The sequence below is a fragment of the Salinicola sp. CPA57 genome, assembly GCF_003206035.1.
Taxonomy (GTDB): domain Bacteria; phylum Pseudomonadota; class Gammaproteobacteria; order Pseudomonadales; family Halomonadaceae; genus Salinicola; species Salinicola socius.
On record NZ_PZJR01000011.1, the window covers coordinates 1 to 57,671 of the forward strand.

Below are 57,671 nucleotides of genomic sequence, written 5' to 3' on the forward strand. Positions count from 1 at the left end.
TGCCCGGCATTTGGGCCCAGTTTTGAGGCTCGGGATAAGGGTTCGAAACGCCATCGGAACAGGTCCAAGGCTAGGCACCATATCGACCGAAGTTCGCCCTGGCGAGCCGTGTGATCCTTGGTTGCCGAGGTGTTCTCCGGCGTTGATCATCACGTGTACCAATGTTGTCGTTACTGACGCCAAGCGCCGACAGCTACGTGTTCAGAGTTGAAAAGTTAGGAGAAATTGGGGAAGGGAAGCTGAGAAGTTGGCTGATTCCGCAATCTGAAGCTATGGTGTTAGGGCAAATACATGGAAGCAATTGCTCAGGAGAATGCGAGATGCGCACCGACCTATTGAAGAAGATGGCAATGGCCATGCTGTTGGGCCTGATGGCATTTGGCGTCGTGGCTTGTGACAACGACGAAGGTCCAGCCGAAGAAGCTGGAGAATCGGTCGATAACGCCGTGGACAATGCAGGCGATGCGATGGATGATGCTGGCGACGAAATGCAGGAGCAGTCAGAAGACGCGCAGAATTAATATCGTCATGGTGTCGGCGTAGGATGTAATGAAAAAACCCTGCGTTGGCAGCCATGATTTACCTGAACATGCGACTCAGGTGAGTTATAAGCGAATCAAGCCCGGACATCATGAATACGATGTCCGGGCTTTTTTGATTGGAGGCCGGGTGGCATTTGTGGCTACTTCGAGGCCGTGGCCCGGATGATTTCCATCCAACGATAAAAATGGGCGGCCGTGTCGAGACACTGCCGCCCGCTGTCTATTGCCATACCGTTGCATCACGATTTACTGAGCCATTGCCGCTGCCGGCATTCCCCGGCAGCGGCATATCACTGGTCAAACCTGGCGATCAGGTGTCATCACGCTTGGGCAGTGCATAGGCGATCACATAGTCACCGGAGGGCGTTTCCATGAAGTGATGCCCGGTGGCGACGATGACGACGTACTGACGGCCGTCTGCTTCGTACACCATCGGATTGGCCTGGCCGCCCGCCGGAAGCGGAGCCTGCCACACCGTCTCGCCGCTCTCGATATCGATGGCACGAATCAGATCGTCTGTCGCTGCCGCGATAAAGATCAGACCCCCGGCAGTCACGACGGACCCCCCATTGTTGGGTGTGCCGATGTCGATGGGTAGCCCTGAACGGATGCCCCACGGGCCGTTGGCGCGAGCCGTACCCAGCGGGCGGTCCCACAGGGTATCGCCACTGGCCAGGTCGATAGCACGGATGTGGCCGTACGGCGGCTGCTTGCACAGCATGCCGGTATAGGGCACACGCCAGCCGGCGTTGACGTTGATCGCATAAGGCGTATTGGCCTGAGGATCACCGGCACCCTCGGCGCCACCGCTGTCTTCCTTCTGCTCCTCGCGCGGCACCCATCCCAGCTTGTTGGCCACATCACGCGGCACCAGCTCGTTGTAATTGGGCATGTCGTTGTAGTTGGCGATCATCACTCCGCGGTGCGGATCGATTGCCACGCTACCCCAATCTGAGCCGCCGTTATAACCGGTGTACTGGATCCAAGGCTGTTCGGCAGTCGGCGGTGTGTACATGCCCTTCCAGCTCGCCTGGCGATACTGGATCCGGCAGAACAGCTGATCGAACGGGGTCATGCCCCACATGTCCTTCTCGTCGATATCCGGCTGACGCAGCGTTGCGTAGAGCGAGAACGGTTGAGTCTCGCTACGTTGATCCGGCTCGGCACCACCTTGGGGAACCGGGCGCTCCTCGGCACCGCCGCCCAGCAGTTCGCCGGTTTCACGGTTGAAAACATAGATCTCGCCTTGCTTGGTCGGCATCACCAGCGCCGGCACCTTGCCATCGCCGGTGGGGAAGTCGATCAGCGTTGGCTGTGAACCGGGGTCATAGTCCCAGACGTCTTTGTGAGCCGTCTGGAAATGCCATTTGGGCAGGCCGGTTTCGACATCGAGTGCGATCATCGAACTGGCCCACTCGTTCTCTTCCGGTGTCCGCGAACTGCTCCAGTAGTCGGCAGCGCTGTTGGCCATCGGTAGATAAACCAGTCCCAGCTTGCTGTCGCCGGCGGCGGTCGTCCACATGTTGGGAGAGCCACGGACGTAAGTCTCGTTGCCCGTCAGCGGTTCGCTCTGGTCGGGACGGCCGGCATCCCAGGCCCACAACAGCTCGCCGGTCACGACATCATAGCCTTTGATCACACCGGACGGCGGATAGCGACGCTGACCGTCCAGGACCTGATGGCCGGTGACGAGAACGTTGCGCACGACGACGGGGGCGGAGTTGATGGAGACATAGCCATCCGGGGTCTCGCCCATATTGCGCTTGATATCCACCTGGCCGTTGTCACCAAAGTCTGTACACGGCTCACCGGTCGCTGCATCGACTTCGATCAGGCGACCATCCAGCGTGCCGGAAATGATGCGTGCCTGGCAGGATTGATCGTCGTTGCTTGCGACCGCAGGCTCGCTCGGCTGCGTTTCGCTGACCGGGGCCTGGTCGTCGCTGTCGCTCTGTTCATCATCGGCGGCCATGGGAGCAGTTGGATCCGCAGAGGGATCATCGCCGGTCGACGACCGAGCGTCCGGGACTTCGTAATACGTCACGCCGCGGCATGCCGCGGTGTAAGGGATGGCGTCCTCGGAAACCTGGGGATCGTAACGCCAGTTCTCTTCGCCCGTTGCGGCATTCAGGGAGATCAGGATGTTGCGCGACGTGCACAGGAAAACGTCGTCGCCAATTTTCAGCGGTGTGGTCTCGGCCCCCCAACGATGATCGAGGACATCGCCAGTGCGATACTGCCAGGCTACCTCGAGATCGCCGACGTTATCCGGCGTGATCTGATCTGCCGGCGAGAATCGCGTGGCAGCCGAGTCACGACCATAGGCGGCCCAGTCTTCATCGGCGGGGGCATCGGCTGGCTGTGCATCCCCTACATCGGTCGACAGGGACTCATCGGCGATCGCCGGCACATCCTCGAGGTGCTGGTATCCGCGATTGGGAAGAAAGGCGAGCGCTCCGGCAACGACCAGCCCTAGAAACAGGACGCCCGCAAGCGACAACCCGGTCTTCCGTGAAGGGCCGTTCTTGAGCGCGGGAGTGATCAATGCGACCAGGATGGCCAGAATCAATACCACGTCCAGTCGAGGAATCCAGCGCCAGTAATTCAGCCCCGACTCCCACGCGGCCCATAAAAACGTACCCACGAACACGACAGCGTAGATACCGGCCCCGGAAACTCGCCCGCGAAACAGCTGGATGCCGGCAACCAGCATCAGCACGCCAGCGACCAGGTAATACCAGGAACCGCCTAATGTCGCCAGATACGCGCCGCCTGAGCCTAAGGCCAGGCCGACAAGCGCGACGATGATCCCGACGAGTTTGGCGAAAACACTGCCAGCACCGCCGGAAGAAGTGGTAGTAGCCACTGCACTCTCCCTTGAATGAAATATTTGACACTGTTGATCACAGACTCCGATGCGATCAATTACCTACTGCGACAAGCTGTCGCATGAAGTAAGGGTAGTCATGGTAATTCAAGCTGGCGATGAATTCAGTTCGAAACGCCATTCAGTGTGGCTCTGCGGCTTTCCTGCCAAAAGCTCCTTGTTCGACAAAGGTTTAAGCTAGGTAACAGATTTGTTACGGTGAATGCGAAGCCATCCAACAATAGCCATTAATGGCTTCTCTGAAGATTCCGACATTCGGACTTTCGACATTCGGACAAGGGAACGACAACTTGACTCTAGGAACCTTTCGGTCCTTCGGCTTCGCCGTGGGCATGATGGCGTGCGTCCAGCCGGCGCTCGCGCAAACTTCTCAAGATAACGAAGCGATTCAGCGTCGGCTCGATGCGTTGCAGCAACAGGTTCAGCAGCTGCAGCAGCAATTGAGCGAACAGCGGGCCAGTCAGCAGGAGGAAAATACCCGGACGCGTGAAATAGCCGAAGACAACCGCTCGCTGCTGGACGAGGTTGGCACCCCGCAGTTCAGCGGCGCCGTCGAACTGGGCTATACCTTCAACGACTGGAGCGAGACCAGTAAAGACACGACCGGGGATGTGAATTTCGGAAAATTCATTCTAGGCATGGAGGGTGGCGAGGGACCGCTCTCCTACTCGTTTCAGTATCGCTTCTACGACGGCTATCAGTTCCTGCACCATGCCTGGGCAGGTTACCAGTTCGGCAGTGAGGACAACGTCAAGCTCGGCCTGGTCCAGACGCCGTTCGGCAACATGGATTACGGCTATCTCGGCTGGTATGGCACGTTGCCGTATCTGGCAGGCTTCAACGATAACCAGGACGCCGGCATCAAGTGGGACCACAGTCAGGGTGCCTGGGATACCAGCCTGGCTTTCTTCAAGAGCGATCAACTGGGCGACGGTAACGAGCATTACGGGGCCAACGCCATTGGTAGCGGCACCCAGGGCAATACCGAGGAGAACCAGCTTGCCGGGCGTGTGGCCTACACCTTCAACCAGGGAAGCGATTACACCACGCAGGTCAATCTTTCCGCCAAGGGAGGCCAGCTCTACAACAACAATACTCATCAGAGCGGCGATAGCTGGGCCGTGGCAATGGGGCTGGACGGCAGCTATGGCAACTGGCTGACACAGCTGCAGGCCACAACTTACGAATTCAACGCGAAGAATCCCAGTTTCGCCGACAATGAAGGTGTTTCCGACACTGCTGTCCAGATCGGTGCCTTCGGGTTCAACTACCTGATCCCGGCGGAAGGCCAGATGTACTCGGTGAGTCTGGCCTACAGCATGGATGTCGATTGGGGACCGGTGGAAAACGTCTACTTCTTCAACGATTTCAGCTATATCGATCCCTCCGACGAATTTTCCGCGGTCAACGGCGGCTACGGCGACATGAAGGATCCGATGCTGAATGATATCGGCTTCAAGCTGACAGCCGGCCGTTATTACGCTTGGTTCGATGTCGTGACCAACAAGAACGGGCTGAACTATTTTGGTTCGCCGGTCGATGACGGCTGGCATACCAGCTTCCAGAGTCACTTCGGCATCACTTACTGATTCCGGCGCTACGCTCGATTGACCAGGCCCCCGGCATTGCTGCCGGGGGCTTTTTTGGATTCCTGTTTTCGAACCCATCAGCCGGCCTTGTCTGGCATCACCGGTATCGACGCCGGTCATTGACTTGGCGTAATCGTGGACGCAAAGCCTTGGCGCGACGTCTTGTATATTTTATACAAAACGCCTAGTGTCTACGAAAAGCATAGTGTCAGAATGTAACTTTCCATGGCAGGATGAAGCGACGTCGCCGTCGATGCGACTCGACAACGGAAGGGCGCCTAGCCCGACCCCTTTGCAGTACGAATAAACAATAATCGCTGAAGGGAGTAATCGTCGTATGGGTAAATTTCTCAAACTGATCGCCTCCGCGGCCGTCGTCAATCTGGCCGTGGGTTCGCTGGCCCTGGCGCAGGACGGGCCTATCACTCTCGGTGTCCAGGTGCCGACGACCGGGTCCGAAGCGACCTACGGCAAGGATATGTACAACGCCATGATGCTGGCTGCCGACGAGATCAATGCCGACGGCGGGTTGTTGAATGGACGTCAGATCGAGCTGGTCACCGGAGACACGGCCTGCGACCCACAGCAATCGGTCAACGCCGCTAGCCGGCTGGCCTCGCAGGAAGTCGTCGGTGTCGTGGGAGGCTATTGCTCCGGTGCCACCCAGCCAACGCTCAAGACCTACGGCGACGCCAATATTCCGTTCGTCATCGTGGCGGCCAACTCCACCCAGTTGATTCCGGCCAACCCGGGCAACGCGGTGATGATCAACTCCACCGGTGACGATCAGGCCAAGACCGCGCTCGACTTCTTCGAGGGCAAGGGCATCGAGAAGCTGGCCATCGTCAATCAGGGCGATGCCTACTCTCAGGATCTGGCCAACCTGACTCGCGACGCCTGGACCGGCGCTGGCCATACCGTTTCGGCCTTCGAATACGTCAACAAGGGGGAGCAGGATTTCTCCGCCCTGGTCAACAAGATCCGCGGCTCTGGTGCCGAAGCAGTCTTCTGGACGGCCTACTACGCCGATGGCGGGCTGCTGATTCGCCAGCTGCGCCAGCGCGGCTTCCAGGGCACCATCGCCGTGGGTGATGGCTCCAACTCGCCGGAACTGTTCAATATCGCCGGTCAGGCGGCGGAAGGCGTGTTCGCATTCTCCAATCCGACGGCCGACTTTCTGCCGGCTGCCAAACAGTTCACCAGCGACTACCAAGCCAAGTTCGACAACGCGCCGGGGCCGTACGCGCCGCTCGCCTACGATGGCTTGCAGCTGATGGCCTGGGCCATCGACAAGGCCGGTTCCACCGATGGCGATGCCATCATCAAGGCGCTGAACAGCGCCGATGGGCAGGAGTGGCTGGCTGGTCCGATCTCCTTCACGCCACAACATACGCTGGCGCGCAGCAATTTCGTGGTACTCGAGGGCCAGGGTGGCAAGTGGACCCGTTACGAGAAGTGACGGCTAGTTCCCCGGTTCGCGTCTGATCTCGAACTCAGACTCGAACCGGTGATGGCGGTACGCGCTGCGGCAAGCGAAGTTGCGGCGCGTTCGTCTTCCCTTTTCCGCTTTTCGCTGTCCAGAGACATACGCCCATGACCTGGTACGACTCTTTCTTGCAGCAGCTCGTCGATGGGCTGGTGCTGGGCTCTTTCTATGCCCTGGTGGCGCTCGGTTACACCATGGTGTTCGGGGTCATCAAACTGCTCAACTTCGCCCATGGCGATTTCTACATGACCGGGGCCTTCGCAGGCTTCGGCGGCCTTTCACTGGTTTCCGGGTTTCTCGGTGCCGGCTGGCTCGGTATCTTCGTCGCCATGCTGCTGGCGATGCTGGCCGTTGGCTGCCTGGGGGTCGTGATCGAGCGCGTGGCCTATCACCCGATGCTGGGCGCCCCCCGGCTATCGATTCTGATCACCGCGCTCGCCGTGTCGCTGGTGTTGCAGAACGCAGCGCTGGCGCTCACCGGTGGTCAGTACACCGCTTTCAGCACCGACCTTGGGTTCGGTGGCTTCAACCTCGGCAATCTCTTTCTTTCCTATAACCAGATCGTCCTCGTCACGATCGCCGCCTTGTTGATGATCGCGCTCGAGCTGTTCGTCTCCAGGACGCTTTATGGACGAGCCATGCGCGCCGTCTCCATCGACAAGGACATGTGCCGGATGATGGGGATCAACGTCTCCGCCGTGATCGCAGTGACCTTCTTCATTGGATCCGGGTTGGCGGCAGCCGCTGGCACCATGGCGGGAGCCTACTACGGCAGCATCTGGTACTTCATGGGCTTTCTGATCGGGCTCAAGGCATTCACCGCCGCGGTGATCGGTGGCATCGGCAGCATCACCGGGGCGATGCTGGGCGGCCTGATACTGGGCTTGCTGGAGTCCTTCGGGACGCATATTCCGTTCATCGGCAGCGAGTGGAAAGACGTCTTCACTTTCTCGATCCTGATCCTGGTGCTGGTGTTCAAACCCACCGGCCTGCTCGGCAAATCCGAAGTGGAGAGGATGTGAACATGGACAAACATTCGCCACCCACGAACCCGGACGCCCGCGAACCCGATCTTCATGAACCCGATCTTCATGAACCCAGGCCGCGCAATCTGTTCCAGCGCCTCTATGTGGCTTTCGAGTCGCCAGGGCGGCGGCGCGCACTTCACCTCACGATTCTCGCGATTCTGATCGTCACGCCATGGATCTCGAGCCAGTACACCACGGTAATCCTGACCAACGCGCTGCTCTACGTGGTGCTGTGCCTGGGTCTCAACATCGTGGTGGGCTACGCCGGTCTGCTCGATCTCGGCTACGCCGCCTTCTTCGCTGTCGGCGCCTACACCGTCGGCATCCTGACGCAGCAGTTCGGCGTCAATTTCTGGGCAGCGATTCCCTTCGCCCTGATGGCCGCAGCGCTGGCCGGCGTGATCATCGGCGGGCCGACGTTACGTCTGCGCAGCGACTATCTGGCCATCGTGACCCTGGGCTTCGGCGAGATCGTGCGCTTCACTGCGCGCAACCTGGAGATCACCGGTGGCGCCAGCGGCCTCTCGCACATTCCGGAACCGTCGCTGTTCGGCTGGCACATCGATAGCTCGATAGACTTCTACTACGTCTTCGTGGTGTTGGCGGTGCTGGCCTACCTTGCCAGCCAGCGGCTGTTCGATTCGCGTCTCGGCAGGGCCTGGCTCTACGTCCGGCACGATGAAGATGCCGCCGAGGCGATGGGGATCAACCGGGTCGCGACCAAGCTGGCGGCGTACGTGATCGGCGCCATCTTCGGGGCGATCGGCGGGATCTTCTTCTCGGTGAACCTGGGCGCCATCTCGCCGGAAAGCTTCAGCTTCCAGCAGTCGGTGCTGATTCTGCTGGCAGTGGTGCTTGGCGGCATGGGCAAGATACCCGGCGTCATTCTGGGCGCATTCATCGTGGTGCTGGGCCCCGAGTTGCTGCGCGACTTCGGCACCTTGCGACTGCTGATCTTCGCCGTGCTGCTGCTGCTGATCATGCTGTTCCGGCCAAGCGGTATCTGGCCCGAGAAACGTTCCTAGGGGGATGCGATGCTGCTGCAACTGAAACAGGTGTCGCTGAGCTTCGCCGGCAACACCGTACTGCACGATGTCAATTTCGGCGTCGACGCGGGGCGGATTCACAGCCTGATCGGCCCCAATGGTGCCGGCAAGACGTCGATGTTCAATGTGATTACCGGATTCTACCGTCCCCAGCAGGGGGTTATCACTCTGGATGGCGACGCCATCCTCAAGCGCAAGCCACACGCGGTGACCCGAATGGGCATCGCGCGGACCTTCCAGAACGTCCGCCTTTTCCGGGAAATGTCGGTGCTCGAGAACGTCATGGCCGGGCAGCACTGCCGGACGCGATCGGGTGCCATCGCCGCCATTCTCCGGCTACCGAGTCAGCGCGCCGAGGAGCGCCAGATTCTCGAGACCAGCCTTGAATGTCTCGATTTCGTCGGGTTGCTGGGGCATCAGGATCGGCTGGCGACCAACCTCGCCTACGGCCACCAGCGCCGCGTCGAAATCGCCCGCGCCCTGGCCACCGAGCCTAAGCTGCTGTTGCTCGACGAGCCGGCGGCAGGCCTCAACAGTGGCGAGAAACAGGCGCTGATCGAACTGATCCGGCGCATCCGGGACGAGCGCGGCGTTGCCGTACTGCTGATCGAGCACGACATGAGCCTGGTGATGAATGTCTCCGAGCGGATCAGCGTGCTCGATCACGGCAGTTTGATCACCGAGGGCGACCCCCAGGCGGTGCAGAACGATCCCAGAGTGATCGAGGCCTATCTCGGTCAGGACGACGAGGAGCTGGCACTGTGACCGAAACCATCACTCAACCCGAGGCCGCTGCGAGCACCACGCGTCCGGGCAAGGTGCGTCTGAGCATTCGCGATGTCGAAGCCTTCTATGGTCAGATCCAGGCGCTGCGAGGCGTGTCACTGGATGTCCATGAGGGAGAGATCGTGACCCTGCTGGGCAGCAATGGCGCCGGGAAATCGACCACGCTCAAGACCATTTCCGGGCTGGTGCGGGCGCAGCGGGGAGATGTCCTGCTCGAAGGGGAATCGATCGCCACGCTGGCGGCCCACGAGATCGCTCGCCGCGGTGTGGTTCATGTTCCGGAGGGGCGGCGCATTCTGCGCGGGCTGACGGTCAAGGAGAACCTTGAGCTTGGTGCCTTCACGGTCAAGGACAACGCGCTCCGACGACAGCGGCTCGATGAAGTCTACGGCCTGTTCCCGATTCTGCATGAACGCCGTCACCAGGATGGCTCGCTGCTTTCCGGCGGACAGCAGCAGATGCTGGCCATGGGGCGCGCGTTGATGCACGGTCCCAGCGTGATGCTGCTGGACGAACCGTCGATGGGCCTGGCGCCGAAGCTGGTGACCGACATCATGCGCATCATCAAGCGTCTCAACGAAGCCGGCAGCACCATTCTGCTGGTCGAGCAGAATGCACGTCTGGCGCTGCGTCTGGCGCACTATGCCTACGTGATCGAGAACGGCGAGATTCGCATGCAGGGCGAGGCGGCCAAGCTGCGGCAGGACGAGTCGATCGTGAAGGCCTATTTGGGCGTCGGCGAGTAGCCGACGGGAGAGCTCCCATGCAGACGAATCGCGTGATCCATAGCGTCAGCTGTCATGCCGAAGGCGAGGTGGGGGACGTCATCGTGGGTGGCGTCGCGCCACCGCCCGGAGAGACGCTGTGGGAGCAGTCTCGCTGGATCGCTCGCGACCAGACCCTGCGCCACTTCATGCTCAACGAGCCCCGAGGCGGCGTATTCCGGCATGTCAATCTGCTGGTGCCGGCCAAGGACCCGCGCGCGCAGATGGGCTGGATCATCATGGAGCCGGAAGACACGCCGCCGATGTCCGGTTCCAACAGTCTGTGCGTCGCGACTGTCCTGCTCGAGACCGGCATTCTGCCGATGCAGGAACCGGAGACGCATCTGGTGCTGGAGGCCCCCGGCGGTGTCATCGAGGCCGTGGCGCGCTGCGAGAACGGCCGGGTGGTGGACGTCACGGTGCGCAACCTGCCGGCGTTCGTCGATCGGCGCGATCTGCAGCTCGAAGTGGAAGGGCTCGGCACGCTCCGTGTCGATACGGCATTCGGCGGCGACAGTTTCGTGATCGTCGATGCCGAGGATCTGGGCTTCAGACTGGTACCGGACGAAGCGCGGGATCTGGTCGAAGCCGGCATTCGCATCACCGATGCGGTCAATGCGCAGTTCGGCTTTTGCCATCCCACCAATCCTGATTGGCGGCACGTCTCCTTTTGCCAGATCGCCGCGCCGCTCAGCCGCGAAGGCGATGCCTGGCTGGGGCGCAACACGGTAGCGATACAGCCGGGCAAGCTCGATCGTTCTCCCACCGGCACCGGCTGTTCGGCACGCATGGCGCTACTGCACGCTCAGGGCAGGTTGAAACAGGGCGAAACCTTCATCGGCGAGTCGATCATCGATTCACGCTTCTACTGCAGGCTCGATGGCACCACCCGCGTCGGCGGGAAGGAGGCGGTGATGCCGTCGATTCGCGGGCGTGCTTTCATCACCGGAACTCATCAGCATACGCTTGATCCTCATGATCCCTGGCCGGGCGGTTACCGGCTCGCCGACACCTGGCCCCGAATCGGTCGCTGACCAGCTCGACGGCCCGGGCAGCAACCGTCTGCCCTCGATCGGGAGAATGACGGCTCAGGAGGTGACGGTATCGGGCTCGCGGTCGGGCTTGATACGTGGCCGCTCGGCCATGATGTGGCCGAGGCGCTCCAGCGCCAGTTCGAGTCGCTCGACCAGTCCTTCCAGCAGCACGCGACGATCGGCGGCAACGTTGCCATGGGTGGCGATGGCCGCGTCCAGTCGCTTGCCCGCCTCGCGAACTCCCTGCGGCTGGCGGCCGTTGGCGCTCTCCTCGAAGCCGCTGGCCAGCGCTCGCAGCAGCTGGCGGTGGGCTCGCCGAATCAGCGGGTGTGGCGCATCGTCGAGACGATCGCGCAGGCGCAGCGTCGCGGTGCCCAGATCCAGCCCGGTCAGTCCCAGAATGAACAGATGGCGCTGATCCTCGGGAAGCATGTCGTCGTGCTGCGCCAGTTGCAGGATACGATCGGCCATGTGTCCGCTGAAGCGGGTCTCGGCATCGCGTATCGATCGCCGCCGCAGGTGATGAATATCCCGCGAGATCGCATTGATCAGACGACGGCGACGCAGCCGCGTGCCCAGACCGGGCAGCAGCCGGAAACCCATCACCACGCAGGTCAGCCCGATGATCACCGCAACCGCCCGGTTGGCGAAGCTGTCGAAGGAGAAGTCCATGTTGTTGCCGGGCATGGTCAGCAGGATATTGAAGATGGTGAAAGCCAGGCAATAACCCATCGTCGCCGGGTTGGTCGCGCCCAGCAGCCCCAGGAACAGCGGCGTGCCGAACAGCATGGCGAGCATCGGAAAGCCGTTGGCCTGCGACAGCAGTACGTGACCGAACAGAAACGCGCTGGGAATGGCCGCGAGCATGCCCTTGTAGAACATCATGGTGATCGCGACCGGATTGTCGCGGCTGGCAAAGAACGACGAGAACAGCGTGCCGAGCAGCATCGCGACCATCGCGCTGCTCCAGGCGGTGAGAATCCAGAACATGGCGAGCGAACCGAAAACGAGACCGGAACGCAATGCGTTGATGCCGGCGGCAAGGTGATCGCGATGCCAGGCCAGAGAGGCCGATCGCAGCTTGTGCGTACCGGGCGAGGCGATCGCCTCGCGGGCGTCCAGCATCACCATGGCATGGCCGATCGATTCCCGCAGTCCCAGGCGTGCGCGTCGGTCCAGCGGCGCCATGCCTTGCTCATCGCTTTCATGCACCAGATGGCGAAGGTCCTGCAGCTCCTGACGCGCCTTGGGCACGCCCTTGACGTGTTCCGCTTCACGGAAGCCTTGCGCGACCTGGCGCGCAATCTCGATGCTGCGGGGGTCCAGCCTGTCGGCGTGATCGTGAAGCATCTGATGCAGCGCCTGCAGATTGGCCAGAAAACGCAGCGTGCGTCGGGTCAGGACGTGAGTCGCGCGGATGCGCCCCGGCCCCTCCGGCCCTTCGAAGCGCGCCGCCTGGCTGTCCGTTTCCAGCACCGTCAGCGGGCCGAGGCTGCCTCGCAACGCCTTTTGCATCGCAGGGATGTCGTCGCTTGCCTCCAGGCGCAGGGCGGCGTTCTCGAACGCTTCGTTGATCGCGGTGTCGGCCTGCGCCGAGAGATGCTTGCCCACTCGAGAAGGCCATAACAGCGAGCTGATCAGGGTGGCACAGATGGCGCCCAGCCCCAGTTCCGACAGGCGTGCCACGGCGATGTCGAAGATCCCGCCGGGCGTGCTGCCATTCGAGATCACCACGATCAGCATGGCGGTGACGGCAGCCATCAGGCAGCCGTAGGTATAGTTGTTGCGCCACAGCGAGCCGACGTAGGTGCACAGCATGATCCATAGCGTCAGCGTGATCAGTGCAGGCACTCTCGCCTGCGCAAACAGCGCCATGATGAGGATGCCCGCGAGCGCGCCGATGAGGGTGCCGCTGATCTGGCAGATGCCTTTTTCGATCACCATGCCGCTCATCGGCCGGATCTGCAGGAACGCCGCCGAAATCAACGCCCAGTAAGGCCGGTCGAGGTTGAACCAGAGGGCCAGATAGAGCGCGATCATCATCGCCAGCGTGGTCTTGATCGCAAACTTGACCGCCGTCACATCGGGCGTCAGATAGGTCTTGACGAGTGGTGGCATGGTACTCACGGCGAATCGGCGGCGGTGTCGTCCGGCCTTGGGTCAGGCTGCTGCGCCTGCTCGGTGGGACGTCGGTCGGCGGCCACGCCCCGGGACGTCGTCGTACTCACCGGCGCGTCGACACGCTCGTCGGACCGGCTGCCGTCCGCCGCGTCGACGCGAACGGTCGCGGTCATGCCGGCACTGAGCAGCGTCTCGTCCGGAATGTCGTCCAGAGTGATGCGAACCGGGATTCGCTGCGCCAGACGTACCCAGTTGAAGGTGGGCTGGACCTGCGGCAACAGCTGATTGTTGAGACTGGTATTGGTGTCCGCAATGCCTCTGCCGATGCCGGCGACGTGACCACGCAGGTGCGTGTCACCGTTCATCAGGATGACCTCGGCCGAATCGCCGACCCGGATCGACGGTATCTTGGTCTCTTCGAAATAACCCATGACGTAGTAGGAGTTCGACTGCACCAGTGCCATGACCGAGGTGCCGCGAGTCACGTAGTTGCCGGCGGCGAGCTGCAGATTGAGTACATGACCGCTGATCGGTGCCACGACTCGGGTACGTTCCAGGTCGAGCCTGGCGCTCGCCAGATCGGCCTGGGCCTGCTTCAGATTGGCGGCGGCGACCCGACTGTTGATCTGCGCGATCTGACGATCCTCGGCGCTGATCGAGCGGCTGCTCAACTGATTGCGACGCTGGGCTTCCGTCTGACGCAGTTTCAAGGTGGCCTCGCGGTTTTCCACCGTGGCCTGGGCCTGGTCCAGCGCTGCCTGGTAACGAGCCTCGTCGATCTCGAACAGGGTATCGCCTTTGGCAACGAAGTCGGTGTCGTTGACGTTCAGCGTGCGTACCCAGCCGGAGACGTCCGGGGCGATGGTGACGACCTCCGCGCGCACGCGCGCATCCCGGGTCCAGGGCGTGAAGAGGTAGTAATTCCAGAGCCAGATACCGGCGGCCACGGCGATCGCGACGACGACGAGGGTCAGGAGGATACGTAGCGAATTGCGCATCAAGTACTCTCGGGCAGGACGGAAAACAGAAAGGTGATGCCGGCAGTGATCAGCACGAACAGCGATACATCGAACCAGGCTTCATACCACAGGGCGCGCTGGCCAATTACCCAGTGCAGCAGCGAGCGCAGAACGATGGTAGCGATGAAGCCGCAGAAGGCATAGATCAGCAGTGGACTGAGAAAGATTCCGCCAACGGCGATTTCCTGAAGACCCATATCGTTCCTGTTGGCAGTGACGTTATACGACAAGCAATAAATGCTAGCACGCTATTGAGATTGGCATCAGAAGTGTGACGTCTCTAGCTATCACGCATTCACTGCAGTCTAACTGGAAATGGCGGAATAGGGGCGCCCGACCCTATGTGAAAATGGTGGTCACCTGGCCCCCGGTGGCACGGGCGGCGTCGGCCAGCCAGATCGTCGGGTACCCCAGCGATGTACCCAGCTCGAGAATCGGTGGCGATTCAAGACTACGCACCAGCAGGTTGATCAGGCGTCCGGATGCCGGACCGGTCGCCATGTGACGATGACGGCCGCCTTGGCCCCGCTTTTCCTCTTCGATGCGCTGATGATAGCGCTCGATGACCTATCGCATCGCATCGTCCATGTCCACAGGGTTTGACGCCATCATGGATGTCTCCAGAGGCAGTGGGTGGTGGGACACTCTTCAGTGAGCGGTAGCGGAATCCGGCGAATCAACAGCTGACATACCTACGGTATCGCGCTGCCAGTCTGCCGGTATCGATTGGCGCAACTGATCGATCAGCGTGGCGATCTTGCGCGGCTGATGGCCGTAGGGATAAAGCAACGTGACCGGCAAGGGAGAAGCCTGCCATTCGCCCAGACACTGCACCAGAGTATCGGGATGATGCTGCAAACGACGCTCGGCCATCCAGTGAGGCATCAGCCCCACGCCTTGGCCGCGCGCAATGGCATCGGCATGCAGTGCCAACTGATCGACGCGCAACCGGCTGTCGGCCGACGGCAGGTGATAACGGCCGTGATGCGGATGGTCCAGCGTCATTCCGCTTTCGGTATCACCGAGCAGATCGATCCAGGCATGATTCTTCAGCTCATGCGGGTGGCTGGGCGTTCCTCGATGAAGGAGATAATCGGGATTGGCATAGACGCCGCGTGTAATCCAGCCGAGCGTTTCCTGACGCAAGCCGCATTCGGCCACCGTACCGACCCAAAGATGGATAGCGCTGCCGTCCGGCAGCGTAGGAGCCGACCGGAGCGTCCGAATCTCCAGGCTGGCCTTGGGATGTCGCTTCAGAAAGAGTTCCGCCTGCCTTGCCATGAAACTACGTGCCAAAGCCGAGTGAACCTTGATGACGAGTCCGCCGCTGATCTCCGCCTTCAGATCGTCCAGCGCCAATTGGCTCTGTTCTGCAATACGCAACATCTCCCGCGCATAACCCAGGAAGAGACTGCCTGCCTCGGTTGGCAGGAGGCGATTGGCCTGTCGCCTGAGTAATGGCTGACTCAGTTGAGTCTCGAGATGAGCGATTCGCCGACTCAAGGTCGATTTGGCGACGCCGAGACGTCGGGCGCTGGCAGTCAGGCTGCCGGAATCCATCACATCGATGAAAGTCTTGAGTTCCTCGAGATCGTACATGGATTTTCCTGGGGAGCCTGGTGTTGGCACTGAACGAGTTTCCAGTCAGATGGCAATGGTTATCAGAAACCTTAACGGTTTTTAGCGTCGCGGGGCGATCTTTCCGAAGGTTGCGAAAAACGCAACGGCCTGTCGCGAGATTTTATGTGGACAATATGGAAGAATCTAAATGATAAATATTCGTATTAAGATTTTCGGCCGTGCGAGCCGCTTGCTCATTCGGACTCGTCTTATCAAGGGAACCAGCAATGACGTTTTCAACGCCATTACGTTTTTCAGCGCTCACACTGGCGGCTGCGGGGGCCGTCGGGTTTGCGAACCATAGCCATGCCCAGAGCGAGCTGGACCCTATGGTCGTCACGGCCGCGGGCTACGCGCAGCAGGTGACCAGTGCACCCGCTTCGATCAGCGTGATCTCACGCGAACAGCTCGAGCGCCGTCAGTACCGCGATGTGACCGATGCGCTGGTTGACGTGCCCGGCGTCATCGTGACGGGCGGCGGGTCGGGGGACAACGGCGCCGACATCAGCATCCGCGGTATGCCTGCCGAATATACCTTGATCCTGGTCGATGGCATGCCGGTCAGTACACGTGAATCGCGCCCCAACGGTAGCGCCGGATTCGAGCAGGATTGGCTGCCGCCGCTCTATGCCATCGAGCGGATCGAGGTGATTCGTGGGCCGATGTCGACGCTCTATGGATCGGATGCCATCGGTGGGGTGATCAACGTCATCACGCGTAAAGTCCAGGACGAATGGCATGCCAATCTGCGGCTGGGAGCGACGATCCAGGAAGATCGGGACTCCGGCGATGCTCAGCAGACCGAATTCTATACCACCGGACCGCTGGTCGATGATTTGCTGGGCCTGCAGGTCTTCGGCCGCTACAGCACGCGGCAGGAGGACGACATCGTCGACGGCTACGAGGACAAGGAACTGGTCAACGGCACGGCGCGCGTGACGCTCACGCCGACCCAGAACCATGACTTCATGATGGAAGCCGGTCGCACCAGGCAGCAGCGCGAGATGAACGTCGGGAAGACCGTCGAAGCGGGCGGTGTCCCTAGTGAATCCGATAATGAGACAGAGCGCTACTCGCTGCGTCATGAAGGGCGCTGGGGCATCGGCACCTCGACCACGTATGTGCAGCAGGAAGAGACCGAAAACGAGGGGCGAGACATCACGGTCAAGAATACCGAGGCCAAGTCGCAGCTGGCGATGCCTTTTCGCGCGCATACGCTGAGCGTGGGCGCCAGCTACTCCAAGGAGGAGCTGGAAGATACCACGACTAACAAAATCTCCGAGCTCTCCGAACTGGACATGTACCAGTGGGCGCTGTTCATCGAGGACGAGTACTACCTCACCGATACCTTCTCGGTTACCGCCGGCGTGCGCATGGACGACAACGAAGAGTTCGGCAATCACTTCAGTCCGCGTCTCTACGGCGTCTGGAATCCAGCGCCGCTGTGGACAGTGAAGGGTGGCGTCTCGACGGGCTACAAGGCGCCCGGCGTACGCGATCTCTCGCCGGACTGGGGGGCCGTCAGTCGTGGCGGCAATACCTACGGTAACCCGGATCTCGAGCCCGAGACCTCGATCACCAAGGAGATCGGCCTGCTCTACGGTCGGCCCAGCGGACTCAATGGCGGGATCACGCTGTTCCGCAACGACTTCGAGGACAAGATCAGCCGGGTTCCCTGTACGGCCGTGGGCGCCCCCTGTGCGTCGGAGCCCGACAACAGCTATGGCCGCAGTCCCACGACCCGGGTCAATATCGACGAGGCTTATACGCAAGGCGTCGAGCTGACCCTGGGAAGTCCGCTGAGCGAGACGCTGTCGGCCAAGGCGAGCTACACCTATACCGATTCCGAACAGGAGTCCGGCGAGGCGGAAGGGGAGCAGCTCACGCAGCTGCCCAGGCACCTGCTGAGCACCACCTTGGACTGGGATCCTGCCGGTCGATTCAGCGGCTGGGGTCGACTGACGTTCCGCGGCGACCAGGAAGAGTATGTGGCGTCGGGGCGTTCCGGCTCCACCGATGCCATTCCCTCCTATACATTGGTCGACACCGGTGGGTCCTGGCGAATCGCCCCGCAAGCCAAATTGCTGTTCGGCGTCTACAACGTCTTCGACAAGCGGATCGATTACGACACCTACAGCCTGGTCGAAGACGGTCGTCGCTACTGGCTCGCTATCGATCTCGAAATATGACGCCGCCTGAAAACTACCCACAGAGGATCATCCTCTAGGGCAGCGTAAGACATGTCCGGCATCGCAACAGGCCGATGCCGGCTTTCTATTCCATGAACTCGCTAGACAGGAAATCATTGATGCAGATTCGTTCTCACTCTCGTGGCGGCGTGCTGTTTTGCGCTGCAATCGTCCTGGCCGCATTGGCGCAGGCTGCCCTGATCCCGCAAGCCCAGGCGCGTACTCTGGATACGGCGTACGGCGATATCGAAATCGATGGCCAGCCCGAGCGCGTGGTAACGCTTTATGAAGGGGCGCTGGATACCGCCCTGACGGCGGGCGTGACGCCACTCGGTGCAGTGGCAACGCGAGGGGGCGAAGGCGTGGCAGACTACTTGAGCGACGCTGCAGCCGGTGTCGCGATCGTCGGAACGGCGCGCGAGACCAACATCGAAGCGGTCGTGGCACAGAAGCCGGATCTGATTCTGGCCTCGTCACGTCTACCCGAGGAGCAGTACACGCTGCTGTCCCAGATAGCGCCAACGGTGGTACCCAGAACCGAAGGTTTCGAGCCGGAGTCCTGGAAAGACGAGGCGCGCCTCTTCGGGAAGGCACTGGGGCGCGAGGAAGCGGTCGATGACGCGATTCAGGCGGTTGAAAATCGTTCTCAATCGCTTGCACAACGTCAACCCAATGGCGACACTACCGCCACCGTGGCGCGATGGATGGCGAATGGCCCGTTGGTGATGTCGAACAAGCTGTTCGCGACGGGGCTATTGGCGGCCTCCGGGTTCGACGTGAAAGACGGCGGTGTGGTCAAGGCCGGACGGCCGCACAGCGACTCGCTGAGTCTCGAGAGCCTGTCGAGTCTCGATAGCGACTGGCTGTTCCTGGCGACGTTGAACGATGACGGCGAAGCGGCGCTGGAATCTGCACGCCAGTCGCCAGCCTTCGAACGCCTGAGCGTCGTTCGGCAGGGCCACGTGGTGCCTGTGGACGGCCAGTTGTGGACCAGTGCCTCGGGGCCCATCGCCGCGCAGCGCATTCTCGACGACATCGAGGGCATGTTGCCGCAGTGATCACTGATGCCAGAACCCGGAATTCGATTCCATGCCGCTAGACTTCATGACGACACACCGTGACTGAACCGATTTCCCATGGACGCTCGTCTCTCGGTAAACGATCGTCGCTCTCCAAATTGATGCTCATCCTGCTGGCCAGCCTCTTGCTGGTCAGCGTGACGAGCCTGCTTCTGGGAGCTGGTGACGTTGGCCCACTCGATGCCGGGTCGGTGCTATTCGGCGGCGGTAGCGACGAGGCGCGTTTCGTCGTCGAATCGTTACGCTTGCCTCGCATGCTGGTCGGCATGGCGGTGGGCATGGCACTGGGCGTAGCGGGCTCGTTGATCCAGGCGGTGGCCCGCAATCCACTGGCCGAGCCGGGGCTTCTCGGCGTCAGCGCGGGTAGCGCCCTGGCGGTGGCGATTGCACTGGTGCTCGGCGCCAGCGCGGCCACGCTACGTGTTTCCGTGGCGCAGCTCGGCGCTCTGGCCGGATGCCTGTTCGTGCTGCTGATGGCGCGCGTCAATGGCGTCGGTAACGATCCGGTCAGGCTGGTATTGGCCGGAGCGATTCTGTCGGGGCTGCTGGGTGCGTTGACTTCGCTTTTGCTGCTGGTCGATCAGCGCAGTGCCGACGAGATCCGCTTCTGGGTCATCGGCGGTCTGGCCGGGCGTAGACTCGATGATCTTCGCGCCATCCTGCCGAGTCTGCTGTTTGCCGGTGCTCTGGTCATCATGATCGCTCGTCCACTGGCGGCGCTGGCCCTCGGTGAGCGGGTCGCCGTCGGCCTGGGGCATCACCCGCGCTGGATTCGGCTGCTGTGTGTCGTGGCGGTGGCGATACTGGTCGGTGCGGCCACGGCGGTTGCCGGTCCGATCGCTTTCGTGGGGCTGGTGGTGCCGTTCGTCGCTCGCGCGCTGGCGGGCCCCGATATTCGCCGCTCCCTGTGGTTGGCGCTACCGCTGGGGCCGATCATGATTCTCTGCGCCGATATCCTGGCGCGGCTGTTGGTCGCGCCCTCGGAAATGCCGCTAGGCGTGATTACCGCGCTGGTCGGTGCGCCGGTGCTGATCGCGGTGGTTCGTGCACATCGCCTGCCCGCGTTGTAATGCCGATGAAGACTCACACGCTGACACCGCCCGCCTGCCCGATGAATCGTGATGATACTGCCGTAACGCCTCCTCCTGGCTCCTGGCGCCTGAGCTGGACGCTTGGCGGGCGCGACCATTCGATGCTGATCGAGCGTCGTGCGTGCTTCGCCTGTCTCGGATTGCTGGCCGTGCTATTGGCGGTCTGTTTGCTGTCGCTCTGTCTGGGAAGCGTGGCGCTTAGCCCGCGTCAGGCCCTGGCAGGCCTGTTCGGGCATGGCGAGCCCATGAGCGTGTTCGTTGTTCAGGAATTGCGCCTGGTGCGATTGGCGGCAGGCGTTGCGACGGGTGCGGCATTTTCGCTCTCCGGTTGCCTGATGCAGACGCTTGCTCGTAATCGTCTGGCCACGCCCGGGATCGTTGGCATCGACAACGGCGCGACAGCGTTTGCCGTCGCTTCGGTGGTAGGGCTGGGCACGAGCCTGGCGCCGCCCCCGATGGCGTTGGCGGGGGCCGTGACGGCAACCGCCATCACCTTCGCCCTAGCCAATGATGTCGGGACGCGCGGCTATCGCTTCATCGTGACGGGAATCGGCGTCGGCGCCGTTTTCGGGGCACTGACGCAGCTGCTGATGGCAAGAGTGGCCATCGACACGGCCAACGCCGCCTATCCCTGGACTGTCGGCAGCCTCAATGCCCGCGATGGCACCGCACTGACCTGGCTTTGGTGCGGCCTGGCGATTGGCCTGCTGGCGGCGTGTTATCTCTCCCGGGCGATGCGGGTACTGCGCTTTTCCGACGCCGTCGCCCAAGGCCTGGGATATCGCGTGCGCGGCTGCCGCTACCTGGCACTGGTGGTGTCGGTAGCGCTGGCGGCACTGGCGGTCGCGGTCGCCGGTCCGGTGGGGTTGGTCGGGCTGATCGGCCCGGAAATCGCGCGCCAGCTCTCTTCGCACCGCGGGATTTCGTTGATCGCCTCGGCGCTGTCCGGGGCGATCATCATGGTCGCTTCCGATCTGGTCGGACGGCTGCTGCTGGCTCCGATCGAGGTGCCGGTCGGTATCGTGACCGCCATCGTCGGGTCGCCGTTTCTACTCTGGATATTATTACGTCCCGCACCGAGGTTTCAGTCATGAGCTCGTTTGCCGCCACCAACTCCGTTACGCCTTCGAACGCGGCATCAGCGACTGTGTCGCCACTGATCGCACGCCAGCTCTCGTTGAGCTACGGACGGAACAGCGCGCGACGCACGGTGATCGAGGGGCTCGATCTCGAGCTTCCCGCGGGCCAGGTGACGGCGATCGTCGGGCCCAACGGCTGCGGAAAATCGACGTTGCTGGCGAGTCTGGCACGTTTGCATGTGCCGCACCGGGGCACGGTGTTGCTCGATGGACGGGACATTCAGCGTCTACCGGCCCGTGACATGGCGCAGCGGCTGGCGCTGCTGCCCCAGGAAACCCATGCGCCAGAAGGGTTGACCGCTGCCGAGCTGATCCGCTTCGGGCGACAGCCGCATCAAAGCCTGTTCAAGCAGTGGTCGAGAGAGGATCGACGCGTGGTCGATGAAGCACTGACAGCCGCGGATCTGCATGAACTCGCCGACCGCCCGTTGGACGCCATGTCGGGCGGTCAACGCCAGCGCGCCTGGATCGCCATGGCGATCGCCCAGCAGACGCCACTGCTGCTGCTCGACGAGCCGACTTCCGCGCTGGATCTCGGCCATCAACTGGAAGTGTTCGAGCTGATCCGGGATCTGGCCGCATCAGGCAAGACACTGGCCATGGTGGTTCACGACCTGGTCAGCGCATGCCGCTTTGCCGACTACTTGGTCGCGATGCGTGACGGCAAGATCGTCGCTGCCGGGAAGCCGAGCGAGGTGGTAACGGCGGAGCTGGTGCGCGACCTCTACGGTGTGGAGTGCACCCTGATGCTGGATCCGGCTACCGGCAGTCCGCTCTTGACCAATATTCGCTCGACTCGCCATTCGCGTTAGCTTCGGCTAGAGATCGCGCCTACTGGACAGTCGGGCACCCTGTCGCCGTTCACTGGCCGGCCGTTCCGGCTCAAGCGTTGGTATCTTCCACCAGCACGCGTGAGAACTTGACGATCTCGTCGCGGCGATCGGCCCAGCCCAGATGCCGCCAGAAACGATGTGCTTCGATGTTGTCCGCCAGGGTATCGAGATGCACCTTCTCGATGCCGGCCTCGAGCAGCGCCGTCAGGCAGCGATCGACCATCGTCCGCGCCAGTCCGAGGTGGCGATAGTCCGGGTCGACCATGACATGTTGCAGATAGCCGCGACGGCCATCATGCCCCGCCATCGCGCAAGCCACGATCCCCTGTCCGTCTGGCGGGCGTGCCACGAAGCTCAAGCCCGGGTTGCGCTCCAGATAGCGTCGTGTCGCCTCGGCGCCATCGGCGGTTCTGAGGACCACGCCGGGCGTGCGTCTCATCATCGCGGCAAAATCCGCGTGATCGTCGGGCGTCATGGGCAGGATGGCAGGCAGGGCATGGTGATTCATGAGACGGGCCTCGGCTTGCGTGAACGGCGAAAACGAATGTTGATGACGGCGAGCCCGGCGATGACCATGGCGCCGCCAGCGACCTTGTTGATCCCCAGCGGGTCGTCGAGCAGCCAGACGCCAAGAATGACGGCGAAAACCGGCATCAGCAGGGTCAATGGCACCACCCGGCTGACGGGGTGCTTCTGCAGCAGCCAGTACCACAGCCCGTAAGCCGCAATCGACGACATCACGGCGGTATATACCACGGCGCCCCACCCGGCCCAGCCAGCCTGATGTAGTGCCAGCCATTGGTCGTCCTCGAATATCCAGCTGCCCAGAGCGACCAGAGGAATCGCGAACAGCGATATCCAGCCGGTCATGGTCAGCGGCGCGATCGGCGGGGCAAGCTTGATGATCATGGTCGAGACGGCCCAGAAGAACGCACTGGCGAGCAGCAGGGCGGTGGATGCCGGCGGTGGCAGCGAGGGGCCGCCGGCCAGCACGACGACACCACCGAAGGCGAGGATCAATCCGACGATCCGACGCGGGCTCAGTTTCTCCTTGAGAAAGATCGCCGCCAGCAGGGTGGCGAACGGCGTCCCCATCTGGACCAGCAGGGCGCCGGTACCGGCTTCCGACTGATGCAGCCCCAGAAACAGCAGCGGGAAGTGCAAGCCACCGAAAGTCACCGCCAGAACCAGAATCCAGGGAAGCTGCTGGCGAGAAATCCGGGTAAAGGGCACGACCAGTACGGCGACCAGCATGAAGCGAAGCACCGTCACCAGCAGGGGCGGCAGATCCTCGATCCCGACCTTGATCACGATGATATTGAAGGCCCAGATGGCGATGATGCCGAGGCCGATCAGCAGATCCTTGAGAGGCACGCGCAATACTCGTCGCTGAAAATGTCGTTGAAGGGCATCGCTGAAGACGGTCGTCGATGACAGCGATGGTCCATTGTCTCAGTGACTCCGGCGAGAGCAAGGTTATTTTGCGCGGGTCCTTCAATCCGGGTCCTGCAATCCGAGCATCTCGGATCGAGCCATGCGGATCGAGCCATTCGGACCGAACCTGTCGAATGGGTGGCCATCGAGTGGTCGTGGCGGCTACCTCGCCGCCATCGCTCGCAGCCACGCCGGGGGCTGCGAGCGATCGCAAGGCCAACCGCCATTTCCTTGATCGATTGATGCGCTAGGCCATGTCCGAAAAGTACTGCGCTCGCCCATCCGGCGTTATAAATCGGCTGGTGCGCCAGCCCGGTCAAGATGCTCGTTGACACCCCGTGAACTCTGCCCTGTCGCCGATGATTGCCTTAGCTACGCGCCCCGGCCTTGCCTTCGCTCGTCGACTTTTCAGACAACGCCTAACATGCGACAAATACGTTCAGTTTTTTGCCGCTGCCAAAACCGTCACCATTCGAGAGTTCAAGACATGATCAAGGGAATCATTTTCTGCACCTGCTTTCTCGTCGCCCAGCTGTTCTTGCTGTCCTACATCGATCATCGTCTCGGACACGGTGAATCCGTGACGCGTCAGGCGGCGACGGCTCAGAACCACCAGCGTCAGCGTGAGTCCGAAGAAGAAGAGCAGGCTTGAAGGTCCGCGTGAACGTCAAGGCGAGGTGCATCAGGATGGCGAAGGGGCTGAAACAAGGGCTGAAACAAGGCCTGAAACAGGGCGCCTTGGCGCTGCTGATGTTGGTTGCCCTGCCCAGCTGGGGTGATGGCGTATCGCGCCAGGCGCTGACCGTCGACGACGGCCAGCGGGCGCATACATTGCAGGTCGAGGTTGCACGGACCGCCGCGGAGCGGGCGAAAGGGTTGATGGAGCGACAGGCATTGCCCGCCGAGGCGGGGATGCTGTTTCTTTATCCCCGAGAGCAGCCGGCAACCAGTGCCTACTGGATGTACCGAACGCGCATCCCGTTGGACATCGCATTCGTGGACAGTGGCGGCGTCATCCGCTCGCTCAAGACGATGTCGCCCTGTCACGCCGAGCAGTCGAGCCGATGCCCCGTCTATCCCGCGGGTGCCCGTTTTCGGGCCGCTCTGGAAACCAACGCCGGTTACTTCGCCGCACGCGGGATCGAGGTTGGCGATCATGTCGAGCTCACGCCCTGGCTGGAATCACCGTGAAGCGCATTCGTTTCCCGCATGAGATATGCCGATGATGAAGGAGGCACGGAGAGGATGGCGTTCCTTGCGCATCGAGATTGGCGTTGCGGTGGTGGTTTGGCGCTGACCGATAGGTCAGGTCCGGCGGTCTACGCTGAATTCCGGCCTGCCCGACGGTTTTGCCGGCCAGAAACTCGCTATATGATGGCCCGCCGTCAGGGATAAGGTATGTTGGGATAGAATAAGTCCGCGGGCACGGTGCGATTCGAAACACCCTGACGCACGCCGGTAAGCCTGTCGTCTTCGCGGTCGGGAAACCGATCAACACAATAAACGGGAAACAATTCGAGGTATGCGCATGAAACGCCATGCATTAACCGCAGCCGTTCTCTCCACTGCCCTGATGGGCGCCGTATCGGTCTCCACGCCGGCCATGGCCCAGGACCAGCAGTACATCACCATCGGTACCGGTGGTCAGACGGGCGTCTACTACGTCGTCGGCCAGTCCGTCTGCCGGATGGTCAATCGCAGCGCCGAAGAGAGCGGTATCCGCTGTAACGCTCCCTCGACCGGCGGCTCCGTTGCCAATATCAACGGCATCAAGTCCGGCGAACTGAACATGGGTGTCGCGCAGTCCGATGTCCAGTTCAATGCCTACAACGGCAAGGCGCAGTTCGACCAGCCGATGGAAAACCTGCGTTCGGTCTTTTCGCTGCACGGTGAGCCGCTCACCATTCTGGCGCGCAAAGATGCCAACATTGACTCCATCCAGGACTTGAAGGGCAAGCGCGTCAACATCGGTAATCCGGGCTCCGGTCAGCGCGCCACCATGGAAGTGCTGATGGACGCGGAAGGCTGGGACACCAGCGTGTTCTCGCTCTCGTCCGAGCTGGGTGCCGCCGAGATGGCGTCTGCACTGGCCGACAATAACATCGATGCCATGGCTTACGTCGTTGGTCATCCCAACGGTGCCATCCAGGAAGCGACCACGACCGTCGCCTCCAATCTGGTGCCGTTGAACGATGACGTCGTCAAGGGTCTGGTCGACGAGTTCCCCTACTACAGCATGTCCACCATTCCCGGCGGCATGTACGAGGGCAATCCGGACGATGTCGAGACCTTCGGGGTGCGTGCGACCTTCGTGACCTCTGCCGATGTCGATGATGAAGTCGTCTACCAGACCGTCAAGGCCGTGTTCGACAACTTCGATCGCTTCAAGCGTCTGCACCCCGCTTTCGCCAATCTGACGCCGCAGGACATGATCAGTCAGGGTCTTTCCGCACCGCTGCATGAAGGCGCCAAGCGTTACTACAAAGAGCAGGGCTGGCTGTAATTGCCCACAGCGCCATTCCGACGGAATTGCGTTGACACCTGGCGCGGTGGTTGGTGACAACCGCCGCGCCGTTGGATCGATACCCCGCGACGCCGATCGTCGCATCGAATCAAGCGCGGAATGATGTCCTGTGGATGTCCTTATCGCCTACCGGCTGCCAAGGGAGCGCTGACTCACTCGCCGTGCGAGATGAGGCGCAACGTAGTGATTCGCTAGCGCAGGCAATGATTCAGTGTTTTCTCAAGTCAGGATCTGCTCATGACCGACAACAAGCCTTCCGGCCCCGATCAGGCCAAGCTGGATGAACTGGCCGCGACCGACACCGGTGGTCGCAAGCTGACCGGAACGCCCAACCGCATCCTGCTGGGTGTGGCGGCGTTATGGTCGCTGTTTCAGCTATGGATCGCGTCGCCGCTACCCTTTATCGTCGGGTTCGGTGTCTTCAGTGCCACCGAGGCGCGTTCCATTCATCTGGCCTTCGCCGTCTTTCTCGCCTTCATGGCCTACCCGGCGTTCAAGCGCTCGCCCCGCGAACGCATGCCGATTCCCGACTGGATTCTGGCTATCGTGGCGGCGTTCTGTGCCTCCTATCTCTATTTCTTCTACGCGCAGCTGTCACAACGCCCCGGCGCGCCGATCCTGCAGGATGTGGTCGTCGGCGTGGTAGGGATCGTGCTGCTGCTCGAAGCGACGCGCCGCGCGCTCGGCCCGCCGCTGATGATCATCGCGCTGATCTTTCTGGTCTACTCGCTGGCCGGGCCTTACATGCCGGGCATTCTGGCCCACCGCGGCGTGAGCTTTTCGGGTCTGGTCAACCACCAGTGGCTGACCACGCAAGGCGTATTCGGGATCGCGCTGGGGGTCTCCACCAGTTTCGTGTTCCTGTTCGTGCTGTTCGGCGCGCTGCTCGACAAGGCGGGTGCCGGCAACTACTTCATCAAGGTGGCGTTCTCGCTGCTGGGCCACTATCGCGGCGGTCCGGCCAAGGCGGCGGTTGTCGCCTCCGGCCTCACCGGCCTGATTTCCGGCTCTTCGATTGCCAATACCGTGACCACCGGTACCTTCACCATTCCGATGATGAAGCGTGTCGGTTTCAGTGCCACCAAGGCCGGCGCGGTCGAGGTTTCCTCCTCCGTCAACGGTCAGATCATGCCGCCCGTCATGGGGGCCGCGGCGTTTCTGATGGTCGAGTATGTGGGCATCTCCTATCTCGAGGTGATCAAGCATGCCTTTCTGCCGGCGGTGATTTCCTATATCGCGCTGCTCTACATCGTTCATCTCGAAGCGATGAAGGCGGGCATGCAGGGGCTGCCCAGCGGCAACCCGCAGCGTCCGTGGCTCAACAAGATTATTGGGTTTCTGACCGGTCTGGTCGGATTGATGCTGATGTCCGTCATCGTCTATTACGGCCTCGGCTGGCTCAAGCCTACGCTGGGCGAGAGCGCGCCTTGGGTCATCGCGCTTTTGCTTGCCGCCGTCTATGTCGGGCTGATCAAGCTGGGTTCGAACTATCCCCCGCTGGAAATCGATGACCCCAATTCTGCAATCACCACGCTGCCGCGCACCAAACCCACCGTGATGGTGGGGCTGCACTATATCCTGCCGGTCGTGGTGCTGGTGTGGTGTCTGATGGTGGAGCGTCTGTCGCCGGGGCTTTCGGCTTTCTGGGCCACCGCCTTCATGATCTTCATCATCCTGACCCAGCGCCCGGTCGACGCGTTATTCCGGGGCAAAAGCGATCTGGTCAACGACATCAAGCGCGGCGGCATGGACCTCTGGGACGGTCTGATCGATGGCGCCCGCAACATGATCGGCATCGGTATTGCCACGGCGACCGCCGGCATCATCGTCGGCGCCGTTGCCCAGACCGGGGTTGGCCTGGTGCTGGCGGACCTGGTCGAGACACTATCGATGGGCAACCTGCTGCTGATGCTGCTGCTCACCGGGGTTCTGAGCCTGATCCTGGGCATGGGTCTGCCGACCACCGCCAACTACATCGTGGTTTCCGCGCTGCTGGCGCCGGTCATCGTTCAGTTGGGCGAGCAGAATGGCCTGATCGTACCGCTGATCGCCGTTCACATGTTCGTGTTCTACTTCGGCATCATGGCAGACGTGACGCCGCCGGTAGGACTCGCCTCGTTCGCCGCGGCGGCGATCTCCGGCGCGGATCCGATCCGGACCGGGTTTCAGGCGTTCTACTACAGCCTGAGAACGGCGGCGCTGCCGTTCCTGTTCATCTTCAATACCGATCTGTTGCTGATCAATGTCGATTGGCTGCACGGCGTCATCATCTTCATCGTGGCCACGGCGGCTATGCTGATTTTCGCGGCGGCAACGCAAGGATTCATGCTGGTCAAGAGTCGCTGGTACGAGAGCCTGCTGCTGCTGCTGATCGCCTTCTCGCTGTTCCGCCCCGGCTTCTGGATGGACATGATCGATGCGCCCTACCAAGAGGTGCCGCCGGCGCAGTTCGAGCAGGCGCTGGGCGACATCGGGCCCAACGATCATCTGATGACGCGCATCGATGGTTTCGATGCCTACGGCGCGCCGACCAGTTTCGTGATTCAGGTGCCGGCGACCGAAGGCGATACCGGCGCCGAGCGCCTGCAGAGCCTGGGGCTGCATCTGATGGAAGAAGACGGCAAGGTGCTGGTCGACATGACCGATTTCGGCAGCCAGGCGGAAAAGCTGGGCTTCGATTTCGATCAGCAGATCGTGACGGTGCGCGTTCCGACGTCTCAGATGCCGAAGGAGTTGATGTGGATTCCGGCGCTGCTGTTGTTCGGGTTGGTCGTCGCGTTGCAGCGACGTCGGCGTGAACCCAATGCCAACAAGCCGGAACCGATCGCGACTGCCTGACGCGGAATGGCAGACGTGGCAACATGATGGCCGTCTCATCCGAGACGGCCGTTTTTTTGTCTCGGCGTGACGGGCGGGCTTCACTCAGAGGGTTTTACCCGGCGGATTCGATTGCACGAGCGTTACTGAACCGGCTCTGCCGAATGAATTCTCTCGAACGGGCCGACTGCGCCGCTGTTGTCGAGCCATCCTGCGGCAAATGTGAACGAGGTGATCGTGGGCTTTCCCGATGCATCCATCGATTATCGCCAGCATCCCGAATGCTACCGGATCGGTCACGGGGAGCGTGGTGTGTTCCATGTCCATCCCTACAAGGGTGAACTGCTTCCGCTATGGGCGATCCGCAACGAGGCCGATGCCAGGCAGGCCGTCGCCGACCTGTACGCGCGCTATCGCGATTATCGTGGACAAAATGATTTCGTGGGCATGGACATGGCGCGGAAATACCTTCAGATGGGCTATACCCGTGCGCGTCGCTACGCGCGTTATCCCGGCGGGCGCAAGAAGGATGCCGAGGGCCGCCTGCGTCAGCCGAGCAACGCCGACGCCGAGAAAGCGCGCATTGCCGAGCACTATCGTGAGAAGCTGGATCAGGTGCGTGCCGATGACGTCTATCAGCGGGCCAAGCGGGAATACCAGCGTCGCCTGAGATCCGCCAAACGCTGATCCCACCCGATTCCAGCGATCATTTTTTGACAGGAGCCCCCCTTGCCAACGCTTGCCGCCATTCATCGTTATCCGATCAAATCCACCGCTGGCTCATCGCTACAGCGCGCTCGTGTCGAGGAAGAAGGCCTTGTCGGCGACCGCCGGTTCATGGTGGTCAAGCCCGACGGCACTTTCCTCACGGCGCGCACCCATCCCGGACTTCAGTTGGTGAGGGCGCAGTTCGACGGGGAGCGTCTGACCCTGACCCACAACACGCTGCCGCCAGTGGACGTGGCGCGCCAGGAGTTCTCGGTGCAACCCTTCGATACCGAAGTGTGGACCGATGCCTTTGCGGCCAAGACCACTCATGATTCCCTCGACAAGTGGTTCAGTGAGGCCGCCGGGGAGCCCGCGCGGCTGCTGTGGCTGGGTGAGCGCTCGCCGCGTTACCGGGAATCGCTCGGCGTGCGAGTCAGTTTTGCCGATGGCTATCCGCTGCTGCTGATTTCCGAGGCCTCTCTGGAGGATCTCAATGGACGTAATGATGGAACTCACGTGATGGCGCAGTTCCGCCCCAACCTCGTCGCGGCCGGCACCGAGCCCTACGCGGAGGATCGCTGGAAGCGTATCCGGATCGGCGAGGTCACGTTCCGGATCGATGCCCCCTGTGCCCGATGCGCCATGGTGACGGTGGATCCCGCCAAGGGGGAAAAGAGAGCCGACAAGGAGCCGCTCAAGACCCTGGCGGGCTATCGTCGAGGCGACAAGGGCAAGGTCTATTTCGGGCAGAATCTCGTCGCGGAAAACAGCGGTGAGATCGGCGTCGACGACCCGATCGAGGTACTGGAATTTTCGAGCCAAGGTGAACCGGCAATGAACGTTATCGATCGGTAACGTTCATGCTCGGCAAGAGAGATGATGGATGTAAACCGGTTCATCTTCGCGTCAGGTTGTCGAGCGTTCTGTTACATTAGTTGTTGTTGAATTTTTGATGTGTCCGCTATCCCGTCGCCGCCCATGAAGCCCGCTGTCATGCAGGGTTCATCTACACGACCGTCCCTGCCCTGAAAGCCCCATTTTACGTTTGCTGACAGTCGGCGCTCGCCGTTCGGCCACTACCTGGTGTCATCTGGTGTCCATCATCACGTTTTTCTGAATCAACATTCAATCACGTAGCCTTACAAAATTTGCAGCCTGCAAAGCGGTTTTTGCTTGCTCGATCCTACCCCCGCGCCTTACGACTAAAAGTGCAGCCTGCGCCTTTCGTCTCATGCGTCGTTCGTTCCATGAGTCTTTCGTCAGTCGATGAGATGACGCTGCGCTCAGGCCGACAATCCTTGTCACTGGATCGCCCTCGAACATCGAGCGGTTTGCGATGGACCGAGGGACTCGACGATCACCACCGCACGGGAGTGCCACCATGCAATTCTTCGACCGACTGTTACTCGAGAACCGGGCCTGGGCCGATGACATGAAGGCTTCCGATCCGGAAATCTTCCAGCGGCTTCACCAGGGGCAATCGCCTGCCGCGTTATGGATTGGCTGCTGCGACAGTCGCGTACCGGCAGAGCAGATCTGCAACGCCAAACCCGGTGAACTCTTCATCCATCGCAACATCGCCAATCTGGTGCATGAAGAGGACGCCAACGTGTCGAGCGTGCTCGAGTACGCGATCAACGCGCTCAAGGTGGATCACATCATCGTCTGTGGCCATCGCGGCTGCGGCGGCATTCAGGCGACAGTCAGCGGCGGGGACGCCCTGCAGGCATTGCCCTACGTCGACAGGCACCTCGGACAGGTCAAGCGATTGGTCGCCGAGCGTCGCCCAGAGCTCGAGACATTCGCGGCGCTGAGCGAGCAGGTCGACCACGTGGTCGAGCTCAACGTGAGCGCGCAGGTCGAACGGCTTTCCGGCATGCGTCTGGTCACGGATAGCTGGCGTGAACGTCGGGCGCCGAGCCTGCATGGGTGGGTCTACGATCTGGCGAGCGGGCTTCTGGAAGAGGTCTGTCGTCGTGATCCCGATGGGATGGAGGCTGAGCCTGCGCAACAGAGCTGGCTGCGCGCCGCGGCCGGCTAGCCCACTCCTTCCACGCTGTGGCTCATGGATTCGAGGACACGACAATGACGATATCAAGACAGACGACATCCGCGCAGACGACATCGACACAAACGATACCCGCAACGTCGACGACGTCGACACCTCACGATAAACCCGGCACCTTGTCCTTTAGACATCTCTCCCGTGACATCCCGGCGGGGATCGTCGTCTTCCTGGTCGCGATTCCCCTCTGTCTGGGAATTGCGCTGGCGTCCGGGGCACCGCCTATCGCAGGTCTCGTCGCGGGTATGGTGGGGGGCCTGGTCGTGACGATGTTCAGCGGCTCCGCGCTCAGCGTCAGTGGTCCGGCCGCGGGATTGACCGTGATCGTGCTGGACGCGATCGAGCAGCTCGGCGGCTTCGGCGCGTTCCTGATCGCGGTGATACTGGCCGGGGTGCTGCAACTGCTGATGGGGGTGTTCAAGCTGGGGCGAATCGGTGCCTTCGTACCGACCTCGGTGATCAAGGGCATGCTGGCGGGTATCGGCCTGATTCTGGTGCTGGGACAGTTCCCGATGGCGTTGGGTCACCCGCTGGACGACATGCCGGCGATTACCGACCCGGTGGCGCTGTTCAGCGACATCTCGCCGCTGGCGACCTTGATCGCGCTGTTCAGTCTTGGCCTGCTGGTGCTGTGGGAGCAGCCGATCATCAAACGCCACCGCGCGCTGGCGCTGATTCCGGGCCCGCTGCTGGTGGTCATCGGCAGTATCGTCATCGATCGTCTGGTCGGCGGTGCGATGCCTGGCTGGGCGCTGGGGGCGGGACACCATATCGACCTGGGCGGACTATCCGGTCCGACGGAACTGATCGGGCAGATGACTCATCCCGACCTTGAGGCGCTTGCCAATCCGGCGGTCTATACCGTCGCCATCACCATCGCCATCATCGCCAGTCTCGAAACCCTGCTGAGTCTCGAGGCGATCGACAAGCTCGACCCGCTCAAGCGTCACTCGCCGCCTCACCGTGAACTGAAGGCACAGGGCATCGGTAACGTGGTCTGCGGTCTGGTCGGCGCGCTGCCGGTCACGGCGGTGATCGTGCGCAGCTCCGCCAATGCCAATGCCGGTGGCCGCACCCGGCTGTCGAGCCTGATCCACGGCAGCCTGCTGCTGGTGAGCGTGGCGTTCCTGGCGATGTGGCTGGAGCTGATTCCCTTGGCGACGCTGGCAGCGATCCTGCTGCACACCGGCTACAAGCTGGCCAGGCCGGCGCTGTTTCTCGATCAATACCGCGAAGGCATGCGTCGGTTCATCCCGTTCACCGTGACGGTGATCACGATTCTCGCCACCGATCTGCTGATGGGCGTGCTGGTGGGGCTGGTCTGCAGTCTCTACTTCCTGCTGCAATCGGGTTACCGCTCGGCAATCGCCTGCACCCGGCGTGGTGAGCACATGTTGCTCAAGTTCCAGCAGGACGTTTCGTTTCTCAATCGCGAGGAGATGCGGCAGTGCCTCGACGCCGTGCCGGATAACGGGGAGCTGATCATCGATGCCATCGGTGCCAACTATATCGATCCGGATATTCGCGAGGATATCGACCGCTTCGTAGAGAATGCAGCGGCCCGGGGGATCGTGGTCGAACTGCGCGACGTCGAAGGGACCACCGGTACGTTCGGCGATGTCGAACCCTCGGGAATCGCCCGCACCGCCTGATCGGTAGATCATGACGACCGGAATGCCGACCGCCGCGTGCCGTAAAGGACGCGGCGGTTTTGCTGCTGCCTTTCTGCCGGTGTCATTCGATGAGTGGCTTGCGCAAATAGACGCGGTCGAGACCCCGTTCCCTGACGCGACGCGTTTCGACGTAACCGTAGCGTCGGTAGATCGCCAGATTGTCGTGCATCAGCTCCTGGGTATAGAGCGTGATGCTATCGAATTCGAGTTGGCGAGCCCGCGCCTCCGCGACCTGCATCAGTACCTTGCCGAATCCACGTCCCTGAGCCGTGGGAGCGACGGCGACGTTATCCAGCAGCAGCGTATCGGGCTGGGGAATCAATACCAGAAGACCCACCGGCTCATCGCCATTGTCCGCATCGACGCTCTTTTTGCTGGTCACGTCCTCGAATAGCAGGCTGACGTGACCAGCCTCGATATGGTGCGCATAGCGGTGGTCATCGATGTCACGTATCGGCCCCGGGATCTTGCCGATGCGATCGACGTAATGGCCGTAGGCAGCTTTGACCAGAGCCTCGATGGCCGGCAGGTCCGATAGTCTGGCTTCGCGCAGGATGCTCATCGGTGGGCCTCGTGGAAACGGGTGTCGCAATCGTCCGAGCCCAGCTGGGTCACTTCGCACGGTGCGCCCTGATCGTCGAGCAGAATCTGGCCGACGCCGGCCCGATTCCACAACCGTTCGCCTTTCGAGGCGCGCTCGGGATAGTAGGGATCCACCGCCATGCGCCGCCGTTTGGTGAGCCAGTTCAGCGGTGACCAGGGCGCGTAGAGCCAGCGATTGAGGCGATCGAACCAGTCGAGCAGGGTATCGGGGAAGGTGTTCTTGAGGCCGCTGCTGGTGATCTGCCACATGCGGGGACTGTTGCGACGCTGGCGAATGGTGATCGCGTAGACGAAGGAGTAATGCACGTCGCCGGAGAGAATCACGTAGCGCTGGGGCGTGCGGCTGTGCCGAAGGATATTGAGCATGGTGTGCGCGGCGCCGGGATGCGCCATCCAGTTTTCCGCGTCGACCAGCAACGGCTTGCCGAACCAGGTGAACGCGCGCTGAATGCCTTCGATCAGCTTGACCCCGAAGATCGGTGCCGGGGAGACGATGATCACCGAAGGTTCTTCGAGCAGTTCCTGCTGGAATTCGCTCAGCGCTTCCCAATCCATCAGCCCCGAGGGGTGATGCAGGCGGCGTTCGCTGCGCCAGCGCCGGGTACGCGTGTCCAGTACCACCAGTCGGGGCGTCGAATCGATCGTGTAGCCCCAGCCGGTGAGCCGGAGCAGCTGCGTCACGAGCTGATTCTGCCTCTCGCAGTCGAGCCGGCCACTGGCGCTGGCCGAGTCGATCCAGGCACGGCAGGCCTCCAGCGGTTCGGCCAGACCGTCCGGATCGTTGCCCCATCCCTGACACAGCAGGTAGGCGATGAGCGCGTTACCCACGATCCGGCGCGAGAAGGGATGCTCGTAGACCGCAGCCTCCCAGGCGGCGGACAGATTCCAGTCGTCGGTGACGTCGTGATCGTCGAAGATCATCAGGGTGGGCAGATGGGCGAGCAGGCGTGCCACTCCAGGGAGCCCCGCCACGAAAGCGTCGATATGCTGCTGCTCGCCGCGATAACGGTCCAGCTCCTCGGCAGCCAGTTGAGGCATCTCCACCTCGATCAGCCGCCATGGCGTCGGGGACCATACCAGCAGGTACATCGCCAGCAGCTCGGCGAAAGTGATCAGGTGATTTTCCGCGCTGGCCGTGGTGAAGATCGGCTTGCGCACGCCGCCGAAGAACTTCTCGCGCAGGGCCTCGGTGGATCGAATGGCCGGCAGCAGATCATCTCGGTGGTAGTAGGTCTCGTCGCGGGCATACAACTCGCTGCCGCTGGCGATGTCCGTGCCTTCCAGGCACTCGTCGTGGAGCCCCAGGCGGGCGATCAGCGAATGGATGGCGGCCAGCATCGGGCCGGCCACATCATCGGCGTAGATCTGATCGCCGGTCATCAGCAGCGCTGCGGGCCGGGCGGCGCTGTCTCGGTGGCGCTCGCTCAGCCAGCGATCGGCGCGCACCAGGCCATCCTGACTGGGATGGTGAGGCTTGCGACAGGAGCCATGCAGCAAATTGTCGTAGCGCGAACGCAACACCAGGGTCGGCAGCGGCTCACCGTCGTAGCACAGCGACTCGCCCCAGTCGCGCATCGAGCGCCAGCCGGCGCCTTCCCATTCGGAACATTCCCCTTCCGCAGCCACACGATAGGCGAGGTCGTAGCCAATCACGACATCCAGAGGCAGGGGATCGTCCAGCTGCAGATCGATCAGATGAAGGTGCGCGTGGGTACCGACCGCCAACCGGGTCGTCGCCGCTGTCAGATCATGGGTTCGGTCGCCTTCGTCAGAGCTCAGCGTCAGTTGGAGTTCGAGGGCGCGTGAGGCGGCCAACCACAACACCAGCCGACGGGGCGCGGCGCGGCGGAGTAGGGGGCCGGCCAGAATGTCGGGGAGATCGTCTGACAAGTCGTCATTCCTGAAAGCGTCGATGGGCTAAGCATACTTCAGCCGCTATACGGCGACCATGAAGCGCGCGTTCGAGGGGCGACGCACGATGTCACGCCGCCAGGCAGGCTCTCAACGCCGCCGCTTGAGCGTTCTGTCGATCACGTCCACCCCGGGGGTGTACTCACCGCGGGCCGCCTGCATGGCTCTCGCCAATGTCTGCTCGGCGACCCGGTCATGATCCTGCGGTAGCGAGTTGACCTTGCAGGGCAGAAAATCGAGCAGCCGATCATCGCCGAAAGTGGCCAGTCGTAGCGTATCGGGAGGGGCGCCGTGCTCGAGCAGTACGTCGAGCAGCCCGTCCATCAGCGTGTAGGACGCGGTCACGATGGCATCCGGCAAGCCGCCGTCGTTCAGCAGGCTGCGCATCAGTCGTGCCCCGCTATCGCGGTCATAGCGTTCGCCGCTGAGACACCGAGGATGACATTGGGACTCGTCGACCAAGGCATCCAGGAAGCCGCGTCGTCGCTCCGCGCTGATCGACAGATCCGGCACCGCGTCCAGCCACACCACGTCCGAGATACCCTCGGCCAGTAGCGAGCGGGTCAACATCTCGCCGGCGGCGCGGCCGTTGGTGACGATATTGACGAACCGCTCAGGATCCAGCGGGCGGTCGATGGCGATGACCGGCAGCCCCTGTGCCATCAGTTCGGCATAGAACGGATCCTCGGGGCTCAGGCTGCTGGCAACCAGTAACACGTCGCAGCGCTGAGCGCGCAGCGACTTTGCGACCTCGCGTTCACTGCCGGGGTCGTCGTCGGAACCGGCGATCAGCAATTGGTAGCCCTGCCGGCGAGCGCCGTGCTCGAGCCGCTTGGCCAGACGCGCGTAGCTGCCGTTCTCGAGATCCGGCACGATCAGGCCCAGGGTTCGGCTGTCCCCCCCGCGCAGCGCGGCCGCCTGGGCATCGATTCGATAATCGTGGGCGCTGGCGACGGCCAGGACGCGTTCCACCGTGGCCTGGCTGATGCGCCGCGTCCTGGCCTGGCCATTGAGCACATAGCTGGCGGTGGTTCGGGAAACGCCGGCCAGACGGGCGATATCGGCAAGCTTCATGCAAGGCTCCTGCAACGTCGATGATCGATAGGGAGGCATCCGGCCAGCCTGGAACGATACCTCGTCGGGCTTTTCTGGCCCAGCCCGATCGTGACGCGCAGCGCCCCGGCATCGCTTGCGCCGAAGGTCTAGCTTGTCAAATCGATCGCGAACGGCGAGCATGTCACTCATCCAGGTGACACGATTCAGCAACCGGCAAAATGCCGCTCTTACGCAGCGTCGATTGCGTTGGAAGGCGTTGACGGACCATGCTGCGTGCATCGAATGACCCTTCGGAGAGATCGTTATGCTGACCCTCCAGCCGCAGGACGCGGCGCTCAATTGCCAGGCCGACAGCTGGCAGAACGCGCTGGATCAGGCTGCCGCCTCGCTGCATGACGCCGGCCTGGTGGAGGCGAGCTATCGCGACGCGTTGCATGCCCGCGAGGCGCAGGGCTCGACCTTCCTCGGTAGTGGCATCGCCATCCCTCACGGCACGCCGGAGAGTCGCGACCAGATTCATCGAACCGGCGTGCGGTTGCTGCAGTTTCCCGACGGTGTGACCTGGCACGACGGCAACCGGGTCTTCCTGCTGGTAGCGATCGCTGCCGCCAGCGACGAGCATCTCGACGTGCTGCGCCGCTTGACCCACGTGCTCGACGACGAGGGCGTGGCCGAACGGCTGGCCAAGGCCGATACGGCCGAAGCGATGGTCGCGCTGCTCGCCAGGCCGCAGGTCAAGGCGCGGCTGGATGCCGGCACGCTATGCCTGGGATTCCCGGCGCGGGACCGGTTCGAGCTGGCGTTGGCGGCAGCTGCGCGGCTGCGTCAGGCCGAATGCGTCGATGCGCGTTTCGTTGCCGTCATCACCGAGCAGGAGCCGGTCTCCCTCGGTCAGGGACTGTGGCTGGTCAGTGCCTCCGTCGGCGTCAGCCAGCCAGCGCTGGCACTGGCTACGCCGGAGCGAGCGTTCACCGGCGCCCGTGGCGCCGTCAACGGGGTCTTCTGCGTCGCCGCGCAGGGCGAAGCGCACCGGGAACTGCTGGGACGGCTGGCAGATCTGCTGGATGCCGGCGAAGGCGAAGCCCTGGTCGACGCCGATGCCGATCACGTGCTGGCACGTCTGTCCGGTGAGTCGAGTCGTGCCGAGACGGCCCGCGTGACGCTTCTCAACGCCCACGGCCTGCACGCACGTCCTGCCAAATTGCTGGTTCAGGCGGCCCGCGAGCAGTCCCTGCCAGTCCGCGTGCGCCTGATGGAGGGCGCGGCAGAGACTGTCTCCGCCGCCAGCTTGACCAAGGTCATCGGGCTCGGTGCTCGGCGTGGGCAGACACTGATCTTTTCCGCCGAGGGCGAGGGCGCCGAGATGGCGCTGACGTCGATGGTGGCCGCCGTCACCGCCGGACTCGGTGAATCCGTCCGGCCACTCTCGGATAGCGGCAGTGCAAGCCATGGCCCGCGGCGCGGTGCGGCAGGCGCGACGGCCGAGCCCGCGGGTGAGACGCCACAGGCGCCCATCGCCGACGATACCGCTCTGCCCGCCACCGCCGCCTCGCCGGGCCTGGCGATCGCCCCGGTCTTCGTCATGCGCGCCCCCCGTTTCGACTATCCCGAGCGGGCCCGAGACCTGATGCCGGACAGACAGGGCGACGCCGAACGCCAACGCGAGCGGCTTCGCGCCAGTCTGATTGAGGCGCGTGATCAGCTACGTGCGCTGATCGGCACCGCCAAGGGCGGCGATGTGGCCGAGATTCTCTCAATGCATGCCGAGATGCTCGACGATCCCGAACTGCACGAAGCCGCCTTCGAGGGCATGCGAGATGGCCTGAGCGCCGAAGCCGCGTGGTGGCAGGCGATCGATACCGCCGCCCGCGCCCAGGAAGTACTGGCGGATCGGCTGCTGGCCGAGCGTGCTGCCGATCTGCGTGACGTGGGGCGCCGCGTGCTCGGTGTGCTGTGCGGCGTGACCCTGCCGACGCCGCCACAGCGCCCGTACATTCTGGTCACCGACGACATCGGCCCCTCCGACGTGGCGCGCCTCGATACGGCGCAGGTGCGCGGGCTACTGACGGCTCGGGGCGGGGCCACTTCGCATAGCGCGATTCTGGCCAGGGCGTTGGGAATCCCGGCGGTAGTGGGTGCGGGAGCGAGGGCGCTGACACTTGCCAACGACGATGAGCTGATCCTCGATGGCGATCTCGGGCGGGTGATCGTGAGGCCCAGTGCCGAGCGACGTGATCGTGCCGAACTGCGGCTCAAGGAACTGGAACGGTTGCGCCGCGACGCGCACGGTTTGCGCTTCGAAGAGGGGCGCACGGCTGACGGCCGTCGTATCGAAGTCGCCGCCAATCTCGGCAACACCGCGCATGCCGCGGACGCGGTCGAGCAGGGCGCCGAGGGTGTCGGGCTGCTGCGTACCGAGTTCCTGTTCATGGCGCATCCCGAGGCGCCGGATCTGGAGACGCAGATCGGCGAGTATCGGCGCGCCTTCGATGCTCTCGACGGCCGCCCGCTGGTGGCGCGCACGCTGGACGTCGGTGGTGACAAGCCGCTGCCTTACTGGCCGGTGGCGGCGGAAGACAACCCCTTCCTCGGCCTGCGCGGCATTCGCTTGGCGTTGACCCGCCCCGAGGTGCTCGAAACCCAGCTGCGCGCGCTGTTGACCGCCGCCGGCGACCGCCCGCTGCGGATCATGTTCCCGATGGTCAAGGATGTCGGCGAGTACCGCCAGGCCAAGGCGATCGTCGATCGGCTGCAGCAGGAGATCGGCGCCCCTGACGTTCAGGTTGGCGTGATGATCGAAATTCCCTCCGCCGCGTTGCTGGCGCCGAGCCTGGCTGCCGAGGTCGATTTCTTCTCCATCGGCACCAACGACCTGACCCAGTACACCCTGGCGATCGACCGTGGTCATCCCGAGCTGTCGTCGCAGGCGGATGGCCTGCACCCGGCGGTACTGCGGTTGATTCAGATGACCGTCGACGCGGCCCATGCCGAGGGCAAGTGGGTCGGCGTCTGCGGAGAGCTGGGTTCGGACGCCGCCGCGGTGCCGGTGCTGGTCGGGCTCGGCGTCGACGAACTCTCGGTCTCGGTGCGCCAGGTGCCGATGGTCAAGGCCCGCCTTCGCGGGTTCACCCAGGAAGCCGCGCGGCTGCACGCCGAGACGGCGCTGGCACAAGCCACCAGCCAGGCCGTGCGTGATGCGCTGGAGGCGCTGTGATGGCCGATGTCCTGGTGGTGACGCTCAATCCGGCGCTCGATCTGTCGATCCAGTTGCCCCAGCTCGAACCGGGCGCGGTCAATCGTGCCCAATCGTCGCACCTGGCGGCGGCCGGCAAGGGGCTCAACGTGGCCCGGGTACTGGTGTCGCTGGGCCACCGCGTCACGTTGTCCGGTTTCCTGGGCGCGGACAACGACACGGCCTTCGTCCAGGCCTGCCAGCGTAACGGGATCGAGGACGCCAGCCTGCGTCTGCCGGGCGAGACCCGGATCAACGCCAAGCTGGCCGAGGATGATGGCCGGGTGACGGACGTCAATGGCCCGGGGCTCGAGGTCTCCGCCGAGGCACTGGCCGATTTGACCGCCGATCTGACCGCGCGGTGCGATGCCAGCGCCCCGGCTGCCGTCGTGGTCACCGGCAGCCTGCCGCCGGGCGTGACGCCGGAGGCGTTGGCAGCGCTGATCCAGGCGCTCAAGACCAGCGGTATACCGGTCTGGGTCGACACCAGCGGGCCGGCCTTGGCGGCGGCGTTGGCGGTATTGCCCCATGCGGCCAAGCCCAACGAACAGGAGCTGGCCGATTGGGCCGGCGGCCCGCTGACGGATCGAACGACGCAGGTCGATGCCGCCCGGCGTCTGCACGCGGCCGGCATCGAGGAGTCGATTCTGTCGCTTGGCGCCGAAGGCGTGCTGTGGATCAGCCGGCGCGGCGAGTGGCAGGCGATTCCGCCCAGCATCGACGTCCGAAGTACGGTAGGGGCCGGAGATACGCTGCTGGCCGCCATGCTGCATGGGGTGATCGCGGATCTATCACCGCAGGAGACGCTACGCCAGGCGACGGCGCTGGCGGCGGAGGCGGTGCGCCACGTGGGCGTCGGTGACCCGCACGCCAGCGACTTTCAGACATTACTGCAACAGACGAGCGTCAGCCGCTGCGGCGAAGCGCGCGCGAGGAGGGGGGCATGAACGGCAAGTCCTTGAACGGGGAGCGGATGAACGGAGAGCGCCACAACGTCATTCTGATTACCGCCTGCCCCAGCGGCATGGCGACGACGTTTCTCGCCGCGAGACGGCTGGAGCAGGCCGCGCAGCGTCTCGGTTGGCAGGTCCAGGTGGAGATGCATGGCGAACTCGAGCCGGTGACGCCGGTATCGGAGGAGGCCGTCGCGGCGGCCGATCTGGTCATCGTGGCCGCGACCCGAGTGCCCCGGCCAGAACGTTTTGCGGGCAAACGTCTCTACCGGGCTCCGATCCAGCAGGCGCTGCCGGATCCCGACGCCTTTCTCGAACGCGCCGCCCGTGAGGCGACGGCATTCGACATCGCCAGCGAGCCGCCCGCTGCTCCGCTGACGATGGCGGTCGCCGATAAAGCCGCACCGAAACGTATCGTCGCGGTCACGGCGTGCCCGACCGGCGTGGCGCACACGTTCATGGCCGCCGAGGCGCTGACGCAGGCCGGGCGGGCGCTCGGCCACCGGATTCACGTGGAGACGCAGGGATCGGTGGGCGCCCAGAATCCGATCGGCGAGGCGGATATCGAGGCGGCGGATGTCGTGCTGCTGGCCTGCGATATCGAGGTCGATGACGCGCGCTTTGCGGGCAAGCGGGTCTATCGGACGTCTACCGGCAGCGCGCTCAAGCAACCGCAGCAGACGATCCAGAAAGCACTGGATGAAGCGAGCGTGGAGTCGGCAGGGGGCGAGAAAAGTGTCAGCGGCGGATCACCGAAAAGTGCGAAAGAGCGCGGGCTCTACAAGCATCTGCTGACCGGGGTCTCGTTCATGCTGCCGATGGTGGTGGCGGGCGGGCTCTGTATCGCGCTCTCGTTCGTGTTCGGGATCAAGGCCTACGAGCAGGAGGGGACGCTGGCGGCGGCGCTGATGCAGATCGGCGGCGGCACCGCCTTCGCGCTGATGGTGCCGGTGCTTGCCGGCTATATCGCCTACTCCATTGCCGACCGCCCCGGAATCGCGCCCGGCATGATCGGCGGTATGCTCGCTTCCACCCTGGGCGCCGGCTTTATCGGCGGGATTCTGGCCGGCTTCCTGGCCGGTTACTCGGCCAAGGCGGTGACACGCTACGTCAAGCTGCCGGCCAGCGTGGAGTCGCTGAAGCCGATTCTGATCATTCCGCTGCTGGCGAGTCTGGTGACCGGTCTGGTCATGATCTACGTGGTCGGCACACCGGTGGCGGCACTGCTGTCGGCACTGACGGCGTTCCTCAACAACATGGGGTCGACCAATGCCGTGCTGCTGGGCGTGCTGCTCGGTGCGATGATGTGCTTCGATCTTGGCGGGCCGGTCAACAAGGCAGCCTATACCTTCGGCGTCGGGTTGCTGTCGACCGAGACCTATATGCCGATGGCGGCGATCATGGCCGCGGGAATGGTGCCGCCCATCGGCATGGGGCTGGCCACGTTCCTGAGGCGCAGCCGGTTTGCGCAGGCCGAGCGCGAAGCGGGCAAGGCGTCGTTCGTGCTGGGCCTCTGCTTCATCAGCGAAGGGGCAATTCCCTTTGCCGCCAAGGATCCGCTGCGGGTGATTCCGATATCGATGATCGGCGGTGCGGTGACCGGGGCGCTGTCGATGTGGTTCGGGGTCAAGCTGATGGCGCCGCACGGCGGGCTGTTCGTGCTGCTGATTCCGAACGCGGTCAACCTGGCGCTGCTCTATCTGCTGGCCATCGCTGCGGGCTCGGTGATCACCGGTGTCGGCTACGCCTTGCTCAAGCGTGGCGAAGTCGGTACCGCGTCCGCCATGGCGACCATGCCCGAACCTGCCGGGGAGACTCGCCAGGCATCCTGATTCGCGATCGTCGATATCGCGTCCTACATTGTCTGACAATGACGGGTCGGCAACACGGGCTGGCAACGACGCGTTCGTTGCCAGCCTTTTACGTGTTGCCGACCCCGTGTCCGTGACCCGTCGGAGGTGTGCGATGAAGATTCACTGGCAGGACGATCGTTTGATCGTCGCCGAAGGTGATATCACCCGTTTCGAGGGGGATGCCATCGTCAATGCCGCCAACAAGAGTCTACAAGGCGGAGGTGGCGTCGATGGCGCGATCCACCGAGCGGCGGGGCCCGGACTCCTCGAGGCCTGCCGAGCGCTGCGACGTACGGCCTGGCCGGATGGATTGCCGGTGGGCGAAGTCGCGATGACGCCGGGCTTTCGTCTGCCGGTCGCCCATGTCATCCACACCGTGGGGCCTGTCTTCGCGAAGTCCGAGGATCGCTCCTCCCAGCTGGCCGATTGCTACCGTCATGCGCTGCGCCTGGCGGAGAAACATCAGTTCACGCGGCTGGCGTTTCCGGCGATCTCGACCGGCATCTACGGCTACCCTGCCGAGGCCGCCGCGAACATCGTGGCTGCCGTGATGCGCGATACGCTACCCGCGATCCCCGATCTTACGGTGACGCTGATGTTCTTTTCGGCGGCGGATGCCGAGATATTTCTGAACCACGCCTTCGACGGATAGTGTCACCCCGGGAAACGTCGTTACCGGGACGGCCGCCGAGGGAACGTCACTCTTCGGGCTGATACTTGTAGCCGACGCCGTAGACCGAGCGAATGATGTCCCGGTCCGGCCAGACATCGGCGATCTTGCGTCTCAGCTTCTTGACGTGGCTGTCGACGGTACGCTCGGAAACGATGCGATGGTCGCGATACATGTGATCCATCAACTGGTCGCGGGAGAAGATCCGCCCCGGGCTGTGCATCATCACCTTGAGAAGCTGAAATTCGACAGCGGTGAGATTCAGATCCTCGCGTCCCGCCATGGCGCGCCAGCCGTCTTCGTCCAGCGTCAGGCGATCGCCTTCGGGAATGGCTTCCTCGGTGCCGGTGATGCCGTAGCTTCGGCGTAGTACCGCCTTGACGCGGGCCACGACTTCACGCGGACTGAACGGTTTGCAGATGTAGTCGTCGGCTCCCAGCTCGAGTCCCAGCAGCCGATCCACTTCCTCGACGCGAGCGGTCAGCATGATCACCGGTATCGCGGGAAATCGCTCGCGGATCTGGCGGCACAGTGTGAGGCCATCGGTGCCGGGCAGCATCAGATCGAGCAGGACCAGCATCGGCTGATTTTCCTCAAGCCACTCCATGACCGCGTTGCCGTGGTCGATATGATCGGACGCATAGCCGCTTTTCGACAGGTAGTCGGCGACCAGCCGTGCAATCTTGGGTTCGTCCTCGACGATCAGAATGGTGTCGTTCATCAAACCGGCTCCAGGTCAGTTGGCATGTCTGCCGTGTTCTTGGGAGGCATCCGGGGATCGTGCGCGGGACCGGCCGCCGGATAGCTCGGCGGCTGGGGCGATCGCAGGGACCGCGGGCAGATCCAGCGGGAACCTCAGCGTCCAGCGTAAACCGCCCAGTGATGACGCCGAGGGCACCAGCGTTCCCCCCTGGGCCTCGATCAGTGCATTGGCGATCGACAGGCCCAGGCCACTGCCGCCGCTGCGACGATTGCGTGATCCTTCCACTCTGTACAGCCGTTCGGTCAGGCGCGGCAGTTCGTTCTCCGGCACGCCGGGAGAAGTATCTTCCCAGATGACCTCCGCCTGATCGCCGCGGCGCTTCAGCGTGACCCGCAGGGCGCCGGGGCTGTCGGTATAGGCAATGGTGTTGGACAGCAGATTGTCCCATAACTGACGCAAGCGCTGATTGTCGGCCCTCACCCAGAGGGGTTCGGCATCGAGCTCGAGCGTCAGGCCGTGACTTTCCAGCCGTAGCTGGCTGTCTTCGAGACGCTGGATCAGCGACTCTTCGAGATCCACCGGCACCAGATGCATGTCCAGTGCCCCGGCGTCACTCTGGGCCAGCAGGCGTAGATCCTCGACCAGATGACCGAGCTGGTCGACCTCCTGCTGCAACGATCCCAGATTATCCACAGACAGCGGTCGTATCCCGTCCTGCATGGCTTCGATCTCGCCGCGCAGGATGGCCAGCGGTGTGCGCAGCTCATGAGCGATATCCGCGACCCAGCGCTGGCGCGCGCGGCGACTGGCCTCCAGCGTTTCGGCCAGTTGATTGAAATCCGCGGAGAGGCGCGACAGCTCGTCACGGCCGCGCTCGGAGAGGCGCACGCTGTAGTCTCCCAGGGTCAGTCGCCGGGTCGCCAGCGTCATGAGTCGGGCGCGATGGCCCAGCCACCAGGCGAGTCCGCCGGCGAGCAGCAGGGAGGCGAGGAACAGCGAGACGACGATGATCGTGAGATTGCGCTGCTGACGTTCGAGGAATATCTGATCCATCCGCGCCATCAAGCGCTCCGGGGGCAGATAACCGAGCTGGCCGACCAGCTTGTCGCCACTGCGGATCGGCACGAAGTGCGGCTCCGGCGGCGGGGGCATGTCGAGGTCGAGATCCTGAGGCGGCGGCTTGAGCAACGGTTCGCCGATGACCGGATTGCTCAACTCGTCGAGCAGCACGTAGCCGCGGGCATCGGAAAGCTGGCGATCGATACCGCTGGGCGGACGCTTTTCGCTCGACCAGAGCTGGCTGCGAACCAGGCTTTGCCACGCACGGGGATTGTCGCGCAGCCACTGCCAACTGCCGCGTTGCGTCCACTGTTCGCCCAGCGCGTTGGCCAGGGTTTCGGCGCGTGTCGATTGGCTGCGCTCGAGATAATTGACGAAACCCTGATCGAGACTGCGCGAGACGAACACGAACACCAGCCCGCTGATCAGCACATTGGTGATCAGGATGATGGCGAACAGTTTGATGCCGAGGCGTGACAGTCGTGGCCAGTCACGCCGTCCGCTATACGATGAGGACATGAGATCCGGCTTTTTCACGGGTGGCGTCGATCTCCGGGAGTGTGTCTCCAAATGCAGCAGTGATGGTTCAGACAATGGGTAAAGATCATGGAGATTACACTGGCTTCATGGTCCCGGTCCTGTCCTCAGGGGCGCCAGCACGGGAAACGAGGCGATCGCCCCACGGAAAGTCCACGGCGTGGTGCGGTTGATCAGCGGCGTCGAAGGCTGCCCATAGCGCCGCGAAGGTGCGCCCGTCGAGGGGGTGTCGATGAGACGGCAGCAGTTCCGCCAGCGGGTGCAGTACGAAAGCGTAGCGCAGGATGTCCTCGCGCGGCAGCCGCGTATCGCCGTAGTGGCCGACGGCATCCCCCCACAGCAGTACGTCGATATCCAGGGTGCGGGCGATGAGCTTGGTCGGCCCCGCGGGCCTGCCGTTGTCCCGCTCGATCGCCTTGCAGTCATCACCGATGGCCGCCGCAGCGCGTTCGGTCTCGAACGCCGCGACAAGGTTGTAGAACGGACGATCGTCATCGAAACCGACCGCTTGACTCTCGAAGACCCGCGAGAGCTGTAGCGGCGCCGGACCAGCCAGCGTCGCCAGTGCGTCCAGGGCCCGCGTCAGATGATAGTGGCGCCGGATATTGCTGCCCAGGCCGAGAACGACCAGCGGCATCAGTCGGCGCTGCGCTCGATGCGAACGCCTACGGCCTGCGCGGCCGCCACGGCGCCCGGCTTGCGTACGGTCAGGCGCAGCCGACGGATACCGAATTCATCGATCAGCAGCGCAGCGACGCGCTCGGCGAAGGTTTCCACCAGCCCATGCGGGTTATCGTTGGCGTAGTCGGCGAGACGCTGGCAGATGGCGGCGTAGTCGAGCGTCAGGCTCAGATCATCGCCCCGGGCTGCCGGGCGAATGTCGGTGTGAAGCTCCAGATCCAGCTCCAGGCGTTGGCGCACCGTGCGCTCCCAGTCATAGACGCCGATGACTGTCTCCAGGCTCAAGCCCTCGATCAATACCTGATCCACGCGAACTCCCCATCACGACTGATTGTTCTGAATGGTGATGACGATCCACAGTGACTGCTGATCGACGCACCGGCCAAGGTGGCATCGATTGTACGCGATGGGAGTGGCAGAATCAGGGCTCTCGATGAGGTCCGCCCGCGCGGACAAGGGGAGTAACGTCTTGCCACCGATCCTTGCGACCAGCCTGCTGGTGGCGGCTGGCTATCTCAGCGGCTCGCTGCTGGGAGCGATCTGGGTCTGTCGCGCCTGGGGGCTGCGCGATCCGCGCTGGGCGGGGTCCGGCAACCCGGGGTTCTCCAACGTACTGCGGGCCTTCGGCTGGCGGCCGGCACTGCTGACGCTGATCATCGATGCGGTCAAGGGGATGCCAGTGCTGTGGTTGGCAGGCAGCGTGTCGCCATCGGTCTGGGCAGAAGGGCTGGTGGGATTCGGCGTGCTGATCGGGCACAGTTGCCCGATCTGGCATCGGGGGCGCGGCGGCAAGGCCGTCGCCAGTGCATTCGGCGTGTTGCTGATGCTGGCGACGCCGGTGGCCCTGATCTGCGCGGTCTGCTGGTTCCTGCTGGCCTGGCGAGTGCGTACGGCGGCGGTGGCCTCGCTGGCCACCGCGCTGATGGCACCGCTGCTGAGTTACTGGCTGGTGCCACCGATGACAGGCGTGATCTGCGTGTTCTCTCTGCTGGTACTGGCGCGGCATGCCTGGAACATTCGCCTGTGGCGGGAGCGGCGGCGCGAGGCTCATGAACCGGCCCTGGCCGATCCGTTCGATGAAGAGGACGCGTTGAGCGATCGCCGCGAGCTCGGTCGACGGGAGCCGTTCAGGCCTCGGGAGGAGTGAGCTCCGCCAGCGGCCAGCGCGGGCGAGGTTGCAGGGTCTGGCTGCGCTGGCCGGCGGCAAGGCGTTGCGCGCCGGCATAGGCGATCATCGCACCATTATCGGTACAGAAACGTCCACGCGGGTAGAATGCCTGGGCGCCCATCTTGACGAGCGCCGTATCCAGCGCCTCGCGCAGGCGCCGATTGGCACTGACCCCGCCGGCGACGACCAGTCGCTGCCGGCCGCTCTCCTTGAGCGCGCGGCGACACTTGATCACCAGTGTATCCACCACCGCATCCTCGAAGGCGCGGGCGACATCGGCGCGTGCCTGGGCGTCGAGCGCATCCTGTTCGCGCAGTTTGTGCAGCGCGGTCAGGGTGTGCGTCTTGAGGCCCGAGAAGCTGAAGTCCAACCCGGGGCGGTCGGTCATCGGGCGGGGAAAGCGAAAGCGCTCGCTGCGACCCTGCTCGGCCAGTGCGGCCACCTGTGGGCCGCCGGGATAGGGCAGTTCGAGCATCTTGGCGACCTTGTCGAACGCTTCACCGGCGGCGTCGTCGACTGACTCCCCCAGCAGTCGATAGTCGCCCAGGCCACGCACGTCCACGAGCTGAGTGTGCCCTCCGGACACCAGCAGGGCGACGAACGGAAACGGCGGCGGATTCTCTTCCAGCATCGGCGCCAGCAGATGGCCCTCCATGTGATGCACGCCGAGCACGGGGATATGCAGAGCGCGCGCCATGCCGTGCGCGGTGCAGGCGCCAACCATCAGCGCCCCGACCAGCCCGGGGCCGGCGGTGTAGGCGATGCCATCCAGATCGTGCTTGGTCAGTCCGGCTTCGCCGAGAACCTGGTCGACCAGCGGCAACAGCTTGCGGGTGTGGTCGCGGGAAGCGAGTTCCGGCACCACGCCGCCGAATTCGGCGTGTAGCGCGATCTGGCTGTAGAGCGCGTCGGCCAGCAGCCCGGCGTCGGTGTCATAGATCGCGACGCCGGTTTCGTCGCAGGAAGTTTCGATACCCAGCACGCGCATGGTCGAATAATCCGTCGGAGTCGTTGAAGGAAAGGCTGAAGCGGGAGGCGCGCTAGTTTACGCTGTCGAAAAGCCATTTGCATTGGTTCGAGGGCGCGACTAGAATGCTCTGCTCTGTAGGACTGGGTCGTGCGCCTTTAACACGTCCTCGACTGTCGAGCGATCTCGTGAGGCAGATCTGGGCCGGGAAGATCCGGAATGGCGAAGCGCCGGGGTTCAACCCCTCGCGTGACGCTTTCTCGAATTTCTCGGGTCGTGCGTTCAAAGGGGCGTGCGTTCAAACCGAACTCAATTCCCAAGGTAGGTGAGTGCTTCATGCCCGCTGTTAAAGTACGTGATAACGAGCCGTTCGACGTCGCGCTGCGTCGCTTCAAACGCTCCTGCGAAAAAGCCGGAGTTCTTTCTGAAGTCCGCCGTCGCGAAACTTACGAGAAGCCCACTTCAGTTCGCAAGCGTAAAGCTGCGGCTGCAGTGAAGCGTCACGCCAAGAAGTTGCAGCGTGAGCGTAAGCGTTTCGAACGCTTGTATTGATCTGTACTGCGGGTGACTTCGGTCACCCCAGAGGGACGATCAAACGGCCGCCGTTCAGGTGGCCGTTTGTTTTTGTTCCGCCGCCACTGTACATGCTGCGGGGCGAAAGCAGTGTCTTCTTGCCTGTCCTATCTTCAGCCGAATCACGCTTCATGACAGGCATGGCAGTTCGCAGCCTGAACTGCGAGCGGATCTCCGAGAGCGTCTGACGATATGGCCGGACAGATTTCCCAGCGTTTCATCGATGACCTGTTGGCGCGTACCGACATCGTCGATGTGATCTCCGAACGGGTGCAGCTCAAGAAGAGCGGACGCAATCATAGCGGCCTCTGCCCGTTTCATCAGGAAAATTCTCCGTCGTTCACGGTCAGTCACGACAAGCAGTTCTATCACTGTTTCGGCTGCAGCGCCCACGGTAACGCCCTGCGGTTTCTGATGGAGTTCGACAATCTGCGTTTTCCCGAAGCGGTCGAGCAGCTGGCCTCGCGGGCGGGCATGCAGGTCGAGCGAGACGGTGGCGAAGACCCGGGAGCGCGTCAGCGTCAGCAGAAGCGCGAAGAAGGCGTCAATCTGCTGGAGCTGGCGTCGCGTTTCTTTCGCGAACGTCTGGCCCTCGGTGGCGGACGTCAGGCACGGGAGTATCTCGAGCGCCGCGGTCTGAGCCAGGAGATCATTCGCGATTTCGGTGTCGGTTACGCCGAAGATGAGTGGGAGTCGCTCAAGCGCTATCTGCTCGAGCAGGGCATCAGCGAAGCGGTCCAGGTCGAATATGGATTGCTGGTCCACCGTGAGGAGACCGGCCGCACTTACGATCGGTTTCGCGATCGCGTGGTGTTTCCGATTCGCGACTGGAAGGGTCGCACCATTGCCTTCGGCGGTAGGGTGCTGGGCGACGCCAAGCCCAAGTACCTGAACTCGCCGGAAACGCCGGTCTTTCACAAGGGGCGTGAACTCTACGGGCTGTTCGAAGCGCGCCAGGCCAATCGGCAGCTCTCGCGGGTACTGGTGGTCGAGGGCTACATGGATGTGGTCGCACTGGCGCAGTTCGGTATTCGTAATGCCTGTGCCACGCTCGGTACGGCGCTGACGAACGATCACCTGCAGCGACTGTTTCGGCTCGTGGATGAGGTGGTGTTCTGCTTCGATGGCGACAATGCCGGCCGTCAGGCCGCGCGTCGCTCGCTGCAGACGGCCCTGCCGTCGATGATCGACGGACGTCAGGTGCGCTTCCTGTTCCTGCCCGAGGGCGAGGACCCGGACACGCTGGTACGTCAGGAGGGGCAGGAGGCGTTCGAGAACCGGATCACCTGTGCCAGTCCGCTGTCGGAATTTCTGTTCGAGCAGGCGGCGGAAGGGCGCGATCTCAAGCAGGTGGAAGGTCGTGAACGCTTCGTGACAGCGGTGCTGGACGCGCTCAAGCATCTGCCGGAGGGCGTACTCAAGTCGCTCTTGCTAAAGGAGCTGTCGGTGCGAAGCGGGATCGAGCCGTCGCAGTTTGCCGACTGGTTCGAGAAGCACGCGGTTCCCGCGCCACGCCCGGCTATGACCGCGGACACCGCTGGCTATGAAGCGTTGATGATGTCGTCGGATGGCGACGACGATGCCGCTTCAGACCCCGCCATGGCGGTCGATAATGGCAATAATTATGCAAGGCAGCGCGGACTTCCGGCATCTCGCGTGGGAACTGCTACGCTTTCTCTGAGCATTCCGGCGCGCATATTGCATCTACTGTTGCACGAGCCGGGATTGGTCGACGGTCTACCGGAAACACTGGAATGGTGCCCGGTCGAGATGCCGGACGGCAAGTTGTGCCGTGAAGTGGTGCATTTGCTGCGCGCTGGCCGTTATCGCAGCCCCCAGGTGCTGCTGGCCCATTTTCACGGTAGCGCCGACGGCGAGCGTCTCGACCAGCTGGCGCGACGTGAACTGGAGATCCCGCGTGATGTCCGGGCCAGCGAGCTGGAAAACTGGGTGCGCTATCTCGAACGCCAGAGCGCCCGTTTGACGCCGGCGGAAGAGTACCGTCAGTTATTGGAAAAGAGTCGCCAGCCGGGCGCGCTCAGCAGCGAAGAGAAGCAGCGTCTGCGAGAGTTGATCGGCAAGCTGGCCGAAGGATCGTAAGTCACGTGAGTGTCGCGGCATCATTATCCATGGGTCGCGAGACGGTAAGAGAAAGAGCGGAATTGACCGAGAAAGACCGAAATTGAACGAGAAAGACCGGAATTGACCGGAAAAGATCAAGGCTACTCGCAGGGAAAGCACGAAGTGGTCAATCGACAGGGCGGTCGAAAGGTTGAAATGGCGGCGATCGCCACCAAATAGGTTAACCAAGCACACTAGCACACCTGGCAGGCAAGGTAATAGAAGCTGGCAGCAAAAAGCGGGGGCGCGCTATACTAGCCGGCTTTTGGGGCGTCGCGCCGTCACCCCAGGTGCTTCATTCTTCTTCGTCGAGTAGGGTTTCTATGGCTGGAAATGCACAGCAGTCACGTTTGAAGGAGTTGATCGCACGCGGCAAAGAGCAGGGCTTCCTGACTTATGCCGAAGTGAACGATCACCTCCCCGAAGATATCGCTGATCCCGATCAGGTGGAAGATATTATCTCCATGATCAATGACATGGGGATCAATGTCGTCGAGGAGGCACCTGACGAAGACACGCTGATGATGTCCGACGACTCCACCGACGAATCCGCGGCTGAAGAAGCCGTTGCGGCGTTGGCAGCGGTGGAGAGTGATGTCGGGCGCACCACCGACCCGGTGCGCATGTACATGCGCGAGATGGGAACGGTGGAGCTGCTGACTCGCGAAGGCGAAATCCTGATTGCCAAGCGCATCGAGGAGGGGCTGCGGGAAGTGATGTCCTCCCTGGCCTATCTGCCCGGGGCGGTCGACTCCATTCTTGGCGTCTACGACCAGACTCAGGACGAGGAGGCCCCTGGGCGCCTGTCCGACCTGTTCTCCGGCTTCATCGATCCCGACGAGGGGATTCCCGGTGTCGCCGAAGTCGAGATGCCGGAAGAAGTCGAAGCCGATATCAGCGACGACGATGACGAAGACGGCGAAGACGGTGAAGACGACGATAGCGCCAGCGAGGGCGGTCCCGACCCCGAAGAGGCGCGAGTCCGTTTCGAGCAGATTCGTGAGCAGAACGAACTCGCCAAGGCGGCGATCGCCAAGCATGGGCGTGGCTCCAAAGAAGCCAATGCCGAGCAGGCGCGTCTGGCCGTGCTTTTCTCGCCGATCAAGCTGTCGCCCAAGCACTTCGAGCGTCTGGTCGGCCAAGTCCGGATCAGCGTCAATCAGGTGCGCAGCCAGGAAAAGGCGATCATGCAGGTGTTCGTCAAGCAGGGTAAGGTGCCGCGCAAGACCTTCATCAGCTCGTTCCTGGGTAACGAAGCGTCCGTCAGCTGGTTCGACGAATTCCTGGGCAAGAACGGCAAGTATTCCGATCGGCTCGAGCCGTTCCGCGGCGACGTGCAGCGCGCCCAGCGCAAGATCGGTTTCGAGCAGGAGATGGTGCTGCTCAGCGTCGGTCAGCTGAAAGAGGTCAATCGCCGTCTTTCCATCGGCGAGGCCAAGGCGCGTCGAGCCAAGAAGGAGATGGTCGAGGCCAACCTGCGTCTGGTCATCTCGATCGCCAAGAAGTACACCAATCGTGGTCTGCAGTTCCTGGATCTGATTCAGGAAGGCAACATCGGTCTGATGAAGGCGGTGGACAAGTTCGAGTATCGCCGTGGCTACAAGTTCTCGACCTATGCCACCTGGTGGATTCGTCAGGCGATCACGCGCTCCATCGCCGACCAGGCTCGCACCATTCGTATCCCGGTGCACATGATCGAGACGATCAACAAGCTCAACCGCGTGTCGCGTCAGATGCTGCAGGAGATGGGCCGCGAGCCGACGCCGGAAGAGCTGGGCGAACGCCTCGAGATGCCGGAAGACAAGGTGCGCAAGGTGCTCAAGATCGCCAAGGAGCCGATCTCCATGGAGACGCCCATTGGCGACGACGAGGATTCGCACCTGGGTGACTTCATCGAGGACAGCACCATGGTGCTGCCGATCGACTCCGCCACCGGCGAGGGTCTGATCGAGGCGACCCGCAATGTGCTGGGCGGCCTGACCGCACGCGAAGCCAAGGTGCTGCGCATGCGCTTCGGTATCGACATGAACACCGACCACACGCTGGAAGAGGTCGGCAAACAGTTCGATGTCACCCGTGAGCGTATCCGTCAGATCGAAGCCAAGGCGTTGCGCAAGCTGCGTCATCCGTCGCGCTCCGAGCCGCTGCGCTCGTTCCTCGACGAGTAGGTCTCTGACCAAATCTGAAAACCCCGGCAATCGACAGGTTGCCGGGGTTTTTTGTTAGCCGTCGTCCCCCGACAGCCTCTCTGCGCGGCTCGCCTGCAGCGTGCGCGTCATCAACGCGCGAAGGGCGGCGGGACGCACCGGTTTGAGCAGTATCTGGTAGCCGCCGCGCTTGATCTCCTCGGCCACTTCCTCGGTCCGGTCCGCGGTGATCACGATGCCGGGGACGGCCTGCTCGCAGAGTTCTTCCAGCGCCTCCAGCGCCATCATGCCGGTGACCTCGTTGTCGAGATGGTAATCCGCCAGAATCGCGTCCGGATCGCCGCCCATGTTGCGAATCGCCGACTTGGCGCCGCCGATCGAGGTGGCGGTATAGACCTCGCACTCCCAGCCTTCCAGCATCGCCTTCATGCCCTCGAGGATCAGACGCTCGTTGTCGATGCACAGGATGCGCGTGCCCGACAGCTTGTTGCTGACACGTTTGGTGGATGCGGTGTCCTCGGGAGTGGCGGCGCCGCGTCGATCGGCGATCATCGGGACCGAGACAGAGAAAACGGTACCCAGGCCGACCTGGGAGCGCACCAGGATCGGATGATCGAGAACCCGGCTCATGCGTTCGGCGATCGACAGACCCAGGCCCAGGCCGCGCTCGCTCTCCTTGTGGCGCGAGGCCTGATCGAGCCGCCGAAATTCCTGGAAGATCTCACTCAGCTTGGATTCCGGGATGCCCGGTCCGGTATCCCAGACCTCGATCACCACGCGACCGGCGTAACGACGACAGCCCAGCAGGACTCGACCCTGCTGGGTGTAACGCAGGGCGTTGGAGAGGAAGTTCTGCACGATGCGGCGCAGCATCTGGGCATCGCTGTCGACCCACAGGCTGGTCTGGACCACGTCCAGATCGAGGCCGCGGTCATCTGCCATCACCTCGAACTCGGCTCGCAGGGGCAGCAGAATGTCTGCCAGCGGGAACTGGCTGCGACGCGGCGTCAGCGCGCCGGCATCGAGCTTGGAGATATCCAGCAGCGTCCCCAGCAGCTCTTCCGCGGCCTGCAGCGAATTGTCGATGTGGCCGATGGTGCGGTTGTGATCGCTATGATCGATCTGCTGGCCGAGGGCGGAGGTGAATAGCCGCGCCGCATTCAGCGGTTGCAGCAGGTCATGGCTGGCGGCGGCCAGAAAGCGTGTCTTCGAGGCGTTGGCATCCTCGGCGGTCTGCTTGGCCTGACGCAGGGCCTGCTCGGCCTCGGCGCGGACCCGGTTTTCCTGACGCAGTGCCGCGTTGGCCTCGGACAGCGCCTGGGTACGTTCGCGCACCCGCTCCTCGAGATTCTCGTTGGTTTCACGCAGCGCGATCTCGGCCAGCCGCCGTTCGGTGATGTCCTGGTAGAGCGCGAAGAAACCGAGAATGCGCCCGCCCTCGCCGAAGTGGGGGGTATAGGTCACCAGCATGTAGCGGATGCCGCCGTCGCCGTCATCGAGCGAGATCTCGAAGGTGACGCGCTCGCCGCTCAGCGCGCGCTTCATCCACGGCGTGCGCTGGCGCGCCGTCTGAGCCGGCAGCACGTTGTCCGCTCGCTCCCCGATCACCGCGTTTCGGTCGATTCCCATCTCGGCCTCATAGGCGCGGTTGGTGAAGAGGTAGCGGCACTCCTTGTCGAAGTAGGCGATCAGCGCGGGCACGTTGTCGGTATAGATACGGATATTGCTCTCGGAACGGATCAGCGCTTCCTCGGTGCGCTTCTGCTGGGTGATGTCCTGGTAGGTGTAGACGAAACCGCCTCCCGGCATCGGGTTGCCCAGCACCTCGAGCACCGAGCCGTCGGGACGGTAGCGTTCGTAGCGATGGGGCTGGCCGCTGCGAATGTTTTCGATCAGCTGCTCGACGTGCTCCTCCGGATCGCCCGGGCCGTACTCGCCGTTATGGGCATTGTAGCGGAACACCTTTTCCATCGGCGTGCCGACGCGGATCAGGTTGTCGGGAAAGCGGAAGATCTCCAGATAACGCTGATTCCAGACCACCAGGTTGAGGTTCTGGTCGACCACTCCGATGCCCTGATTGATGTTCTCGATGGTCGCCTGCAGCAGCGCCCGGTTGAACTCCAGCACCTGTGAGGCTTCGTCGACGATCGAGATGACGTCGGAAATGCCGATGCCCCGGCCCTGGAGCGCGGAGTTGACCACGATGCGTGACGACGATGCCCCGAGCACCGAGGCCAGCAGGCGCTCGGTGAACTGGATGACGTCGATCGACGCCCGAGTGTTGTTGTCCACCGGTTTGGCGTTACGCCGGGCGTAGTCCTCGAAGGCGCGCTCGACCTGTGCCTTGCCCAGGAAGCGCTCGCACAGCACCTTGAGATCGCCCATGGTGGTGGCGCCGGTCCAGGGGCGATTGACCGTGGTCTGGCGGGTTTCGATGCTGTCGACGAAAAGCGAGGCCTGGATGCGCTCCACGACCCGTTGCGGTGTCAGCTGCGAGATGAAGATGTAGAAGAACAGGTTGAAGCCCAGCGACAGCATCGCGCCATGAGCGAAGCTGTCGGTGACGTTGAGGCCGAACAGATGCAGCGGAGAGAGCCATTCGACCCCCAGCGGACCACCGACCAGCCACGCCTCCGGCAGCAGATTGGCCTGGATCAGCGCTGGCATCAGCAGGGTATAGGCCCAGATAGCGAAGCCGACGTTGAGCCCGGTCACCACGCCGAGGCGATTGCCGCGCTTCCAGTAGAGCCCGCCGAGCAGTGCCGGCGCGAACTGGGCCACGGCCGACAGTGACAGCAGTCCGGTCGCCGCCAGCGAGCTGTATTCGGCCACCAGCTGGTAGAACAGGTAGGCCAGGGCCAGAATGACGAGAATGGTGAGCCGGCGGGCGCGCAGCACCAGCCGGCCGTAGTCGCGGGGCTTCTTTTCGAACCAGCGCAGTCGGAACAGGGCCGGCAGCACGATCTCGTTGGAGATCATGATGGCGTTGGAAACGACGGCCATGATCACCATGCCGGTGGCGGCCGAGAGACCGCCGACGAAGGTCATCATCGCCAGCCACGGCTGGTCGGCAACGATCGGCAGGGCGAGTACGTAACTGTCCGGAGAGAGCCCTTCTCCGGGGAACAGCGAGAGCCCGGCCGCGGCCAGGGGCAGAACGAAGAAGCCCATGGCCACCAGGTAGACGGGGAACAGCCAGCGTGCCCGCTTGGCATCGTCGGTGTGGGTGTTCTCGACCACCGTGACGTGGAACTGACGAGGAAGACAGAAGACCGCCAGCATCGCCAGTAGTGTCTGGGTCCAGAAGCTGGTATCGAAGTTCTGCTCGGTCAGTTGCTGTTGAAGCTTCAGGTAGGTATCCGCACGCGTCAGCAGCTCGCCCAGACCGTCGAACATGCCCCAGGTGACGTAGGCGCCCAGAACCAGGAAAACCACCAGCTTGACGACCGATTCGAAGGCGATGGCCTGGATCAATCCTTCATGGTGCTCGGTGGCATTGGTGTCCCGGGTGCCGAACAGAATCGCGAAGGCCGCCATGAAGATGGTGATGTAGAAGGCGGTGTCGTCGACGATGGGGGCCTTGATCGCATTGCCATCGCTGGTCATCACCTGGAAAGCGGTGGAAACCGCCTTCAGCTGCAGGGCAATGTAGGGCAGCGTCCCGATCAGCGCGATCAGGCTGGCGAATGCCGCCAATGACTGCGACTTGCCATAGCGGGAGGCGATGAAGTCGGCGATCGACGTCACGTTCTGACGTTTGGCGACACGAATCATCTTGGTGATGACGGGCCAGAACAGGAGAAAGGCGAGCACCGGACCGACGAAGATACTGGCGAACGACCAGCCCGACGTCGCGGCCTGCCCCACACTGCCGTAGAAGGTCCATGACGTGCAGTAAACCGCCAGCGCCAGGCTGTAGACGATCGGTCGGCGGCTCGCGGGCCCATGACGCCTGGCATGACG

The 57,671-nt window shown here is 62.9% G+C and carries 46 protein-coding genes (1 of these 46 running past the window's edge); 29 read left to right on the forward strand and 17 right to left on the reverse strand.

Annotated elements, in window-relative coordinates; genetic code table 11:
- Positions 1-320 precede the first annotated feature (320 nt).
- Positions 321-521: a hypothetical protein gene (locus DOM36_RS12240; RefSeq protein WP_075571444.1), complete on the forward strand. Its 201-nt coding sequence runs from the start codon at positions 321-323 to the stop codon at positions 519-521.
- Between the two features lie 331 nt (positions 522-852).
- On the opposite strand, the gene DOM36_RS12245 is transcribed toward DOM36_RS12240, so the two are convergent.
- Positions 853-3,408 carry a membrane-bound PQQ-dependent dehydrogenase, glucose/quinate/shikimate family gene (locus DOM36_RS12245; protein ID WP_110643258.1) on the reverse strand — a complete coding sequence of 852 codons (2,556 nt, stop codon included), beginning with the start codon at positions 3,406-3,408 and terminating at the stop codon, positions 853-855.
- 311 nt (positions 3,409-3,719) lie between these two features.
- Here DOM36_RS12245 and DOM36_RS12250 point away from each other — a divergent pair, with 311 nt between their 5' ends.
- From DOM36_RS12250 to DOM36_RS12280, 7 genes are all read left to right on the forward strand, one after another.
- Complete coding sequence (locus tag DOM36_RS12250; protein ID WP_110643259.1) at positions 3,720-5,018, forward strand: hypothetical protein; 1,299 nt, start codon at positions 3,720-3,722, stop codon at positions 5,016-5,018.
- Positions 5,019-5,355: 337 nt separating this feature from the next.
- Positions 5,356-6,477 (forward strand): branched-chain amino acid ABC transporter substrate-binding protein, encoded by a 1,122-nt coding sequence (locus DOM36_RS12255; protein ID WP_075571446.1) that lies wholly within the window; start codon positions 5,356-5,358, stop codon positions 6,475-6,477.
- 134 nt (positions 6,478-6,611) lie between these two features.
- Complete coding sequence (locus tag DOM36_RS12260; protein ID WP_075571447.1) at positions 6,612-7,526, forward strand: branched-chain amino acid ABC transporter permease; 915 nt, start codon at positions 6,612-6,614, stop codon at positions 7,524-7,526.
- A 2-nt stretch (positions 7,527-7,528) separates the two neighbouring features.
- Positions 7,529-8,557: a branched-chain amino acid ABC transporter permease gene (locus DOM36_RS12265; RefSeq protein ID WP_232823818.1), complete on the forward strand. Its 1,029-nt coding sequence runs from the start codon at positions 7,529-7,531 to the stop codon at positions 8,555-8,557.
- Positions 8,558-8,566: 9 nt separating this feature from the next.
- Positions 8,567-9,343, forward strand: a complete 777-nt coding sequence (locus tag DOM36_RS12270) for an ABC transporter ATP-binding protein (protein ID WP_075571448.1) — start codon at positions 8,567-8,569, stop codon at positions 9,341-9,343.
- Between the two features lie 59 nt (positions 9,344-9,402).
- The gene (locus DOM36_RS12275) at positions 9,403-10,110 is read left to right on the forward strand and encodes an ABC transporter ATP-binding protein (RefSeq protein ID WP_348626406.1); all 708 of its coding nucleotides are present in this window, start codon (positions 9,403-9,405) and stop codon (positions 10,108-10,110) included.
- Positions 10,111-10,127: 17 nt separating this feature from the next.
- Positions 10,128-11,162 (forward strand): proline racemase family protein, encoded by a 1,035-nt coding sequence (locus DOM36_RS12280; RefSeq protein ID WP_110643260.1) that lies wholly within the window; start codon positions 10,128-10,130, stop codon positions 11,160-11,162.
- Positions 11,163-11,216: 54 nt separating this feature from the next.
- Here DOM36_RS12280 and DOM36_RS12285 read toward each other — a convergent pair whose 3' ends face one another.
- From DOM36_RS12285 to DOM36_RS12300, 5 genes are all read right to left on the reverse strand, one after another.
- Positions 11,217-13,280: an FUSC family protein gene (locus tag DOM36_RS12285; RefSeq protein ID WP_110643261.1), complete on the reverse strand. Its 2,064-nt coding sequence runs from the start codon at positions 13,278-13,280 to the stop codon at positions 11,217-11,219.
- A gap of 5 nt (positions 13,281-13,285) precedes the next feature.
- The gene (locus tag DOM36_RS12290) at positions 13,286-14,281 is read right to left on the reverse strand and encodes an HlyD family secretion protein (RefSeq protein ID WP_110643262.1); all 996 of its coding nucleotides are present in this window, start codon (positions 14,279-14,281) and stop codon (positions 13,286-13,288) included.
- Positions 14,281-14,499 (reverse strand): DUF1656 domain-containing protein, encoded by a 219-nt coding sequence (locus DOM36_RS12295; RefSeq protein WP_075571451.1) that lies wholly within the window; start codon positions 14,497-14,499, stop codon positions 14,281-14,283. Before DOM36_RS12295 ends, DOM36_RS12290 begins: the two co-directional genes overlap by 1 nt.
- A 142-nt stretch (positions 14,500-14,641) precedes the next feature.
- Positions 14,642-14,803, reverse strand: a complete 162-nt coding sequence (locus DOM36_RS20105) for a hypothetical protein (protein ID WP_157958636.1) — start codon at positions 14,801-14,803, stop codon at positions 14,642-14,644.
- Positions 14,804-14,950: 147 nt separating this feature from the next.
- Positions 14,951-15,901 carry a LysR family transcriptional regulator gene (locus tag DOM36_RS12300; protein WP_110643263.1) on the reverse strand — a complete coding sequence of 317 codons (951 nt, stop codon included), beginning with the start codon at positions 15,899-15,901 and terminating at the stop codon, positions 14,951-14,953.
- 248 nt (positions 15,902-16,149) lie between these two features.
- On the opposite strand from DOM36_RS12300, the gene DOM36_RS12305 reads away from it, so the two are divergent.
- The 5 genes from DOM36_RS12305 (at position 16,150) to DOM36_RS12325 (ending at position 22,232) form a co-directional block, all read left to right on the forward strand.
- Positions 16,150-18,111, forward strand: a complete 1,962-nt coding sequence (locus DOM36_RS12305; RefSeq protein ID WP_110643264.1) for a TonB-dependent receptor — start codon at positions 16,150-16,152, stop codon at positions 18,109-18,111.
- A gap of 119 nt (positions 18,112-18,230) precedes the next feature.
- Positions 18,231-19,169, forward strand: a complete 939-nt coding sequence (locus DOM36_RS12310; RefSeq protein WP_110643265.1) for an ABC transporter substrate-binding protein — start codon at positions 18,231-18,233, stop codon at positions 19,167-19,169.
- Between the two features lie 122 nt (positions 19,170-19,291).
- The gene (locus DOM36_RS12315) at positions 19,292-20,260 is read left to right on the forward strand and encodes an iron ABC transporter permease (RefSeq protein ID WP_075571455.1); all 969 of its coding nucleotides are present in this window, start codon (positions 19,292-19,294) and stop codon (positions 20,258-20,260) included.
- Positions 20,261-20,265: 5 nt separating this feature from the next.
- Positions 20,266-21,375 (forward strand): iron ABC transporter permease, encoded by a 1,110-nt coding sequence (locus tag DOM36_RS12320; RefSeq protein WP_110643526.1) that lies wholly within the window; start codon positions 20,266-20,268, stop codon positions 21,373-21,375.
- A complete protein-coding gene (locus tag DOM36_RS12325; protein ID WP_083942019.1) occupies positions 21,372-22,232 on the forward strand; it encodes an ABC transporter ATP-binding protein in 861 nt (286 codons plus the stop codon). Before DOM36_RS12320 ends, DOM36_RS12325 begins: the two co-directional genes overlap by 4 nt.
- Before the next feature lie 70 nt (positions 22,233-22,302).
- Here DOM36_RS12325 and DOM36_RS12330 read toward each other — a convergent pair whose 3' ends face one another.
- Both DOM36_RS12330 and DOM36_RS12335 read right to left on the reverse strand, forming a co-directional pair.
- Positions 22,303-22,761 (reverse strand): GNAT family N-acetyltransferase, encoded by a 459-nt coding sequence (locus tag DOM36_RS12330; protein ID WP_083942021.1) that lies wholly within the window; start codon positions 22,759-22,761, stop codon positions 22,303-22,305.
- The gene (locus DOM36_RS12335) at positions 22,758-23,627 is read right to left on the reverse strand and encodes an EamA family transporter (protein ID WP_075571456.1); all 870 of its coding nucleotides are present in this window, start codon (positions 23,625-23,627) and stop codon (positions 22,758-22,760) included. The genes DOM36_RS12330 and DOM36_RS12335 overlap by 4 nt, the downstream gene beginning before the upstream one ends.
- 547 nt (positions 23,628-24,174) lie before the next feature.
- On the opposite strand from DOM36_RS12335, the gene DOM36_RS20110 reads away from it, so the two are divergent.
- The 8 genes from DOM36_RS20110 (at position 24,175) to DOM36_RS12370 (ending at position 33,453) form a co-directional block, all read left to right on the forward strand.
- Positions 24,175-24,339 carry a hypothetical protein gene (locus tag DOM36_RS20110; RefSeq protein WP_157958637.1) on the forward strand — a complete coding sequence of 55 codons (165 nt, stop codon included), beginning with the start codon at positions 24,175-24,177 and terminating at the stop codon, positions 24,337-24,339.
- 35 nt (positions 24,340-24,374) lie between these two features.
- Entirely contained in the window at positions 24,375-24,878 is a 504-nt protein-coding gene (locus DOM36_RS12340) for a DUF192 domain-containing protein (protein ID WP_110643266.1), read from the forward strand.
- Positions 24,879-25,215: 337 nt separating this feature from the next.
- Positions 25,216-26,190 carry a TAXI family TRAP transporter solute-binding subunit gene (locus DOM36_RS12345; RefSeq protein WP_075571488.1) on the forward strand — a complete coding sequence of 325 codons (975 nt, stop codon included), beginning with the start codon at positions 25,216-25,218 and terminating at the stop codon, positions 26,188-26,190.
- Positions 26,191-26,448: 258 nt separating this feature from the next.
- Positions 26,449-29,049: a TRAP transporter permease gene (locus DOM36_RS12350; RefSeq protein ID WP_110643267.1), complete on the forward strand. Its 2,601-nt coding sequence runs from the start codon at positions 26,449-26,451 to the stop codon at positions 29,047-29,049.
- Positions 29,050-29,265: 216 nt separating this feature from the next.
- Entirely contained in the window at positions 29,266-29,715 is a 450-nt protein-coding gene (locus DOM36_RS12355; protein ID WP_198651275.1) for a DUF4385 family protein, read from the forward strand.
- A gap of 42 nt (positions 29,716-29,757) precedes the next feature.
- Positions 29,758-30,591: an MOSC N-terminal beta barrel domain-containing protein gene (locus DOM36_RS12360; protein WP_110643268.1), complete on the forward strand. Its 834-nt coding sequence runs from the start codon at positions 29,758-29,760 to the stop codon at positions 30,589-30,591.
- A gap of 526 nt (positions 30,592-31,117) precedes the next feature.
- A complete protein-coding gene (locus DOM36_RS12365; RefSeq protein ID WP_157958638.1) occupies positions 31,118-31,777 on the forward strand; it encodes a carbonic anhydrase in 660 nt (219 codons plus the stop codon).
- Positions 31,778-31,920: 143 nt separating this feature from the next.
- Entirely contained in the window at positions 31,921-33,453 is a 1,533-nt protein-coding gene (locus tag DOM36_RS12370) for a SulP family inorganic anion transporter (protein ID WP_075571460.1), read from the forward strand.
- Positions 33,454-33,535: 82 nt separating this feature from the next.
- On the opposite strand, the gene DOM36_RS12375 is transcribed toward DOM36_RS12370, so the two are convergent.
- From DOM36_RS12375 to cra, 3 genes are all read right to left on the reverse strand, one after another.
- Complete coding sequence (locus tag DOM36_RS12375) at positions 33,536-34,036, reverse strand: GNAT family N-acetyltransferase (RefSeq protein ID WP_110643270.1); 501 nt, start codon at positions 34,034-34,036, stop codon at positions 33,536-33,538.
- A complete protein-coding gene (locus DOM36_RS12380) occupies positions 34,033-35,967 on the reverse strand; it encodes an alkaline phosphatase D family protein (protein WP_232823820.1) in 1,935 nt (644 codons plus the stop codon). The genes DOM36_RS12375 and DOM36_RS12380 overlap by 4 nt, the downstream gene beginning before the upstream one ends.
- A 111-nt stretch (positions 35,968-36,078) precedes the next feature.
- Entirely contained in the window at positions 36,079-37,062 is a 984-nt protein-coding gene (cra, locus tag DOM36_RS12385; protein ID WP_110643272.1) for a catabolite repressor/activator, read from the reverse strand.
- A 286-nt stretch (positions 37,063-37,348) separates the two neighbouring features.
- On the opposite strand from cra, the gene ptsP reads away from it, so the two are divergent.
- From ptsP to DOM36_RS12405, 4 genes are all read left to right on the forward strand, one after another.
- Positions 37,349-40,258 (forward strand): phosphoenolpyruvate--protein phosphotransferase, encoded by a 2,910-nt coding sequence (gene ptsP, locus DOM36_RS12390; protein ID WP_110643273.1) that lies wholly within the window; start codon positions 37,349-37,351, stop codon positions 40,256-40,258.
- The gene (gene pfkB / locus DOM36_RS12395) at positions 40,258-41,223 is read left to right on the forward strand and encodes a 1-phosphofructokinase (RefSeq protein WP_110643274.1); all 966 of its coding nucleotides are present in this window, start codon (positions 40,258-40,260) and stop codon (positions 41,221-41,223) included. Before ptsP ends, pfkB begins: the two co-directional genes overlap by 1 nt.
- Positions 41,220-43,061, forward strand: coding sequence for a PTS fructose-like transporter subunit IIB (locus DOM36_RS12400; RefSeq protein WP_232823821.1), 1,842 nt, complete (start codon positions 41,220-41,222; stop codon positions 43,059-43,061). The genes pfkB and DOM36_RS12400 overlap by 4 nt, the downstream gene beginning before the upstream one ends.
- A 133-nt stretch (positions 43,062-43,194) precedes the next feature.
- Positions 43,195-43,734: an O-acetyl-ADP-ribose deacetylase gene (locus tag DOM36_RS12405; protein WP_110643275.1), complete on the forward strand. Its 540-nt coding sequence runs from the start codon at positions 43,195-43,197 to the stop codon at positions 43,732-43,734.
- Positions 43,735-43,780: 46 nt separating this feature from the next.
- Here DOM36_RS12405 and DOM36_RS12410 read toward each other — a convergent pair whose 3' ends face one another.
- The 4 genes from DOM36_RS12410 to folB all read right to left on the reverse strand — a co-directional run bounded on the left by DOM36_RS12410 (position 43,781) and on the right by folB (position 47,041).
- Positions 43,781-44,473: a response regulator gene (locus DOM36_RS12410; protein ID WP_110643276.1), complete on the reverse strand. Its 693-nt coding sequence runs from the start codon at positions 44,471-44,473 to the stop codon at positions 43,781-43,783.
- A gap of 15 nt (positions 44,474-44,488) precedes the next feature.
- Positions 44,489-46,033: an ATP-binding protein gene (locus DOM36_RS12415; protein WP_075571468.1), complete on the reverse strand. Its 1,545-nt coding sequence runs from the start codon at positions 46,031-46,033 to the stop codon at positions 44,489-44,491.
- Positions 46,034-46,127: 94 nt separating this feature from the next.
- Positions 46,128-46,688: a 2-amino-4-hydroxy-6-hydroxymethyldihydropteridine diphosphokinase gene (folK, locus tag DOM36_RS12420; protein WP_075571469.1), complete on the reverse strand. Its 561-nt coding sequence runs from the start codon at positions 46,686-46,688 to the stop codon at positions 46,128-46,130.
- On the reverse strand, positions 46,688-47,041 hold the full coding sequence (folB, locus tag DOM36_RS12425; RefSeq protein ID WP_110643277.1) for a dihydroneopterin aldolase: 354 nt from the start codon (positions 47,039-47,041) through the stop codon (positions 46,688-46,690). The genes folK and folB overlap by 1 nt, the downstream gene beginning before the upstream one ends.
- Positions 47,042-47,201: 160 nt before the next feature.
- Between folB and DOM36_RS12430 the strand changes: the two genes are divergently transcribed.
- Positions 47,202-47,879: a glycerol-3-phosphate acyltransferase gene (locus DOM36_RS12430; RefSeq protein WP_232823822.1), complete on the forward strand. Its 678-nt coding sequence runs from the start codon at positions 47,202-47,204 to the stop codon at positions 47,877-47,879.
- On the opposite strand, the gene tsaD is transcribed toward DOM36_RS12430, so the two are convergent.
- Positions 47,860-48,888: a tRNA (adenosine(37)-N6)-threonylcarbamoyltransferase complex transferase subunit TsaD gene (gene tsaD, locus DOM36_RS12435; RefSeq protein WP_075571471.1), complete on the reverse strand. Its 1,029-nt coding sequence runs from the start codon at positions 48,886-48,888 to the stop codon at positions 47,860-47,862. The genes DOM36_RS12430 and tsaD overlap by 20 nt on opposite strands.
- 315 nt (positions 48,889-49,203) lie before the next feature.
- On the opposite strand from tsaD, the gene rpsU reads away from it, so the two are divergent.
- The 3 genes from rpsU to rpoD all read left to right on the forward strand — a co-directional run bounded on the left by rpsU (position 49,204) and on the right by rpoD (position 53,729).
- On the forward strand, positions 49,204-49,419 hold the full coding sequence (gene rpsU, locus DOM36_RS12440) for a 30S ribosomal protein S21 (RefSeq protein WP_071231491.1): 216 nt from the start codon (positions 49,204-49,206) through the stop codon (positions 49,417-49,419).
- A 213-nt stretch (positions 49,420-49,632) separates the two neighbouring features.
- A complete protein-coding gene (gene dnaG / locus DOM36_RS12445) occupies positions 49,633-51,540 on the forward strand; it encodes a DNA primase (RefSeq protein WP_075571472.1) in 1,908 nt (635 codons plus the stop codon).
- 311 nt (positions 51,541-51,851) lie between these two features.
- On the forward strand, positions 51,852-53,729 hold the full coding sequence (gene rpoD, locus DOM36_RS12450) for an RNA polymerase sigma factor RpoD (protein ID WP_279626554.1): 1,878 nt from the start codon (positions 51,852-51,854) through the stop codon (positions 53,727-53,729).
- A 54-nt stretch (positions 53,730-53,783) separates the two neighbouring features.
- Here the strand turns inward: rpoD and DOM36_RS12455 are convergent, their stop codons facing one another.
- Positions 53,784-57,671, reverse strand: partial view of a NahK/ErcS family hybrid sensor histidine kinase/response regulator gene (locus DOM36_RS12455; protein ID WP_110643278.1) — the 3' portion only. 78 nt of this gene lie beyond the right edge of the window; the window shows 3,888 of its 3,966 coding nt (coding positions 79-3,966); its start codon lies off the right edge, out of view — the gene reads right to left on this strand; its stop codon occupies positions 53,784-53,786.

Bases quoted from the DNA above. Each gene is read 5' to 3' on its own strand.
- DOM36_RS12240 (WP_075571444.1), top strand. From the start codon at position 321: ATGCGCACCGACCTATTGAAGAAGATGGCAATGGCCATGCTGTTGGGC.
- DOM36_RS12255 (WP_075571446.1), top strand. From the start codon at position 5,356: ATGGGTAAATTTCTCAAACTGATCGCCTCCGCGGCCGTCGTCAATCTG.
- DOM36_RS12260 (WP_075571447.1), top strand. From the start codon at position 6,612: ATGACCTGGTACGACTCTTTCTTGCAGCAGCTCGTCGATGGGCTGGTG.
- DOM36_RS12265 (WP_232823818.1), top strand. From the start codon at position 7,529: ATGGACAAACATTCGCCACCCACGAACCCGGACGCCCGCGAACCCGAT.
- DOM36_RS12270 (WP_075571448.1), top strand. From the start codon at position 8,567: ATGCTGCTGCAACTGAAACAGGTGTCGCTGAGCTTCGCCGGCAACACC.
- DOM36_RS12280 (WP_110643260.1), top strand. From the start codon at position 10,128: ATGCAGACGAATCGCGTGATCCATAGCGTCAGCTGTCATGCCGAAGGC.
- DOM36_RS12285 (WP_110643261.1), bottom strand. From the start codon at position 13,280: ATGCCACCACTCGTCAAGACCTATCTGACGCCCGATGTGACGGCGGTC.
- DOM36_RS12290 (WP_110643262.1), bottom strand. From the start codon at position 14,281: ATGCGCAATTCGCTACGTATCCTCCTGACCCTCGTCGTCGTCGCGATC.
- DOM36_RS12295 (WP_075571451.1), bottom strand. From the start codon at position 14,499: ATGGGTCTTCAGGAAATCGCCGTTGGCGGAATCTTTCTCAGTCCACTG.
- DOM36_RS20105 (WP_157958636.1), bottom strand. From the start codon at position 14,803: ATGGCGACCGGTCCGGCATCCGGACGCCTGATCAACCTGCTGGTGCGT.
- DOM36_RS12300 (WP_110643263.1), bottom strand. From the start codon at position 15,901: ATGTACGATCTCGAGGAACTCAAGACTTTCATCGATGTGATGGATTCC.
- DOM36_RS12305 (WP_110643264.1), top strand. From the start codon at position 16,150: ATGACGTTTTCAACGCCATTACGTTTTTCAGCGCTCACACTGGCGGCT.
- DOM36_RS12310 (WP_110643265.1), top strand. From the start codon at position 18,231: ATGCAGATTCGTTCTCACTCTCGTGGCGGCGTGCTGTTTTGCGCTGCA.
- DOM36_RS12315 (WP_075571455.1), top strand. From the start codon at position 19,292: ATGCTCATCCTGCTGGCCAGCCTCTTGCTGGTCAGCGTGACGAGCCTG.
- DOM36_RS12320 (WP_110643526.1), top strand. From the start codon at position 20,266: ATGAAGACTCACACGCTGACACCGCCCGCCTGCCCGATGAATCGTGAT.
- DOM36_RS12325 (WP_083942019.1), top strand. From the start codon at position 21,372: ATGAGCTCGTTTGCCGCCACCAACTCCGTTACGCCTTCGAACGCGGCA.
- DOM36_RS12330 (WP_083942021.1), bottom strand. From the start codon at position 22,761: ATGAATCACCATGCCCTGCCTGCCATCCTGCCCATGACGCCCGACGAT.
- DOM36_RS20110 (WP_157958637.1), top strand. From the start codon at position 24,175: ATGATCAAGGGAATCATTTTCTGCACCTGCTTTCTCGTCGCCCAGCTG.
- DOM36_RS12340 (WP_110643266.1), top strand. From the start codon at position 24,375: ATGGCGAAGGGGCTGAAACAAGGGCTGAAACAAGGCCTGAAACAGGGC.
- DOM36_RS12345 (WP_075571488.1), top strand. From the start codon at position 25,216: ATGAAACGCCATGCATTAACCGCAGCCGTTCTCTCCACTGCCCTGATG.
- DOM36_RS12350 (WP_110643267.1), top strand. From the start codon at position 26,449: ATGACCGACAACAAGCCTTCCGGCCCCGATCAGGCCAAGCTGGATGAA.
- DOM36_RS12365 (WP_157958638.1), top strand. From the start codon at position 31,118: ATGCAATTCTTCGACCGACTGTTACTCGAGAACCGGGCCTGGGCCGAT.
- DOM36_RS12375 (WP_110643270.1), bottom strand. From the start codon at position 34,036: ATGAGCATCCTGCGCGAAGCCAGACTATCGGACCTGCCGGCCATCGAG.
- cra (WP_110643272.1), bottom strand. From the start codon at position 37,062: ATGAAGCTTGCCGATATCGCCCGTCTGGCCGGCGTTTCCCGAACCACC.
- ptsP (WP_110643273.1), top strand. From the start codon at position 37,349: ATGCTGACCCTCCAGCCGCAGGACGCGGCGCTCAATTGCCAGGCCGAC.
- pfkB (WP_110643274.1), top strand. From the start codon at position 40,258: ATGGCCGATGTCCTGGTGGTGACGCTCAATCCGGCGCTCGATCTGTCG.
- DOM36_RS12400 (WP_232823821.1), top strand. From the start codon at position 41,220: ATGAACGGCAAGTCCTTGAACGGGGAGCGGATGAACGGAGAGCGCCAC.
- DOM36_RS12405 (WP_110643275.1), top strand. From the start codon at position 43,195: ATGAAGATTCACTGGCAGGACGATCGTTTGATCGTCGCCGAAGGTGAT.
- DOM36_RS12410 (WP_110643276.1), bottom strand. From the start codon at position 44,473: ATGAACGACACCATTCTGATCGTCGAGGACGAACCCAAGATTGCACGG.
- DOM36_RS12415 (WP_075571468.1), bottom strand. From the start codon at position 46,033: ATGTCCTCATCGTATAGCGGACGGCGTGACTGGCCACGACTGTCACGC.
- folK (WP_075571469.1), bottom strand. From the start codon at position 46,688: ATGCCGCTGGTCGTTCTCGGCCTGGGCAGCAATATCCGGCGCCACTAT.
- tsaD (WP_075571471.1), bottom strand. From the start codon at position 48,888: ATGCGCGTGCTGGGTATCGAAACTTCCTGCGACGAAACCGGCGTCGCG.
- rpsU (WP_071231491.1), top strand. From the start codon at position 49,204: ATGCCCGCTGTTAAAGTACGTGATAACGAGCCGTTCGACGTCGCGCTG.
- dnaG (WP_075571472.1), top strand. From the start codon at position 49,633: ATGGCCGGACAGATTTCCCAGCGTTTCATCGATGACCTGTTGGCGCGT.